This is a genomic window from Mycobacterium sp. SA01 (assembly GCF_041287105.1).
Taxonomy (GTDB): domain Bacteria; phylum Actinomycetota; class Actinomycetes; order Mycobacteriales; family Mycobacteriaceae; genus Mycobacterium.
In genome coordinates this window covers 287,162-343,536 of record NZ_JBGGNO010000014.1, presented here as the reverse complement: position 1 = coordinate 343,536, position 56,375 = coordinate 287,162, and the positions used below count along the sequence as shown (strand labels likewise).

The 56,375-nt window shown below is 68.4% G+C and carries 58 protein-coding genes and 1 pseudogene (2 of these 59 running past the window's edge); 41 read left to right on the top strand and 18 right to left on the bottom strand.

Features of this window, described 5'->3' with window-relative positions:
• The 6 genes from AB4879_RS06155 to AB4879_RS06130 form a co-directional block, all read left to right on the top strand.
• A protein-coding gene (locus AB4879_RS06155) for a secondary thiamine-phosphate synthase enzyme YjbQ (RefSeq protein ID WP_370506932.1) crosses the window boundary here: on the top strand, positions 1-192 show its 3' end. Its footprint begins 198 nt before the window's first position; the window shows 192 of its 390 coding nt (coding positions 199-390); the start codon falls outside the window, past its left edge; it ends in the stop codon at positions 190-192.
• A gap of 71 nt (positions 193-263) precedes the next feature.
• The gene (alaS, locus tag AB4879_RS06150; RefSeq protein WP_370506869.1) at positions 264-2,951 is read left to right on the top strand and encodes an alanine--tRNA ligase; all 2,688 of its coding nucleotides are present in this window, start codon (positions 264-266) and stop codon (positions 2,949-2,951) included.
• Between the two features lie 5 nt (positions 2,952-2,956).
• A complete protein-coding gene (ruvX, locus tag AB4879_RS06145) occupies positions 2,957-3,490 on the top strand; it encodes a Holliday junction resolvase RuvX (RefSeq protein ID WP_102807910.1) in 534 nt (177 codons plus the stop codon).
• Entirely contained in the window at positions 3,483-4,712 is a 1,230-nt protein-coding gene (mltG, locus tag AB4879_RS06140; RefSeq protein WP_102807911.1) for an endolytic transglycosylase MltG, read from the top strand. Before ruvX ends, mltG begins: the two co-directional genes overlap by 8 nt.
• Positions 4,712-5,512 carry a shikimate dehydrogenase gene (locus tag AB4879_RS06135; RefSeq protein ID WP_370506868.1) on the top strand — a complete coding sequence of 267 codons (801 nt, stop codon included), beginning with the start codon at positions 4,712-4,714 and terminating at the stop codon, positions 5,510-5,512. Before mltG ends, AB4879_RS06135 begins: the two co-directional genes overlap by 1 nt.
• Positions 5,513-5,521: 9 nt before the next feature.
• Entirely contained in the window at positions 5,522-5,950 is a 429-nt protein-coding gene (locus tag AB4879_RS06130; RefSeq protein ID WP_370506867.1) for a prepilin peptidase, read from the top strand.
• Between the two features lie 5 nt (positions 5,951-5,955).
• Here AB4879_RS06130 and AB4879_RS06125 read toward each other — a convergent pair whose 3' ends face one another.
• A complete protein-coding gene (locus AB4879_RS06125; RefSeq protein ID WP_370506866.1) occupies positions 5,956-7,821 on the bottom strand; it encodes a CocE/NonD family hydrolase in 1,866 nt (621 codons plus the stop codon).
• Between the two features lie 477 nt (positions 7,822-8,298).
• Between AB4879_RS06125 and AB4879_RS06120 the strand changes: the two genes are divergently transcribed.
• The gene (locus AB4879_RS06120) at positions 8,299-8,583 is read left to right on the top strand and encodes a hypothetical protein (RefSeq protein WP_370506864.1); all 285 of its coding nucleotides are present in this window, start codon (positions 8,299-8,301) and stop codon (positions 8,581-8,583) included.
• Between the two features lie 27 nt (positions 8,584-8,610).
• Here the strand turns inward: AB4879_RS06120 and AB4879_RS06115 are convergent, their stop codons facing one another.
• The 7 genes from AB4879_RS06115 to AB4879_RS06085 are packed head-to-tail and all read right to left on the bottom strand — an operon-like array spanning position 8,611 to position 14,117.
• Positions 8,611-9,405, bottom strand: a complete 795-nt coding sequence (locus AB4879_RS06115) for a hypothetical protein (RefSeq protein WP_370506863.1) — start codon at positions 9,403-9,405, stop codon at positions 8,611-8,613.
• Positions 9,402-10,451, bottom strand: coding sequence for a VWA domain-containing protein (locus tag AB4879_RS06110; RefSeq protein WP_370506862.1), 1,050 nt, complete (start codon positions 10,449-10,451; stop codon positions 9,402-9,404). Before AB4879_RS06110 ends, AB4879_RS06115 begins: the two co-directional genes overlap by 4 nt.
• Complete coding sequence (locus AB4879_RS06105) at positions 10,448-11,446, bottom strand: hypothetical protein (RefSeq protein ID WP_370506861.1); 999 nt, start codon at positions 11,444-11,446, stop codon at positions 10,448-10,450. The genes AB4879_RS06110 and AB4879_RS06105 overlap by 4 nt, the downstream gene beginning before the upstream one ends.
• Positions 11,437-11,910, bottom strand: coding sequence for a hypothetical protein (locus AB4879_RS06100; protein WP_370506860.1), 474 nt, complete (start codon positions 11,908-11,910; stop codon positions 11,437-11,439). Before AB4879_RS06100 ends, AB4879_RS06105 begins: the two co-directional genes overlap by 10 nt.
• On the bottom strand, positions 11,900-12,763 hold the full coding sequence (locus tag AB4879_RS06095) for a DUF58 domain-containing protein (protein ID WP_370506859.1): 864 nt from the start codon (positions 12,761-12,763) through the stop codon (positions 11,900-11,902). The genes AB4879_RS06100 and AB4879_RS06095 overlap by 11 nt, the downstream gene beginning before the upstream one ends.
• Before the next feature lie 3 nt (positions 12,764-12,766).
• On the bottom strand, positions 12,767-13,768 hold the full coding sequence (locus AB4879_RS06090) for an AAA family ATPase (RefSeq protein ID WP_370506858.1): 1,002 nt from the start codon (positions 13,766-13,768) through the stop codon (positions 12,767-12,769).
• A 16-nt stretch (positions 13,769-13,784) separates the two neighbouring features.
• Complete coding sequence (locus AB4879_RS06085; protein WP_370506857.1) at positions 13,785-14,117, bottom strand: hypothetical protein; 333 nt, start codon at positions 14,115-14,117, stop codon at positions 13,785-13,787.
• 104 nt (positions 14,118-14,221) lie between these two features.
• On the opposite strand from AB4879_RS06085, the gene aroC reads away from it, so the two are divergent.
• The 5 genes and pseudogenes from aroC to AB4879_RS06060 all read left to right on the top strand — a co-directional run bounded on the left by aroC (position 14,222) and on the right by AB4879_RS06060 (position 18,521).
• Positions 14,222-15,439, top strand: a complete 1,218-nt coding sequence (aroC, locus tag AB4879_RS06080) for a chorismate synthase (RefSeq protein ID WP_370506856.1) — start codon at positions 14,222-14,224, stop codon at positions 15,437-15,439.
• Positions 15,440-15,443: 4 nt separating this feature from the next.
• Positions 15,444-15,956 (top strand): annotated as a pseudogene (locus AB4879_RS06075) (shikimate kinase); the annotation flags it as partial.
• Between the two features lie 149 nt (positions 15,957-16,105).
• Positions 16,106-17,191 (top strand): 3-dehydroquinate synthase, encoded by a 1,086-nt coding sequence (gene aroB, locus AB4879_RS06070; RefSeq protein ID WP_370506855.1) that lies wholly within the window; start codon positions 16,106-16,108, stop codon positions 17,189-17,191.
• Positions 17,188-17,637, top strand: coding sequence for a type II 3-dehydroquinate dehydratase (aroQ, locus tag AB4879_RS06065; RefSeq protein WP_370506854.1), 450 nt, complete (start codon positions 17,188-17,190; stop codon positions 17,635-17,637). The genes aroB and aroQ overlap by 4 nt, the downstream gene beginning before the upstream one ends.
• Positions 17,634-18,521: an MBL fold metallo-hydrolase gene (locus AB4879_RS06060; protein WP_370506853.1), complete on the top strand. Its 888-nt coding sequence runs from the start codon at positions 17,634-17,636 to the stop codon at positions 18,519-18,521. The genes aroQ and AB4879_RS06060 overlap by 4 nt, the downstream gene beginning before the upstream one ends.
• Positions 18,522-18,525: 4 nt before the next feature.
• On the opposite strand, the gene AB4879_RS06055 is transcribed toward AB4879_RS06060, so the two are convergent.
• Together AB4879_RS06055 and AB4879_RS06050 are read right to left on the bottom strand one after the other, a co-directional pair.
• Positions 18,526-19,290: a hypothetical protein gene (locus AB4879_RS06055; RefSeq protein ID WP_370506852.1), complete on the bottom strand. Its 765-nt coding sequence runs from the start codon at positions 19,288-19,290 to the stop codon at positions 18,526-18,528.
• A 126-nt stretch (positions 19,291-19,416) separates the two neighbouring features.
• Positions 19,417-20,034 carry a B-4DMT family transporter gene (locus tag AB4879_RS06050; RefSeq protein WP_370506851.1) on the bottom strand — a complete coding sequence of 206 codons (618 nt, stop codon included), beginning with the start codon at positions 20,032-20,034 and terminating at the stop codon, positions 19,417-19,419.
• A 33-nt stretch (positions 20,035-20,067) separates the two neighbouring features.
• Here AB4879_RS06050 and AB4879_RS06045 point away from each other — a divergent pair, with 33 nt between their 5' ends.
• Genes AB4879_RS06045 through AB4879_RS06030 form a run of 4 tightly spaced genes read left to right on the top strand, consistent with a single transcriptional unit; the run spans position 20,068 to position 22,415 of the window.
• Entirely contained in the window at positions 20,068-21,162 is a 1,095-nt protein-coding gene (locus AB4879_RS06045) for a M24 family metallopeptidase (RefSeq protein WP_370506850.1), read from the top strand.
• Positions 21,163-21,176: 14 nt separating this feature from the next.
• Entirely contained in the window at positions 21,177-21,740 is a 564-nt protein-coding gene (gene efp, locus AB4879_RS06040) for an elongation factor P (protein ID WP_036338071.1), read from the top strand.
• A gap of 1 nt (position 21,741) precedes the next feature.
• Positions 21,742-22,233, top strand: coding sequence for a transcription antitermination factor NusB (nusB, locus tag AB4879_RS06035; protein ID WP_370506849.1), 492 nt, complete (start codon positions 21,742-21,744; stop codon positions 22,231-22,233).
• Between the two features lie 41 nt (positions 22,234-22,274).
• Positions 22,275-22,415, top strand: a complete 141-nt coding sequence (locus tag AB4879_RS06030) for a hypothetical protein (protein ID WP_370506848.1) — start codon at positions 22,275-22,277, stop codon at positions 22,413-22,415.
• On the opposite strand, the gene AB4879_RS06025 is transcribed toward AB4879_RS06030, so the two are convergent.
• Positions 22,412-23,218 carry a BtpA/SgcQ family protein gene (locus AB4879_RS06025; protein WP_102807932.1) on the bottom strand — a complete coding sequence of 269 codons (807 nt, stop codon included), beginning with the start codon at positions 23,216-23,218 and terminating at the stop codon, positions 22,412-22,414. The two genes, AB4879_RS06030 and AB4879_RS06025, sit on opposite strands and share 4 nt — an antisense overlap.
• A gap of 170 nt (positions 23,219-23,388) precedes the next feature.
• Here AB4879_RS06025 and AB4879_RS06020 point away from each other — a divergent pair, with 170 nt between their 5' ends.
• The 8 genes from AB4879_RS06020 to AB4879_RS05985 all read left to right on the top strand — a co-directional run bounded on the left by AB4879_RS06020 (position 23,389) and on the right by AB4879_RS05985 (position 31,365).
• Positions 23,389-24,198: a DeoR/GlpR family DNA-binding transcription regulator gene (locus AB4879_RS06020; protein ID WP_370506847.1), complete on the top strand. Its 810-nt coding sequence runs from the start codon at positions 23,389-23,391 to the stop codon at positions 24,196-24,198.
• Positions 24,195-25,679: an FGGY-family carbohydrate kinase gene (locus AB4879_RS06015; protein WP_370506846.1), complete on the top strand. Its 1,485-nt coding sequence runs from the start codon at positions 24,195-24,197 to the stop codon at positions 25,677-25,679. Before AB4879_RS06020 ends, AB4879_RS06015 begins: the two co-directional genes overlap by 4 nt.
• A complete protein-coding gene (locus AB4879_RS06010; RefSeq protein WP_370506845.1) occupies positions 25,676-26,449 on the top strand; it encodes an SDR family NAD(P)-dependent oxidoreductase in 774 nt (257 codons plus the stop codon). The genes AB4879_RS06015 and AB4879_RS06010 overlap by 4 nt, the downstream gene beginning before the upstream one ends.
• A 31-nt stretch (positions 26,450-26,480) precedes the next feature.
• Complete coding sequence (locus AB4879_RS06005; protein ID WP_102807936.1) at positions 26,481-27,797, top strand: ABC transporter substrate-binding protein; 1,317 nt, start codon at positions 26,481-26,483, stop codon at positions 27,795-27,797.
• Between the two features lie 55 nt (positions 27,798-27,852).
• Positions 27,853-28,707, top strand: coding sequence for a carbohydrate ABC transporter permease (locus AB4879_RS06000; RefSeq protein WP_233209358.1), 855 nt, complete (start codon positions 27,853-27,855; stop codon positions 28,705-28,707).
• Between the two features lie 65 nt (positions 28,708-28,772).
• Complete coding sequence (locus AB4879_RS05995) at positions 28,773-29,519, top strand: carbohydrate ABC transporter permease (RefSeq protein ID WP_370506931.1); 747 nt, start codon at positions 28,773-28,775, stop codon at positions 29,517-29,519.
• A gap of 23 nt (positions 29,520-29,542) precedes the next feature.
• A complete protein-coding gene (locus AB4879_RS05990; protein ID WP_370506844.1) occupies positions 29,543-30,625 on the top strand; it encodes an ABC transporter ATP-binding protein in 1,083 nt (360 codons plus the stop codon).
• On the top strand, positions 30,625-31,365 hold the full coding sequence (locus AB4879_RS05985) for an inositol monophosphatase (protein ID WP_370506843.1): 741 nt from the start codon (positions 30,625-30,627) through the stop codon (positions 31,363-31,365). The genes AB4879_RS05990 and AB4879_RS05985 overlap by 1 nt, the downstream gene beginning before the upstream one ends.
• A gap of 396 nt (positions 31,366-31,761) precedes the next feature.
• On the opposite strand, the gene AB4879_RS05980 is transcribed toward AB4879_RS05985, so the two are convergent.
• The gene (locus AB4879_RS05980; RefSeq protein WP_370506841.1) at positions 31,762-32,043 is read right to left on the bottom strand and encodes a hypothetical protein; all 282 of its coding nucleotides are present in this window, start codon (positions 32,041-32,043) and stop codon (positions 31,762-31,764) included.
• Positions 32,044-32,134: 91 nt separating this feature from the next.
• Here AB4879_RS05980 and AB4879_RS05975 point away from each other — a divergent pair, with 91 nt between their 5' ends.
• Together AB4879_RS05975 and AB4879_RS05970 are read left to right on the top strand one after the other, a co-directional pair.
• Positions 32,135-33,223, top strand: a complete 1,089-nt coding sequence (locus AB4879_RS05975; protein WP_370506840.1) for a hypothetical protein — start codon at positions 32,135-32,137, stop codon at positions 33,221-33,223.
• Between the two features lie 54 nt (positions 33,224-33,277).
• Positions 33,278-34,768: a hypothetical protein gene (locus AB4879_RS05970; RefSeq protein ID WP_370506839.1), complete on the top strand. Its 1,491-nt coding sequence runs from the start codon at positions 33,278-33,280 to the stop codon at positions 34,766-34,768.
• A gap of 23 nt (positions 34,769-34,791) precedes the next feature.
• On the opposite strand, the gene AB4879_RS05965 is transcribed toward AB4879_RS05970, so the two are convergent.
• Complete coding sequence (locus tag AB4879_RS05965) at positions 34,792-35,994, bottom strand: serine hydrolase domain-containing protein (RefSeq protein ID WP_370506838.1); 1,203 nt, start codon at positions 35,992-35,994, stop codon at positions 34,792-34,794.
• Positions 35,995-36,116: 122 nt separating this feature from the next.
• Here AB4879_RS05965 and pyrR point away from each other — a divergent pair, with 122 nt between their 5' ends.
• Genes pyrR through pyrF form a run of 7 tightly spaced genes read left to right on the top strand, consistent with a single transcriptional unit; the run spans position 36,117 to position 44,779 of the window.
• A complete protein-coding gene (pyrR, locus tag AB4879_RS05960; RefSeq protein ID WP_370506837.1) occupies positions 36,117-36,683 on the top strand; it encodes a bifunctional pyr operon transcriptional regulator/uracil phosphoribosyltransferase PyrR in 567 nt (188 codons plus the stop codon).
• The gene (locus tag AB4879_RS05955) at positions 36,680-37,672 is read left to right on the top strand and encodes an aspartate carbamoyltransferase catalytic subunit (protein WP_102807942.1); all 993 of its coding nucleotides are present in this window, start codon (positions 36,680-36,682) and stop codon (positions 37,670-37,672) included. The genes pyrR and AB4879_RS05955 overlap by 4 nt, the downstream gene beginning before the upstream one ends.
• A complete protein-coding gene (locus tag AB4879_RS05950) occupies positions 37,669-38,961 on the top strand; it encodes a dihydroorotase (protein ID WP_370506836.1) in 1,293 nt (430 codons plus the stop codon). Before AB4879_RS05955 ends, AB4879_RS05950 begins: the two co-directional genes overlap by 4 nt.
• Positions 38,958-39,488, top strand: coding sequence for a transporter (locus tag AB4879_RS05945; protein ID WP_370506835.1), 531 nt, complete (start codon positions 38,958-38,960; stop codon positions 39,486-39,488). Before AB4879_RS05950 ends, AB4879_RS05945 begins: the two co-directional genes overlap by 4 nt.
• Positions 39,485-40,606: a glutamine-hydrolyzing carbamoyl-phosphate synthase small subunit gene (gene carA, locus AB4879_RS05940; protein WP_102807945.1), complete on the top strand. Its 1,122-nt coding sequence runs from the start codon at positions 39,485-39,487 to the stop codon at positions 40,604-40,606. Before AB4879_RS05945 ends, carA begins: the two co-directional genes overlap by 4 nt.
• Positions 40,607-43,948, top strand: coding sequence for a carbamoyl-phosphate synthase large subunit (carB, locus tag AB4879_RS05935; protein ID WP_370506834.1), 3,342 nt, complete (start codon positions 40,607-40,609; stop codon positions 43,946-43,948).
• 9 nt (positions 43,949-43,957) lie between these two features.
• Positions 43,958-44,779, top strand: a complete 822-nt coding sequence (pyrF, locus tag AB4879_RS05930; protein WP_370506833.1) for an orotidine-5'-phosphate decarboxylase — start codon at positions 43,958-43,960, stop codon at positions 44,777-44,779.
• On the opposite strand, the gene AB4879_RS05925 is transcribed toward pyrF, so the two are convergent.
• Positions 44,776-45,219, bottom strand: a complete 444-nt coding sequence (locus tag AB4879_RS05925; protein ID WP_102807948.1) for a hypothetical protein — start codon at positions 45,217-45,219, stop codon at positions 44,776-44,778. The genes pyrF and AB4879_RS05925 overlap by 4 nt on opposite strands.
• Before the next feature lie 469 nt (positions 45,220-45,688).
• Here AB4879_RS05925 and mihF point away from each other — a divergent pair, with 469 nt between their 5' ends.
• The 5 genes from mihF to metK all read left to right on the top strand — a co-directional run bounded on the left by mihF (position 45,689) and on the right by metK (position 49,611).
• The gene (mihF, locus tag AB4879_RS05920) at positions 45,689-46,012 is read left to right on the top strand and encodes an integration host factor, actinobacterial type (protein ID WP_036338016.1); all 324 of its coding nucleotides are present in this window, start codon (positions 45,689-45,691) and stop codon (positions 46,010-46,012) included.
• A gap of 7 nt (positions 46,013-46,019) precedes the next feature.
• On the top strand, positions 46,020-46,637 hold the full coding sequence (gene gmk / locus AB4879_RS05915; RefSeq protein WP_370506832.1) for a guanylate kinase: 618 nt from the start codon (positions 46,020-46,022) through the stop codon (positions 46,635-46,637).
• Between the two features lie 81 nt (positions 46,638-46,718).
• Positions 46,719-47,021, top strand: coding sequence for a DNA-directed RNA polymerase subunit omega (gene rpoZ, locus AB4879_RS05910; protein WP_036338010.1), 303 nt, complete (start codon positions 46,719-46,721; stop codon positions 47,019-47,021).
• A gap of 21 nt (positions 47,022-47,042) precedes the next feature.
• On the top strand, positions 47,043-48,287 hold the full coding sequence (coaBC, locus tag AB4879_RS05905) for a bifunctional phosphopantothenoylcysteine decarboxylase/phosphopantothenate--cysteine ligase CoaBC (protein ID WP_370506831.1): 1,245 nt from the start codon (positions 47,043-47,045) through the stop codon (positions 48,285-48,287).
• Between the two features lie 115 nt (positions 48,288-48,402).
• Entirely contained in the window at positions 48,403-49,611 is a 1,209-nt protein-coding gene (gene metK / locus AB4879_RS05900) for a methionine adenosyltransferase (RefSeq protein ID WP_083122934.1), read from the top strand.
• 11 nt (positions 49,612-49,622) lie between these two features.
• Here metK and AB4879_RS05895 read toward each other — a convergent pair whose 3' ends face one another.
• From AB4879_RS05895 to AB4879_RS05880, 4 genes are all read right to left on the bottom strand, one after another.
• Entirely contained in the window at positions 49,623-50,366 is a 744-nt protein-coding gene (locus AB4879_RS05895) for a 3-oxoacyl-ACP reductase family protein (protein ID WP_370506830.1), read from the bottom strand.
• Between the two features lie 67 nt (positions 50,367-50,433).
• A complete protein-coding gene (locus tag AB4879_RS05890; protein WP_370506829.1) occupies positions 50,434-52,026 on the bottom strand; it encodes an adenylate/guanylate cyclase domain-containing protein in 1,593 nt (530 codons plus the stop codon).
• A gap of 61 nt (positions 52,027-52,087) precedes the next feature.
• Positions 52,088-52,483 carry a hemophore-related protein gene (locus AB4879_RS05885; RefSeq protein ID WP_036337995.1) on the bottom strand — a complete coding sequence of 132 codons (396 nt, stop codon included), beginning with the start codon at positions 52,481-52,483 and terminating at the stop codon, positions 52,088-52,090.
• Between the two features lie 93 nt (positions 52,484-52,576).
• Complete coding sequence (locus AB4879_RS05880) at positions 52,577-53,515, bottom strand: alpha/beta hydrolase (protein ID WP_370506828.1); 939 nt, start codon at positions 53,513-53,515, stop codon at positions 52,577-52,579.
• Here AB4879_RS05880 and AB4879_RS05875 point away from each other — a divergent pair.
• The 3 genes in view from AB4879_RS05875 to AB4879_RS05865 are tightly spaced (at most 32 nt apart) and all read left to right on the top strand, a layout consistent with a single transcriptional unit that may run on beyond the window.
• Positions 53,514-54,233, top strand: coding sequence for a lysoplasmalogenase (locus AB4879_RS05875; protein WP_370506930.1), 720 nt, complete (start codon positions 53,514-53,516; stop codon positions 54,231-54,233). The two genes, AB4879_RS05880 and AB4879_RS05875, sit on opposite strands and share 2 nt — an antisense overlap.
• A 32-nt stretch (positions 54,234-54,265) precedes the next feature.
• A complete protein-coding gene (locus tag AB4879_RS05870; RefSeq protein WP_370506827.1) occupies positions 54,266-56,263 on the top strand; it encodes a primosomal protein N' in 1,998 nt (665 codons plus the stop codon).
• 25 nt (positions 56,264-56,288) lie between these two features.
• Positions 56,289-56,375 carry the 5' end (the start) of a DUF2207 domain-containing protein gene (locus AB4879_RS05865; protein WP_370506826.1) on the top strand. It continues 1,719 nt past the right edge of the window, so the window shows 87 of its 1,806 coding nt (coding positions 1-87); it begins with the start codon at positions 56,289-56,291; its stop codon lies off the right edge, out of view.

Genomic DNA, 56,375 nt, shown 5'->3' with positions numbered 1-56,375 from the left:
CGTTACCGCCACTCGCACGGTTCGCCGGGGCACGGCGCCGATCATGTGCTGCCGGCCATCGTCGCGCCGTCGGTGACCGTTCCGGTGGGCGACGGGACGCCGCTGCTGGGCACCTGGCAGAGCATCGTGCTGGTCGACTTGAACCAGGACAATCCGCGCCGATCGGTCCGGCTGAGCTTCGTCGCGGGCTGAGGAGAAGGCGCCCGGTAATGTGGTGCGGTCGAAGCGTCCGTCGAGCCGCACCCCGAACGCAAGGAAACCCAGTGCAGACACACGAGATCAGGAAGCGATTCCTGGATCACTTCGTGCAAGCGGGCCACACCGAGGTACCGAGTGCCTCGGTGATCCTCGACGACCCGAACCTGTTGTTCGTCAACGCGGGCATGGTGCAGTTCGTGCCGTACTTCCTCGGGCAGCGCACGCCGCCGTATCCGACGGCCACCAGCATCCAGAAGTGCATCCGCACACCTGACATCGACGAGGTGGGCATCACCACCCGGCACAACACCTTCTTCCAGATGGCGGGCAACTTCTCGTTCGGCGACTACTTCAAACGCCGCGCGATCGAGCTGGCGTGGACGTTGCTGACCAAGCCGGTCGAGCAGGGCGGTTACGGGTTCGACCCGGAACGGCTGTGGGCGACGGTGTTCTACGACGACGACGAAGCCGTACAGCTGTGGCAGGAGGTCGCCGGTCTGCCGATCGAGCGGATCCAGCGCCGCGGCATGGCCGACAACTACTGGTCGATGGGCATCCCCGGGCCGTGCGGGCCGTGCTCGGAGATCTACTACGACCGCGGCCCGGCCTACGGCGTCGAAGGCGGCCCGGAAGCCGACGAGAACCGCTACATCGAGATCTGGAATCTCGTGTTCATGCAGAACGAACGCGGCGAGGGCACGTCCAAGGACGACTTCGAGATCCTCGGGCCGCTGCCGCGCAAGAACATCGACACCGGTATGGGTGTCGAGCGCATCGCCTGCCTGCTGCAGGACGTCGACAACGTCTACGAGACGGACCTGCTGCGGCCCGTCATCGACCAGGTGGCACAGTTCGCGCCCCGCGGGTACGGGCAGGGGTCGCACGACGACGACGTCCGCTACCGGGTGATCGCCGACCACAGCCGGACGTCGGCGATCATCATCGCCGACGGGGTCACCCCCGGCAACGAGGGCCGCGGGTACGTGCTGCGCCGGCTGCTGCGCCGCATCATCCGGGCGGCCAAGCTGCTCGGGGTGGAGCAGCCGATCATGGCCGACCTGATGGTGACCGTCCGCGACGCGATGGGCCCGTCCTACCCGGAACTGGTCACCGACTTCGACCGGATCCAGCGCATCGCCGTGGCCGAGGAGACCGCGTTCAACCGGACGCTGGCGTCGGGGTCGAAGCTGTTCGAGGAAGCCGCCGCCGCCACGAAGTCGGCAGGCAAGACCGTGCTCGGCGGCTCCGAGGCGTTCACCCTGCACGACACCTACGGCTTCCCGATCGAGCTCACGCTGGAAATGGCGGCCGAGGCGGACCTGAGCGTCGACGAGCTCGGCTTCCGCGAGCTGATGGCTGAGCAACGCCGCCGCGCCAAGGCCGATGCCGCGGCTCGCAAGCACGCACATGCCGACCTGTCGGCTTTCCGCGAGCTGGTCGACGCCGGGCCGACGGAGTTCACCGGTTTCGACGAATTGACTTCTGAGGCAAGAATTCTCGGGATCTTCGTCGACGGTAAGCGGGTGCCGGTGGTCGCGCACGGCGGTCGCGAGCAGGCTCCCGAGCGCGTCGAGATCGTGCTAGACCGCACCCCCCTGTACGCCGAGTCCGGCGGGCAGATCGCCGATGCCGGTTGGATCAGCGCCGGCGGCGCGGCCAAGGCCGCGGTCACCGATGTGCAGAAGATCGCCAAAACCCTGTGGGTGCACCGGGTCAACGTCGAGTCCGGCGAGTTCGTCGAGGGCGACACGGTCACCGCCGCCGTCGACCCGGAATGGCGCCGCGGCGCCACCCAGGGCCACTCGGGCACGCACATGGTGCACGCCGCATTGCGACAGGTGTTGGGCCCCAACGCAGTTCAGGCCGGCTCGCTGAACCGCCCGGGCTATCTGCGGTTCGACTTCAACTATCAGGGCGCGTTGAGCGACGAGCAGCGCGCTCAGGTCGAGGAAGTCACCAATGAGGCCGTGCAGGCCGACTTCGAGGTGCACACCTTCAACGAGAAGCTGGAGAAGGCCAAGGCGATGGGCGCCATGGCGATGTTCGGCGAGTCCTACCCCGACGAGGTCCGGGTGGTCGAGATCGGCGGGCCGTTCTCGCTGGAACTCTGTGGCGGCACCCACGTGCACAACTCGGCGCAGATCGGTCCGGTCACGATCCTCGGCGAGTCATCGGTGGGCTCCGGTGTGCGCCGCGTCGAGGCCTACGTCGGCCTGGATTCGTTCCGCCACCTCGCCAAGGAACGCGCGCTGATGGCCGGACTGGCGTCGTCGCTCAAGGTGCCCTCCGATGAGGTGCCGGCCCGGGTGGCCACCCTCGTCGAGAAGCTCAAAGCCGCGGAGAAGGAACTCGACCGGGTTCGGCTGGCCACTGCGCGCGCTGCGGCGGCGAACGCCGCCGCCGGTGCCGAGCAGGTGGGTAAGGTCCGTCTCGTGGCGCAGCGGATGTCGGCCGGGATGAACGCCGGTGATCTGCGTTCCCTGGTCGGTGACATCCGCGGCAAGATGGGCTCCGAACCCGGGGTCGTGGTGCTCATCAGCGAGGGTGACGACGGAACGGTGCCGTTCGTCGTGGCCACCAATGCGGCCGCACAGGACGCCGGGCTGCGCGCCAACGAACTCATCAAGCAGATTTCTTCGGCTGTCGACGGGCGGGGCGGCGGCAAGGCTGATCTGGCGCAGGGATCCGGCAAGAACCCGGCCGGAATCGATGCGGCACTGGGGGCGGTTCGCGCAGAGATCGCGCGGAGCTAGCGTCAGTGCTCTCCGCACAGAACCGTGTGCCTGACCGGCCCGGCGCAGACGATCCCGGGCGAGGCCGGCGGCTCGGCATCGACGTGGGCACGGTGCGCATCGGGGTGGCGGTGAGCGACCCCGACGGCATCCTGGCCACTCCGGTCGAAACGGTGCGCCGCGAGCGGACCGGCAAGCACCTTCGCCGGCTGAGCGCATTGGTTGCCGAACACGACATCGTCGAGGTGGTGGTCGGATTGCCGCGCACGCTGGCAGATCGGGCCGGGACGTCGGCGCAGGACGCGGTCGAGGTGGCCGATGCGCTGAGCGAGCGGATCGCGCCGGTGCCGGTCCGGCTGGCCGACGAACGATTGACGACGGTGGTCGCCCAGCGGTCGCTGCGGGAGGCCGGCGTGCGCGCCAAGGCTCAACGCGGCGTCATCGACCAGGCGGCCGCGGTGGGGATCCTGCAGGGCTGGCTCGACCAGCGCCGGAACGCCTCTGGGGGGCACAGCGAAGCGACCCGGGAAACGACGAGCGCCGGGAGCGACGATGTCTGACGGTTATGACGACCGGTCCGGTCCGGTGGCGGTCGGTCGGCCACGGCGCAAGCTGAGCCGCCTCGAGCGTGTCCGCGCCAAACGAAACCGCCACCGGCGCAGGATGATCGGGGCCGGGGCAGCCGCCCTGCTGGTGCTGGTTGTGGTGGCGGCGGTGTACTTGGGCGGCAAGCTCTTCAGCGGGGACAGCGGCTACTCCGGCGAGGGCAAGGACGACGTCGTCATCCAGGTGCACGACGGTGACTCCACCACCCAGATAGGTCAGACGCTGCGCGACAAGAACGTCATCTCCAACGTCAAGGGATTCGTCGACGCGGCCAAGAACAACGCCTCGATCGCCGCGATTCAGCCGGGCTTCTACACGGTGCGAACCGAGATGTCGGCGTCGGCGGCGGTGGATCGCCTGGCGGACCCGAAGAATCGGGTGGGCAAGCTGGTGATCCCCGAGGGCCGGCAACTCGACGACATCGCGGAGGTCGGCTCGGGCAAGGTCACCGACGGCATCTTCACCCTGATCTCGAAGTCCACCTGTATCCCGGTGAACGGTCAGCAGAAGTGTGTTGCCGCCGAGGATCTGCGTCGTGCCGCCGAGCAGGCGCCGGCGGCGGAGTTGAACGTGCCGGAGTGGGCGGCACAGCCGGTGATCGCGCTGGGCAAGAACCACCGCCGGCTGGAGGGGCTGATCGCCCCGGGCACCTGGAACGTCGATCCGTCGGCATCCCCGCAGGAGATTTTGGCCAAGCTGGTCGGACAGAGCGCCGACCACTACGTCGCCGTGGGGCTGCTGGACACCGCGGCCGCGATGCGCCTGTCGCCGTATCAGATCCTGATCGTCGGCTCGCTGGTGCAGCGCGAGGCCAAGCCCAATGATTTCGCGAAGGTCGCCCGGGTGATCTACAACCGGCTGGGTGTGCCGCAGAAGCTGGAATTCGATTCGACGGTGAACTATCCGCTGGACCGCCAGGAAGTCGCCACCACCGACGGCGACCGCGCGCAACTCACGCCGTGGAACACCTACGCGATGGAAGGCCTGCCGGCCACTCCGATCTGCTCGCCCGGCCAGGACGCGCTGGCCGCGGCTGAGCGCCCCGAGCCCGGGGATTGGCTCTACTTCGTCACCGTCGACACCGAGGGCACCACGCTGTTCACCCGGGATTACCAGCAGCACCTGGCGAATATCGATCTGGCGCGACACAACGGCGTGCTCGACTCCGCTCGGTGATGAGCCGGCGCAAGGCGGCGGTTCTCGGTTCGCCGGTCGCGCATTCCAAGTCGCCGCTGTTGCACCTGGCCGCCTACCGCGCGCTGGGCCTGACCGACTGGACCTACGAGCGCATCGAATGCACGGCCGCCGAATTGCCGCGCCTGGTGCGGGGTTTCGGTCCGGAGTGGGTCGGGCTGTCGGTGACGATGCCGGGTAAGTTCGCCGCCCTTGCGGTCGCCGAGGAGCGCACCGAACGCGCCGATCTGGTCGGCTCGGCCAACACCCTGGTGCACATCGGTCGCGGCTGGCGCGCCGACAACACCGACATCGACGGGGTCGCCGGTGCCCTGGGGCACATCAGGCATCTGCGGCGCGCCATCGTGCTGGGCTCGGGCGGCACCGCGCCCGCGGCGGTGGTGGCGCTGGCCGACCTCGGCGTCACCGAGGTCACCGTCGTCGCCCGCGATCGTGACAAGGCGGCCCGGCTGCTGGATCTGGGGCGGGCGGTCGGGGTCACCGCGGAGTTCTGCGACCTGACCGACGGCGGCCTTCCGGCCGTGGTGGCCACTGCTGATGTTCTGGTGAGCACGATCCCGGCCGACGCCGCGGCCGCCTTTGCCGGGGTGTTCGCCGGCGTGCCGGTGTTGCTGGATGCGATCTACGATCCGTGGCCCACCCCGCTGGCCGCCGCCGTGCAGGACAGCGGCGGCGAGGTCATCAGCGGTGTGCAGATGCTGCTGAACCAGGCGTTCAGTCAGGTCGAACAATTCACAGGCCGGCCGGCGCCGCGAGAGCAGATGGCGGCCGCACTGGGCTAACGTGCGCCCATGCGCGCTGTGGTGGTCGGCATGGTGCTGGTGTGGGCGGTGGCGTTGACGGTCTTCGACGTGCGCCAGCGGCGGCTGCCCAACTCCTTGACGCTGCCCGGAGCGGTCATGGTGTTCCTCGGCGCTCTGGCGTGTGAACGTGGATTGCCAGCGCTGACAGGAGCATTGGCGTTGGCCGCGTTCTATCTTGTTGTGCACCTGGTGGTTCCGGATGGGCTGGGCGCCGGTGACGTGAAGCTGGCGCTGGGTGTCGGGGGACTCACGGGCGCTTTCGGATTCGACGTATGGCTGCTGGCGGCGCTGGGCGCCCCGGTGCTGACGGCGGTCCTGGCAGTCGCGGTGGCCGTGCGGAACCGAACCGCGAGCGTGCCGCACGGTCCGTCGATGTGTCTGGCGAGCCTGGCTGCCGCGGCGCTGGTGGTGTTCTGACGCAGTTACGTAGTCGTCGTCACTGGCTTCGCCGCGCCGGACGCCACCGTGGGCAGTGAGATCGACATCGAGTCAATGGTGATGTCGCCATAGGAGTAGAAGTTGAGGTACTCGATGGCAGAGGTGACGAGTTGGACATGCACCGATTGCCCTGGCGCCAAAGTCTGTGCGATCTCGCTCATCGCGAAATTGGTGACGGTGCGCGTCTGCCCGTCGAGCGTGACCGGGATCGGCGTGGAGATGGTGCCGAGGACCTGGTTGGTGGTGTCGTCGACGATTTGGGCGTAGACGTGTCTGGCGTTTCCGGTGCCTGAGTAGGTGAAGCTGATCAAGGGTGCGCCCACGATCTGGGTGTCCTCGGTGACCGGTGCCACCTGGAGGTTGACCGCGTTGAGGGCCGGCCCGGATGCGCCAAGGCCGAGCAGGGCCTGCAGCGGGCCTTTGAGCAGGATGCGGGGGTCGGGCCCGGTACCTCCGAAAAACGGGATGTAGGGCAGCGTCTGCGGTGTGGTGCGTACCGCGGTCAGAGGAGTGTCGTCGGTGCGTATCGGATAGGCGTCGGACGCCCAGAAGTGACCGTTCTGGTCGACGTACTCGAATGTCGGTCCGGTGTCGGCGTTTTCGTCACCTTTGACGTAGTAGTCGAGCCAGCCGAGTGTGCGGGTGATGTTGACCTGACCGGTGTTGTTCGAACTCAAGCAGGCGCCGTGTCCGCCGCAGTACCAGATGACCTTCACCGACTCCGCCGACGTCAGTTCGTGGTAGTTCAACGTGGCTTGGGCCAGCGGGAACAACGTGTCCACGGTGCCCTGGATGAGCAGCGTGGGGGCGGTGATGTTCTTCAGGTTGTCGCGGAAGCCGAAGCTGTTGACCAGGTCGATGTCCTGCTGATGGGCGACGCCGAAAAGCACGCCCATGATCGCCACCGGATAGATCCGCGGGTACGACCGTGACAGGGTCAAGGCCAGCACCGACGGCAGCAGTGTTCCCCAGGTGGTGTTGACCGCGCCGTGCGGGAACAACACGTCCACGAGGTTGTTCCACGCGATCGTCGGGACGATGGCGTCGATACGGGGATCAATTCCGGCCGCCGACAACTGGATTCCGCCGCCATAGGAGGCGCCTACCATGCCGATGCGGGGATCGTTGTCGGTGTCGAGCTGCACCTCGGGCAGCGTCGAGAGGAAACTGATGATGGCGGAGACGTCGCGGCCTTCCAACTGCGGCGAGTCGATGTGCAGGACGCCACCGGAGCGCCATTCGCCGCGTGGGTCCCAGGTGACCACGTTGTAGCCGGCCTTGCGTAAGGCGCCGATACCGATGACGTCGTTGGGAAGTAACTCGTCGGTGGTGAGGTTCAGCGCCGTCGAGCCCGGCAGGCCCAGACCGGGGCCGTCGAGCACCGTCGGTGCGGTCTGGCCGGCTTGGAGGCCGACCGCGGGCATGACGTTGACGTAGATCGACGTCCCATCGAAGGACGTCACCCGGTACGTCGCCGGCTGCGGCGCACCCGGAGGCGCAGTGTGGTCGATCGGAAATCCGACGAAGGTGTGCACGAGGTCACCGACCAACGGGATGGCGTGTAGCGCGCTGACGACAGGAGTCACGATCAACCGGCCCACCACAGGCAGCTGCTGCAAGAACATCAGAGGGGGATGCACTTCGACGACTTTGACGTCGGCTCCGAGGGGGATCGGGAACGGTGGGTCGGCCGGGGCTGCGGCCGAGACCGCCGCTCCCGAGCTAGCCAAAGTTGTTGCGGCCGAGGGTTCGACGTCTCGACCCGCGCTGGCCAGCGACGTCACCAACGACACCAACGCGGCACCGGAGGGATGACCGAGGCCGTCCGCGGACCTCGTGATCGCAGGCACGGCGGCGACGCTATGGGCCCGCAGCGGCGCCGTCGCCGCCCTGGGCACGGGGGCGTTCTCTCTCGAAGCCAGCGCCTTTGTCGGGCGCATGCCCGGTTTCGTGACGGTGCTCGATCCCCGCGCGGAATGTGCAGTTGACGCCGACGATCCGGATGCCCCCGTGGAACGGCCGGACGAGCCCCCCTCATCGGCTGCTGCTACTGCAGCCCCGGCCAGTACGCCCACACCGATACCCAGGGCGACCGCTAGACCACCGACTCTGCCCACGTATGACCCCGGACCCATGAGCGCTTTTCTACCTCGTTTGCCGCAGATCACCAAGTAAAACGCCGAATTACTACTCGAAAGTCAGGTGAACCGAAAGTACTGTGCCCGTTCGGGTCTCACTTCCGTCGGCGATCGGCACATGTTGACGCAGCCGTTGATTCTGCTGGATCGGTGTCGACCGTGAATACTGCGGCGAGGCACAATCGGATGATGAAGGACATCGGCAACGAGGACTATTACAACATTCAGATGGCCCTGATCCGCAACTATGGCTACACCGCCCGGAAGGTGGCCACTGCTGATGACGGTGCTCTGGCCCTCGAGGTGATCGACAACGGCGACCGAGTGCTCATGACCATCACACCTTCCCTTGACGGGGGCGAATGGGTGATCAAGGTACCTCGCGGCGAACCCTTCGGAATACCCGTGGAGACTCCACTCGACGACTTGATTGACAAGATTGTCGCGGAATTGGAACGAACCCCCGAGAGCTGACCGGCCGCCCATCAGATCGCAGGGTGTTCAACCCGCATCGCTGCCCGACGACGCGGCGTCGGTGAGCAGCTGGCGCAGCCGGTCCAGCGGGTCGCCGCCACCGAGCTGGTGTGGCGCCGACGGTGGCGCCCCGGGACTGGGCAGCCGGTCAGGTGCGACGTCCGACAGTCCCTGGCCAGACGGCCCCAAAGCCGGTGGCGGCATATCGGATTCGGCGGGAGCGACACCGACCGGGGGCGGGGGAGGCGGTGGCGGCGGTGGTAGGGCTGCGTCGGCCTCCGGCGGTGGCGGAGCCGCCTGCAGATCAGCGATCTTCGAGTTCAACCGGGCCTCAGCATCCGCGCGGACCGTCCGCCGGTCGGGCTGCGGATCCTCGTTGCCGGCGAAACAGCCCGCGGGTGCCTCGGTGACCAGGCTCAGTGCGCTGCGATAGCGTTCCCCGGCCGCGGCGGTGCGGCCGGCGGCCGCCGCGACGTCGCCCTGCGTTTCGCGGACCAGCTCGGAGTTCACCAGCACCGGGCACGACGGATCGTCGGCCAGTGCGCGGGAGAACTCGGTGTCGGCGTCGGCGAGGCGGCCCTCCAGGACAGCCGAAGAACCGCGGGCGAACGGCGCTTTCGCGGGTTCGATCACATTCAGCACGCCGAGCGTGGCGGCATTGGCGTGCAGCGCAGCGCCGTCACCGCGCTGAAAATGCGACACCGCCGAGTCGCCCACCAGGACAACCGACATCATCTTGATTGCCGCCACCACCGCCAGCAGTACCACCGGCGCGGACCACAGCAGCAGCCGCCGGCGCAACCGCAACCGCCCGGCCGTCACCGCGCCCCCCGCCGCGATGTGCGGTTTCGCCAGAACTCCCGCACCGCCAGATAGATCTCGGGCAGCAGCAGGACGGCGGACAGAAGTGCGAACAACCAGTACAGCTCGACGCGATCGGGAACCGGGGTGGACGACAACGACGCGGCCTCGGCGCCGCCGTCCGGTCGCAGCGCGGGTAGGTCGCGCGTCACCGGCTGAGCCGGGTCCCGATGTACGTACTGCACGCCGAGTTCGTCTGCGACGCGGCGTAATCGGCTCTCGTCGAGAGTGGAGATCGCCGGGCCGCCGGAGCGGGCGTCAGACAGATACGTCACCGCACCGTCGACGTAGGCGCCCGGAATCGGTCCGCCCGCCGCGGTGCCGTAGCCGAACACCGCGCCGCCGGACACCCGGTCGCCGCCGTCGAAACTGCCCTGCGGTGCCGTCGACCCGCCGGCGCCCTCGCCGAGGTAGAACACCAGGTTCCGCGCGCCGGGGTATTGCTGGGCGGCCTGAATGAGTTGGTAGCGCAGCAGATTGGCCGCCGCCCCGGCGTTCACCTGAGCGGCGGCGTCCGGGGGCACGCTGACGTACGGGGAGAGCCCCGCGATCGCCGCCTTGAGACTCCAGACGTCTTCGGACAGCGGCCAGTCGATTTCCGGGTCCGACGCGAATCCGATCATCGCGAACCGCGCCTTCGGGTAGGTGTCGACGATCGCCGCCATATCGGTGCGGATGCCGGACATCCGTGTGGCCCCGCCGTAGTCGGAGACCCGGGAGTCCACCGAGCGGTCGACCACGAAGAACACGTTGGTGTTTGCGCCCTGGCTGACGGCAGCCGCATCCCGATCGGGTTGGGGCTGGGTGGGCGACTCGATGCCTGGCCGCGCCGCTGCGACGACCAGCAGCAGCATCGCCACTGTCGTTGCCCCCCAGTGCAACAGCACCGCGCGGCGATGCTCACCGGGGTGGGCCAGGACCGTCGACAGGGTGACGGCCCGGGCGCCGACGATGACGGCGGCGAGTACCAGCAGTACGGCGATCGGCAGCACGGGATGCACGGTCATCGGCGCGCCACCACCAGGGCCACGCCAAGCAGGGCGGCGGCCGCCAACCCGGTGATGAGCAGCGGGCCGGGCTGGTCGGGCAGTTGTCCGCTGATTCGGGCACCGCCGGGTAGCACCACCGGCGCGGGATGGGCGGCGATCGCCTGCAGATCATCGGGCAGGGTGGGATCCGATCCGCCCGGTCCCGCGGCGTGGTAGCGGAAGAACCGGCCGCCGGTGCGCCCGGCGAGTGCGTTGAGTTCGGTGTCACCGAGCTGGGCGGCATCGCTGACGTCCACCCGGGATATGGCGTTCACCTGGATGCCGGCCTTGTCAGCCATGTCGGCCACCTGTTGCTCGCTGAACAGGGTGCGTCCGTCACCGGTCCCGAATGTGCTGGGCCCCAGATAGATCAGTGATCGGCGATGAGTGGTGGGTTCGGTGCCGAAGCCCGCCATGCACAGTGCGAGGGTGTCCCGCAGGTTGGGCGCATAGTCGGTGTAGTTCACCGACTTGGCGAACTGCGCGGCCTGCTGCGGAGTCGGCGCGCCGTAGTCGCCGAGGCGCTGGGCGGCGTACTGGTAGTCACGGGTCAGCGGCAGCACCCGCACCGTCGGGGAGGTCAAGCCGATCCGCTGGACGTCGAAGGTCGTTGCCTGTCTGGCGAAGTGGTTGAGGAACTGCGCGGTGGTGCCGTCGGTGACCGGCGCTGCGACACACAGCATCACGTCCTCGGGGTGCAGCGCGTCGAATTCCCGCCCTGACCCCGACGGCCGCGCCGCGGTCAACGCGGCGGTCAGGAACAGGACCACCAGCAGCGCGATAGTCGTTGCTGCCAGCGCGGTTTCGCGCCGCCGGATCCGGGCGTACTCGGGTAGTGCGGTCAGCCGGTCGACGTGGGCCAGCGGACGCAGCGTCCGGTCGCCTTTCGCCGTCGGCAGAGTGAGGGCGAGCACCACGCAGACGGCCAGGCATGCCGTCGCGGCCAGCGCAACGGGCCACCATCTCAGGTCCACGACCGGATCAACTCCTCGGCCTGCGCGCCCAACCGGTCGGGGTCGGCGTCGGTACCGGCGTCGAATCGGGCGTCGCGCAACGCCGCGATCAGCGGGGCGGCCGGCGCCAGCGTGCCCGCCGCGATCTCGTCGACATGCAGATACTGCGCGCGCACACCGGTCGCCTGATGCAGGAAGCTGCGCACGGTGTGGCTCATCTGGTCGTAGGCCTGCGCATCGGACAACTCGCCGCGACCCCGCAGTTCGCGGGTGTGGCGGATGGCGCCGGCAAAGCGCCGTCGCGTCAGCCGGGCATGCAGGTCGCCGAGCCCGGGTAGCTCGCGAAGCCGGGTACCTGGCAGGGTCACCACGAAAACTGCTGCATACCAGACGATCACGACCACGAGAAGGATGATCGCGAGCCACAGCCACCAGGACGAGTACGGCGTGGGGCCGCCGACGAAGCGCAACAGGTCACCCGGCACGGGCGAACACCTCCGCCATAGCGGTGAGTCGCGACCGGATCTCGTCACGGCGTCCGATCGCGGTGAACGGGATCGCGTGGGTGGTCAGGAACGCCTCGAGCCGCGCCCGCCGCCGCTGCTCGGCGCGCCGGTAGGCGGCCTCGACCCGCTTGCCCAACCGGGCCCGGCTGGGCACCACCGCGCCGGTGGCGACGTCGTAGCCGTCGCTGTCACCGCTGACCGCGGGCATGTCGGAAACGAAAGCCCACAGCATGTCGTGGCGGGCCGCCAGTCGGGCGGTGACCTCGTCCAGGCCGGCGGTCACATCAGGTTCGTCAGACACTACGACCACCAACATTCGGCGGCGGTAATGCGTTGCCACATAGCGTAATTGGTATTCGATACTGCTCTGTCCCGGGCGGTTCGCGGTATGCCGGTAGAAGTGGTCGAGCATGCTCTCGATATGCGTCTCGCCGCGGCCGGCCCGGATGCTCACACACCCCCTGGAGTCCCCGTACACCATCCCGATCTCGTCCGAGCGGCCCAGCGTGATCAACCCGAACGCACCCAGGATCGCCTCGGCCACATCGCGTTTGGTTTCACCGCCGGCAGCCAACGCGGTCATGTTCCGGCCCGCGTCGGCAACCAGCAGGATCTTGTGATGCTTCTCCGACACGAAGCGCTTGATCAGCACCGTGCCCGAACGCGCGGTGGCCTTCCAGTCGATGTCGCGGACGTCGTCGCCCGGCACATACGGCCGCAGGTCGTCGAACTCCATGCTGCGGGTGTGCAGCAACGCGTAGCGGCCGCCTTCCAGGAGCCCGCGGCTGTCGGAGCCGAAGAATCGCTTGGCCCGGTTGAGATGTTGACCCATGCCTTAGGGCACTCGGACCGCGTGCAGGATCGCGTCGATCACCGTTTCGGAGGTGACGCCGGTGGCCGCCGCCTCGAAGCCGAGGATCAGCCGGTGCCGCAGGATGCGGTGGGCGAGCTTGGCGATGTCGTCGGGGATGACGTGGCTGCGCCCGGAGAGCACCGCCAGCGCACGGGCGGCCCGGCAGAACGCGATCGTGGCACGCGGACTGGCGCCGTACTCGACGAGTCTGGCCAGCTTGGGCTCCAGATACACCTGCGGATTGCGGCTGACAGCGACCAGTTCACTGGCATAGCGCATCAGCGCCGGATCCATCTGCACGCCGCGCACCACCCGCTGCAGTGCGCGGATGTCGTCGAGGCCGACCACCGCGCCGCGGCGCCGGTCCTTGTCGAACAGGCCGGCGTCCATCCGGTGGATCATCTCGACCTCTTCGGCCACCGATGGGTAGGCCACGACGTCCTTGAGCATGAACCGGTCGGTCTGGGCCTCCGACAGCGGATAGGTGCCCTCCTGATCGACGGGGTTCTGGGTGGCGACCACCAGGAACGGCTCGTCGATCGGGTAGATGGTGCCCGCAATGGTGGTCTGGCGTTCCTCCATCGCCTCCAGCATCGCGCTCTGGGTCTTGGCGCTGGACCGGTTGATCTCGTCGAGCAGCACGATGTTGGTGTGCACCGGGCCCAGCTGGGTGACGAACCGGTTGGTCGCGGCCTCGTACACCTGGGTGCCGATGATGTCGCTGGGCAGCAGGTCCGGGGTGCACTGAATGCGGTGGAATCCGCCGTGGATGGATTCGGCAATCACCCGGGCGGCGGTGGTCTTGGCCAGCCCGGGCACGCTCTCGATCAGGACGTGGCCGCCGGCGGCAAGCCCGATGAGCAGCGATTCCCGCAGGTTGTCCTGGCCGACCACGGTCGCGGAAAAGGCGGCTGATACCGCATCCACGGTGCGCCGGGCCTGGTCGAGGGAACGTGGGTCAGTCTGCAGTCGAGCGGTGGTCATCGAGTCCTTTCACCGACTAGGCGATTCGGGTGTCGTCATCCACCGGGGTCGGAAGGGGATCGCCGAACGGGAAGTCGTAGTCACCGTATTCATCCCCTTCTTGGTCGGGCTCCGTTACGTCGTCTGCATCGCCGTCGGTGATGTCGGGAGCGAAATTCTCCGGCACCAACACATGCACGACGCCGGTCGACTCCTCGCTGCTCTGCTCCCGGCGGACGTCCGCGGCGACCAGCCCCAGGCCGGCCAACGCCAACACGATCACCCCGGTTGCGGCCCAGACGCTGCCGCTGATCAATGCCACCAGGAACATCACGCAGCCTGCTGCGGCGACGATGACCGCGTTGCGCATGATGTCCTCCCGAAGGACGGGTTACCCGCTGTTCGCATGGCGAACACCCTGGCGGTGGGAAAGCAGATTGGGTCTGCCGTGACCGACGTGGGAAGATGGGACGCGTGTTGCGATGGACGACCGCCGGTGAATCTCACGGCCGCGCGCTGGTAGCCGTGGTCGAAGGCATGGTCGCCGGTGTCGGCGTGACCTCGACCGACATCGCCGATCAGTTGGCCCGCCGGCGCCTGGGCTACGGCCGCGGCGCCCGGATGAAGTTCGAACAGGACCAGGTCACCGTGCTGGCCGGAGTGCGCCACGGCGAGACGCTGGGCGGCCCGATCGCCATCGAGATCGGCAACACCGAGTGGCCGAAGTGGGAAACCGTGATGGCGTCCGACCCGGTCGCGGCCGACGAGCTGGATGTGGCACGCAATGCGCCACTGACCCGCCCCCGGCCCGGTCACGCCGACTTCGCCGGCATGCTCAAGTACGGCTTCGACGACGCCCGCCCGGTCCTGGAGCGGGCCAGCGCCCGCGAGACCGCCGCCCGCGTCGCCGCGGGCACCCTGGCCCGGTCCTTCCTGCGGCAGGCCCTCGGCGTCGAGGTGCTCTCCCACGTCATCTCGATCGGGGCGTCGGCTCCGTATGACGGACCGCCGCCGGCCGCCGGCGACCTGGACCGCATCGACGAGAGCCCGGTGCGCGCCTCCGACAAGGACGCCGAAGCCGACATGATCGCCCAGATCGAAGCCGCCAAACGGGACGGTGACACCCTGGGTGGCGTCGTCGAGGTCGTCGTCCACGGCCTGCCGATCGGGCTCGGCTCGTTCACCAGCGGTGAGAACCGGCTGGACAGCCAGCTTGCGGCCGCGGTGATGGGGATCCAGGCCATCAAGGGTGTCGAGATCGGTGACGGCTTCGAGACCGCGCGCCGCCGCGGCAGCCAGGCGCACGACGAGATGTTCCCCGGCCCCGACGGTGTGGTCCGCTCGACGAACCGGGCCGGCGGCCTGGAAGGCGGGATGACCAATGGTCTGCCGCTGCGGGTGCGCGCGGCGATGAAGCCGATTTCCACGGTGCCGCGGGCGCTGGCGACCGTCGACATGGCCACCGGCGACGAGGCCGTCGCGATCCACCAGCGGTCCGACGTGTGCGCGGTGCCCGCCGCCGCCGTGGTCGTCGAGACCATGGTCGCCCTGGTCCTGGCGCGTGCGGTGCTGGAGAAGTTCGGTGGTGACTCGCTTCAGGAGACCCGCCGCAACGTCGAGGGCTACCTCCGGGCGGTGGCTGAGCGGATGCCCGCGGAGACGCAAGATTCGCCTGTGCGGGCGTCGGGATAGCACGATGGCGCCGAAGGCCGTGCTGATCGGACTGCCCGGCTCCGGGAAGTCCACCATCGGGCGGCGGTTGGCCAAGGCGATGGGCGTGGCGATGCTGGACACCGACGCCGCCATCGAGGAGAAGACCGGTCGCACCGTCGCCGACATCTTCGCCAATGACGGGGAGCCGGAATTCCGCCGCATCGAAGAAGAGGTCATCCGCGACGCGCTGGCCACCCACGACGGCGTCCTGTCGCTGGGCGGCGGGGCGGTCACCACACCCGGGGTGCGCGACGCACTGGCCGGGCACACCGTGGTGTTCCTGGAGATCAGCGCCGCCGAAGGTGTGCGACGGACCAGCGGCAGTACGGTGCGCCCGCTGTTGGCCGGGCCCGACCACGCCGAGAAGTACCGCACCCTGATGAACGAGCGGGTGCCGATCTACCGTCGGGTCGCCACGATCCGGATCAACACCAATCGCCGTAATCCCGGTGCCGTTGTGCGCCATATCATTTCGCGTCTGGAGAATCCACAGCCGCCCCGTCGGCGCAGGCCGCCCTGGCGGCGTTCGTCGTCGACGTCTGAAAAAGGTTCCGCCCCAACGCCACCGGATGAGCCGGTGGAGTCCACCCCGGTCACGCCCGCCACCCCGGCGGCGCTGGCCGCTCGCCGCGCCGGAGTTCGCAAATGACTGAGTCCTCATCGCCGGTGACCATCGAGGTCGCCGTCGATCCGCCCTACCCGGTGATCGTGGGCACCGGCCTGCTCGGCGAGCTCGGTGAGCTGCTCGGCGGCCGGCACAAGGTGGCGATCCTGCACCAGCCGGTGCTCACCCAGACCGCCGAGGCGATCCGGGCGCACCTGGCGGAGCTGGGGGTCGACGCGCATCGCATCGAGATTCCCGACGCCGAGGCAGGCAAAGACCTGCCGGTTGTCGGGTTCATCTGGGAAGTGCTGGGCCGCATCGGAATCGGACGCAAGGATGCGCTGGTGAGCCTCGGCGGCGGTGCGGCCACGGATGTGGCCGGCTTCGCCGCGGCCACCTGGCTGCGCGGTGTGGACATCGTGCACATCCCGACCACACTGCTGGCCATGGTCGACGCCGCGGTCGGCGGGAAGACCGGGATCAACACCGAGGCAGGCAAGAACCTGGTCGGCGCCTTCCATCAGCCGGCCGGTGTACTGGTCGACCTGGCGATGCTGGAGACGCTGCCGCGCAATGAACTCGTCGCCGGGATGGCGGAGATCGTCAAAGCCGGCTTCATCGCCGACCCGAAGATCCTCGACCTCATCGAGGCCGACCCGCAGGCCGCCGTCGACCCGGCAGGTGAGGTGCTGCCGGAGCTGATCCGGCGGGCGATCGCGGTCAAGGCCGAGGTGGTGGCCGCCGACGAAAAAGAGTCGGCGTTGCGCGAAATCCTCAACTACGGGCACACATTGGGCCACGCCATCGAACGCCGCGAGCGCTACAAGTGGCGCCACGGCGCGGCTGTCTCGGTGGGCTTGGTGTTCGCCGCGGAGCTGGGCCGGCTGGCCGGTCGGCTCGACGATGAGACCGCGGCGCGCCACCGCGCGGTGTTGACGGCGCTGGGCCTGCCGGTCAGCTACGACGCCGACGCCCTGCCCGATCTCGTCGAGAGTATGGCCGGCGACAAGAAGACCCGCTCGGGGGTGCTGCGGTTCGTGGTGCTCGACGGGCTGGCCAAGCCGGGGCGGCTGGAAGGTCCGGACCCGGCGCTGCTGGCAGCGGCCTACGCGGAGGTGGCGAAGTGACCACAGTGCTGGTGCTCAACGGCCCGAACCTCGACCGGCTCGGGCGCCGCGAACCCGAGATCTACGGCAGCACAACCTATGACGACCTCGTCACCCTGATCGAGACGCAGGCAACCGAACTGGGGCTCACCGCTGTGGTGCGCCAGAGCAACAGTGAAGGCCAGCTGCTGGACTGGTTGCACGCGGCCGCCGACGCCGGCGACCCGGTGGTCCTCAATGCCGGCGCGCTGACCCACACCTCGATCGCGCTGCGCGATGCGTGCGCCGAGCTGACGGCTCCGCTGATCGAGGTGCACATCTCCAATGTGCATGCGCGAGAAGAGTTTCGGCACCATTCGTACCTGAGCGGGGTGGCGACCGGTGTGATCGTCGGGCTGGGGGTACAGGGCTACCTGCTGGCGCTGCGCTACCTGGCAACCCTGGACGCCACGCCCGAGCAACCGTGAACAACCGGCTGGTGCTGGGCCAGGCCCGCGTCACACGCGTGGTCGAAACTCAGATCCAGATGCGGACATCGCTGTTCGCCGACACCCCGGCGCAGGCCTGGGACGAGAACGCCGATCTGTTGGAGCCGCACTTCTGGGATCGTGGCGCGCAGCAGTGGCGAATCGCGATGCAGTCCTGGGTGGTGGAGGTCGACGGTCTGATCGTCGTGGTCGACACCGGGGTCGGCAACGATCGCGACCGGCCGCACATGCCGCCCCTGGACCATCTCTCGACCGACTTCCTCGCCGCGTTCACCGCGGCCGGCTTCGACCCGGCCGACGTCGACATCGTGGTCAACACCCACCTGCACACCGATCATGTCGGCTGGAACACCCAGCTGGTCGACGGGCGCTGGGTACCGACATTCCCCAACGCCCGCTACGTGATGCCCGAAGCCGACTACCGCTTCTTCGGTCCCGGGGGAGACGGCGAGAACGACGGCATGCGAACAGTGTTGGCCGACAGCGTGATTCCGGTGACTGATCAGATCCAGCTGTGGTCGGACGACCTGAAGCTCAGCGACTCGCTGCGACTGCGCCCGGCCGGCGGACACACGCCTGGATCCTCGGTGCTGTGGCTCGACGCGGGCAACCCCGCCGTGTTCGTCGGCGACCTCACACACTGCCCGATCCAGATCCGCAGGCCCGACGACGCGTGCGCCTTCGACGTCGACCCGGCCGCGGCCAGCGGCACCCGACGTCGGGTGTTCGCCGAGGCCGCGCAGGCGCACGCGACCCTCTTCCCCGCGCACTATCCCGGGCACGGGGGACCGGTGCTGGTCGAACGCGGTGAGGGGTTCGACGTCGACGGATGGGCGCCGATCGACGCACTCACCGTGGCCTGACCGGTCATTCCTGGGCGCTGGCCACCGAATTGCAGATCGCCGTCGCGACCAGCGACGGAATCACGAACGTCAGCACCACCACCACGATCACGACCGCCATGTTCGGCGTCGTCAGCCAGTCTTTGGGAAACCGGTTGATGCTCATCGTCAGCCACGCCCCGATGATCGCCAGCAGTGTCATTCCTATCGTGGCGAACCGGATGGTCCGCAAGGTCAACACAGTCGGTTGCTCGACGTCGAGGAGCGACCTGCGGAGTGCTCGGGTCCGGACGTACACCAGCGCCACGTTGCCGATGATGATCAGTGCCGCCGATGTGGTGATGATCCCGACCACCCAGATCGGCGGTCGCTCGCCGTACATGAAGTGCAGATAGTCGATGGAGGTCTCACTCAGCACCAGCGTCATCGCCATCGCGGACGCGAACGTCAGCCAGCCGCCGAGATCGGCCAGGAAGCAGTAGGCGCTGATGTCCTCGGGATCCTCCGTTGCGGACTTGCTGACGGCGTGGCTGGCCAGCATCGAGCCCAGCCCGCCGAACACGGCGGTGGTGCCTGCCGCGAGCATGCCCGTCGCGACGGCGCCCTGCGTCCACGCGATGGCACAGATTCCCCGTCGATCGCCGTCATCGGGCGGCGCGGTTCCGCTGATGATGCTGAACAGGTAGCTGTCCAGCATCAGGATCAGCACCGCTGCGGAGAACAGGGCGATCGTATGGACGGATTCCCGGCCCTTGCGATCGAAGAGCAACGCGATCGCAGTGATGAGCAAGCCGCCCAGTACACCAGCGAGTTGAGAAATCGACGAGGCTGAGGTGACCGCGCTCCATTGGTCGGAGCTGCACGTCGCGTCGGGGTTCACCGTTCCCCGATTCCAGGTGTTGGACCCCGAAACGGACTACGACTTGTCGGACTTGCCCGTCATGTCGATCTGCTCGGTCGGCTCGTCGCGCTCGGCGGTGGCCACCGGCGAGGTGTGCGCCTCGGTGGCCGCGGACTCCTGGTTGAGACCGGCGATCGGCCCGGTCCGGTCCTCGGTCTCGACGGCGTCGAACACGTCGTGCGCCTCGCCGTAACGGCGGCGCGGTTCGTCGGGACGCTTGCGGTCGACCAGGAAACGCCCGATCGCGACGGCGGCGATCGCCGGCACGAACACCATCAGCGCGGTGAACGCCGCGAAGGTGGTGACCTCACTGATCAAGCCCTCGGCGTAGACGTTCTTGTAGAACAGCGAGACGATCCAGGTGACCAGGCCGCTCAGGATGCCGGCGACCAGTCCGGCCAGCAGCCAGGTCATCGCCAGATCGCGGCGACGGTCCGGGTCAGGGTTGTCGTTGGCGTCGCCGCGGCCGTCGATCAGACCCCACAGGAATGCCGCGATCCCGAACACCACGACCAGCACGATGCTGATCAGTCCCGCCTTGGTTTCGTAGATGTTGATCAGCGTGCCTTGCACGAGACGGACGATCACCATGCCGGCAGCGAACGCCAGGCCGCGCAACAACCACGTAGTCATGAGGGACCAGCGTAGCGAGTACCGTCAGCGACCGTGACACATTGCCAACGTCGGGACCGGCTGGCCGCCCGGCTGTCCGCCGACGGACTGGACGCAATCCTGGTCAGTGACCTGGTCAACGTGCGTTATCTCTCCGGTTTCAGCGGGTCGAACGCGGCGCTGTTGGTCTTCGCAGGCGACACGCCCGACGTGTTGGCGACCGATTCGCGGTACCGGACGCAGGCCGCACAGCAGGCGCCGGACCTGGAAACGGTGATCGAGCGGGCCTGTGGGCGTCACCTCGTGGGCCGCGCGGTGGCCGACGGGGCCCGCCGGATCGGGTTCGAGAGCCACGTCGTGACCGTCGACGGGTTCGACGCCCTGGCCCGTGAGGTCGACGAGCACTCGGCGGCCGAACTGGTGCGGGCCTCCGGCACGGTCGAGGCGCTGCGGGAGATCAAGGACGCCGGTGAGATCGCCCTGCTGCGGCTGGCCTGCGAAGCCGCCGACGCCGCCCTGGCGGTACTGGTGAGCAGCGACGGGCTGCGGCCGGGACGCACCGAGCGCGAGGTCGGCCGCCAGCTCGAAGCGCTGATGCTCGAGCACGGCGCGGACGGGCCGTCGTTCGAGACCATCGTGGCCACCGGGGCCAATTCGGCGATCCCACATCACCGGCCCACCGACGCGGTGCTGGGCAGCGGCGACTTCGTCAAGATCGACTTCGGCGCGCTGGTCGGCGGTTATCACTCCGACATGACCCGCACGTTCGTGCTCGGCGCCGCAGCCGAGTGGCAGCGGGAGATCTACGAGCTGGTGGCGGCGGCCCAGCGGGCCGGCCGCGACGCTCTCGAGGTGGGGGCGGATCTTCGTGACGTGGACGGTGCGGCCAGGCAGGTGATCGTCGACGCGGGCTACGGCGAGTTCTTCGGGCACGGCCTCGGGCACGGTGTCGGACTGCAGATCCACGAAGCGCCGGGAATCAACTCCGCCGCCGCCGGTACACTGCTTGCTGGCTCCGTGGTGACCGTGGAACCCGGTGTCTACCTGCCCGACCGTGGCGGCGTCCGCATCGAGGACACCCTGGTCGTCGGCGAGCGAAGCCCAGAACTACTGACCCGGTTCCCCAAGGAACTGACCGTCCTGACCTAGGAGAACGACCTACCGTGGCATCCACTGCCGATTTCAAGAACGGCCTTGTACTGAACATCGACGGCCAGCTCTGGCAGATCACCGAGTTCCAGCACGTCAAACCGGGCAAGGGCCCGGCGTTTGTGCGCACCAAGCTCAAGAACGTGCTGTCCGGCAAGGTGGTCGACAAGACCTACAACGCCGGGGTGAAGGTGGAAACCGCGACCGTCGACCGGCGCGACGCCACCTACCTCTACCGCGACGGCTCGGATTTCGTGTTCATGGACTCGGAGGACTTCGAGCAGCACCCGCTGCCCGAGGCGCTGGTCGGCCGGCTGGCAGATTTCCTGCTCGAGGGCATGCCGGTACAGATCGCGTTCAACGAGGGCGCGCCGCTGTACCTGGAGTTGCCGGTGACCGTCGAGCTCGAGGTCGCCAGCACCGAGCCCGGCCTGCAGGGCGACCGTTCGAGCGCGGGCACCAAGCCGGCGACGCTGGAGACCGGGGCCGAGATCCAGGTTCCGCTGTTCATCAACACCGGGGACAAACTGAAGGTCGATTCCCGCGACGGCAGTTATCTGGGGCGTGTGAACTCCTGATATGGCCGACCGCAAGGCCGACAAGGGTCGGCATCAGGCGCGCAAGCGTGCCGTCGACCTGCTGTTCGAGGCCGAGGCCCGGGGTCTGACCCCGGCCGAGGTGGCCGAGGGGCGCAGCGCGCTCGCCGAGTCGAACGCGGACGTGTCGGCACTGAACCCGTACACGGTGACCGTCGCGCAGGGCGTCACGGCGACCACGGCCCATATCGACGAGCTGATCACCTCGCACCTGCAGGGCTGGACGCTGGAGCGGCTGCCGGCCGTGGACCGCGCGATCCTGCGGGTGGCGGTGTGGGAGCTGCTGCACGCCGAGGACGTTCCGGAGCCGGTGGCCGTCGACGAGGCGGTCGAGCTGGCCAAGGAGCTGTCCACCGATGACTCACCGGGTTTCGTCAACGGGGTGCTCGGCCAGGTCATGCTGGTGACCCCGCAGATCCGTGCGGCCTCGCACGCGGTCACAGACGCGGTCCGGGGCCCCAGCCCGGAGGCGTAACCTCGCCGAGGCGGTCGCCGACGGGTTCGCCGCACGACTCGGTGAGCGAGTGCCGGCCTACTCCGGGGTGGCCCAGAAACGTCAGCCGGCCGCGCACCGATCTACTCGAATCCGACGTGAGCCGCGAGCTGGCCGGCGCGCTGGAGATCGGCGCGCCGGTCTCGCCGATCGCGATGGTCTAGCGGGCGCTCCTGGCATTGGCCATGAGCTCGGCCACCCGTTCACGCTGAGCCGGGTTCTCGAAGACGCCGTCCTTCTTGAAATACGTCCCGACGATGGCGCCGTCGGCCACGGCCAGCTGGTCGGCGACGTTCTCGGCCCTGACGCCGGTGTTGACGAACACCGGGACGGTGCCCGCGGATTTCTTGACGACGGACAGTGCCTCGAGATCCGTTGGGGCGCCGGCGGTCAGACCTGATACACAGATGGCGTCGGGAAGCGTCGCGAACACCGTGGTGCGGGTGATCGACGCGAGGTCGCGCTGGGCGAGGTAGGTGGCGGACTCGGGAACGATGTTGAAGAACAGCTTCACCCCGGCGCCCCCTATGCGGGTGCGGTGACGGGCAACCTCACCGATGTTGGTGTCCCACAACCCGAAATCGCTGGCGTACACACCGGTGAAGATCTCGCGGACGTACTGTGCGCCGGTGGCGACGGCGAGGTCGATCGACGCGCGACCGTCCCACAACACATTGACCCCGTACGGAATCGAGATGTCGCCGAGCAGCTGACCGATGATGCGGGCCATGGTGATCGCGGTGATCGGTTCGGTCTTCGTGAGGTAGGGCAGGCTGAACTCGTTCGAGATCATCACCCCGTCGACGCCGCCCTGCTGAAGTGCGTCGAGCTCCTCCTTGGCGCGGTCCACCACGGCCGTGAGCCCGGCTCGGGTGTCGAATCCGGGGTCGCCGGGCAGCGCGGAGAGATGAAGCATCGCGATCACGGGCTTCTGTACGGAGAAGACCTCGCGCACCCAGTCGGCCATGTGAACCCCTTTCGGTTGAGACTGTCTGTTTCTAACGCACCGCTGTCGAGTTCTGCAAGAAAATTACAGATTGTTCGGAATAGTCCGGTAATTGTTGCAGCCAAGTCGTGAAGACTTTACATTGAGTCCCACACTTCGTGAATCACTCACAACAAGGAGCGGGCGAACTGGTGTCAGCCAAGACGCGGCGTGCGCAGATAGAGCAGCGGGTCCTCGACGAAGGCGAGATCGAATACGCCTCGTTGGCACAGGAGTACGGCGTCTCCGAGATGACGATCCGCCGAGACGTCGACGCGTTGGAGGCATCCGGTCTGGTCCGTCGCATCACCGGTGGTGCGATCAAGGCCTACCAGAAGGCCGAAGAACCATCCTTCGAGAGCCGGGCGTCGAGATCGGCCACCGAGAAGATGCACATCGCCGAGGCTGCGGTCGAACTGCTCGAGCCGGGCGAGACCGTCATCCTCGACAGCGGCAGCACCGTGCTGGCGGTGGCTCGCGCCATCCGCGGGCGCCGGCTCGGGCTCACCATCGTGACGCCGAGCCTGCTGGCCGCCATCGAGCTCGCGGACGAACCCGACACCACGATCATCGTCACCGGCGGGAACCTTCGCCCCGGCGAGCTGAGCCTGATCGGCTTCGAAACCGAAGCGGTATACCGGATGTACAACTGCGACACCTACATCATGGGTGTCGCCGGCGTCGACCCCGTCCGTGGCCTGACCGATTATCACCGGGTCGAGGGCAGCGCCAAGCGTGCGGCCGCCGGCGCCGCCGACCGCATCATCGTCGTCGCCGATGAGTCCAAACTCGGCCGGGTCCAGCTGTTGACCGTTGCTCCGCTGAGCGCGGCGGGCCACATCGTGACCGACAGTCCTCCCGACCACCCCACCCTGGTGGCCGCCCGCAACCTCGGCGTCGAGGTGCTGTGCGTGGATCGAGACGGCAGGCCCGGCGACGCCGTTCTGGATGAAGCCCTGTGAGCGGCTACACCATCGGGGTGGACATCGGCACGACCGGCACCAAGACGGTGCTGCTGGACACCGACGGTGGCATCGTCGCGCACACCAGCCGTGAATCAACACTTTTCAGTGACCGACCCGGCTGGGCCGAGGCGGATCCGGACCAGTGGCTGGCCAATGTGGTCAGCTCGCTCACCGAGGTCGTCTCCGCCGCGGGTATCGCACCGGCGGATGTCAAAGCCATCGCCACCACGGGCATGGTGCCTGCCGTGATCGCCATCGATGCCGCCGGCCGGCCATTGCGGCGGGCAATCCTGCAGAACGACGCCCGGGCCGCCGACGAGATCCGCACCCTGGCAACGGCGCTGGCCGATATCGACCTCGTCGAATTGACGGGTGCCGCGCTGACCCAGCAGTCGGTCGCGCCCACCGTGCTCTGGCTGCAGCGCCACGAACCTGATATCGCCTCGCGGACAGCCTATTTCGTCGGCTCCTACGACTGGCTACTGGTCGCTCTCGGTGCCCCGGCTCATGTCGAGAAGAACTGGGCCCTGGAGTCCGGCCTGTTCACCATCGGCGGCGAGCCGGTCGGCGCGGTGATGTCCGCCGCCGGTATCGATCCCGCGCTCCTGCCGCCGGTCCGCTCGCCCGGAGACGTCGCCGGCGGGCTCAGCGACGAGATGGCCGAACACACCGGTCTGCGCGCGGGCACCCCGCTGGTGGTCGGTGGTGCCGACCACGTGCTGTCGGCGTTCGCGGCGGGCGTCGAAGAACACGGCGACTGGTTGGTGAAGCTGGGGGGAGCCGGCGACATCCTGGTGGCCAGCGACGATCCCGTCGTCGATCGACGCCTGTACCTGGATGCCCATCCGGTGCCCGGACGGTGGCTGCCCAACGGCTGCATGGCCACCAGCGGCAGCCTGATCCGCTGGTTCCAAAGCCTCGTCGGCGGTGCGGATCTGCTGAACTTGGACCGCGAAGCGCAGCAACGCCGGCCCGCCGAAGTCCTCTGCCTTCCGTACTTCCTGGGCGAAAAGAGCCCGCTGCACGACCCGGACCTGCGCGGTGTCTACGCCGGCCTGCACCTGGGTACCACCCGCGCCGACATGTACCGCGCGACCCTGGAGGCCATCGCCTTCGGCTTCCGCCACCACGTCGAAGTGTTCGGCGAGCTGGGTATCGAGCTCGGCCGTGCATCGATCACCAACGGCGGGAGCAAGTCCACGCTCTGGAAGCAGATCCACGCCGAGGTTCTCGGCGTGCCGGTGCATCCGATCGTCGACCATCCCGGCGCCTCACTGGGGGCCGCGCTGATCGCCGCGGTCGGTGTCGGAGCGCTGGCGGGATGGGACCAGTGCCGGCAGTTCGTCCGGCTCGGCGAACCCGTCGTGCCCGACCCCGCCAATGTCGCGGTCTACGACGCCGCATACCAGGAGTGGCGCGACCTGGCCACCGCCACCACCGCCATCTCGCACACGCTAGCTGAAAGGACTCGTCAATGAGCAAGACCGTGGTCGTCACCGGAGCCGGATCGGGAATCGGCAAGGCGATCGCTACCGTTGCCGCCCAACGCGATTGGCGGGTGGTGGTCACCGACATCGATCTCGACGCGGCCGCCGCCGTCGCCGCCGGCCTGGACGACCCGGCCGGCCTGGGCCACGAAGCCACCCAGCTCGACGTCACCGATCCGGCGCAGGCCGCCATGGTCGCCGACGACATCGCCGACCGGCTCGGGCTGGACGCGTGGATGAGCAACGCCGGCATCTCGTTCATGGTGCCGTTCCTCGACGTTTCGCTGGACAACTACGAGCTGACGATGGACATCAACCTCAAGGGGGTCTTCATCTGCGGTCAGGCGGCCGCCCGCGCCATGGTCCGCACCGGGCGCCGGGGGACGATCGTCAACACCGCGTCGATGGCGGGCAAGCAGGGCCGCGTGCCCTACCTGTCCGATTATGTCGCCTCCAAACACGGGGTCGTCGGCCTGACCCAGGCGATGGCATACGAACTCGCCGAGCACGGCATCACCGTCAACTGTGTGTGCCCCGGATTCGTGGCCACCCCCATGCAGTCGCGCGAATTGGACTGGGAAGCGCAACTTCGCGGAACCACACCCGAGAAGGTCAAGCAGATGTGGATCGACGACACACCGCTGGGCCGTTTACAGCAGCCGGAGGACGTCGCCTACACCGTCGCCTTCCTGCTCTCCGAGGACGCCCGGTTCATCACCGGCGAGGCGCTGGCCGTCAACGGCGGCGCCTACATGGATTAGCCCTGATGTTCACCACCGAAAAGGGGAAGCAATGAAGTTCACAACTCCAGGGTTGCGGCGCGCCGCAACATGTCTGGGCGCCATCGGCGCGTCGGCGCTCCTACTCTCGGGGTGCGCGGGCAGCGGCGGGCCGGAAACCCCGTCCGCGACCGGCTCTGGCCAGATCCCGACCGACATGTCGGGCACCGTCAACATCCTGATGGAAAACGTGCCCGACACCGACATCGTCAAGTCGATGATCCCCGAGTTCAACAAGAAGTACCCGAACATCAAGGTGAGCATCGAGCCGCAGACCTACGACCAGATCCGCGACAAGCTGGTCGCATCCTTCCAGGCGCCGAAGGCGACCTACGACCTCGTCGTCGTCGACAACGTCTGGATGAAGGACTTCGTCGCTGCGAACTGGTTGCAGCCGTTGGATTCTCGCATCGACTCGACGGCCGACTACGACTACGCGGACTTCTTCAAGCCGCTCACCGACATCGACACCGTCGACGGTAAGCGGTACGCGGTGCCGTTCTACAACTACGCGCTCGGTTACATCTACAGCGTGCCCGACTACCAAAAGGCGGGCCTGACCGAACCGAAGACCCTCGAGGACCTGGTGGCCAACTCGAAGAAGCTGGTCTCCGGTGATCGGGCCGGCATCGCCATGCAGCCGCAGCGCGGCTACAAGGTGTTCGAGGAATGGGCCAACTTCCTGTTCGCCGCGGGCGGTTCGATCTACGACGACTCGGGCAAGTACACCCTCGACACCCCCGAGGCCAAGAAGGCGCTGTCGGCCTACGTCGACCTGTACAACACCGCAGCCCCGAAGAACAGCCTCAACTGGGGCTTCGACGAGGCCGGCCGGTCGGTGTCCAGCGGGCAGTCGGCGTCACTGGTCAGTTACAACTGGAACCTGCCGTCGCTGAACGCCCCGGACGGAACGGCCGCCAAGTCCGGCGTCGGTCCGTTCAAGCTGACCGCCATGCCCGGTGGCGTCGACGTGCTGGGCTCGTGGAGCTGGGCGATCCCGCAGAACTCCGGGAACGCCGACGCCGCATGGGCATTCGCCTCGTGGCTGACGTCCAAGCCGGTCGACCTCGAGCGGGTCATCAAGGGCGGCGCAGTCATTCGCAGCAGCAGCACGCAGGATCCCAAGGTGCTCGCCGACGGATTCGGTGCCGACTATTACTCGGTGGTCAAGGACATCCTGTCCAAGGCCAAGCCGCTGAGCAACCAGACCAACGCCGAGGAGATGATCCAAGCCGTCGGAACGGAATTGAACGAGGCCGTGGCCGGCACCAAGAGCATCGACGACGCCCTGCGCGATGCGCAGGCCGCCGCCGAGAAGACCCGAGGCTGACCCCGATTCTGAGGCTGTGGGATCCGGCGACCGTGACGAGTAGGAAGGACCCGGCATGACCAGATTCAAATACGGGATGTTGAGTCCGCTGCTGGCGCTGTTCGTCGCGGTCGTCGGATTCCCACTGTTCTACGCGCTCTACCTCAGCGCCACCGACTACAAGCTCACCGATCGGCGCGCACCCCGGTTCGTCGGACTGACGAACTACGTCAACACCCTCACCAACGCCGATTTCTGGCAGGCATTCGGGACCACCGCCACCTACGTCCTGGTGGCGGTGGTACTCGAGCTGGTCATCGGCCTGGTGCTGGCGATGGCGCTGCAGCGTCAGAAGTGGGCTCGGGATGTCACCCGCGCAATGTTGCTGGCGCCCATGTTCATCACGCCGGTCGCCGTCGGTCTGACGTTCCGATTCCTGCTCAACGACCAGCTCGGCGCAATCCCGTTCGTGCTGAAGAAGTTCGGTGTGGACATCGATTTCCTGGGCTCGGGTCATGCGCTCTACACGTTGGCCCTCATCGACGTCTGGCAGTGGACACCGTTCATGGTGTTGCTGTTGCTGGCCGGCCTGGAATCGATCCCCAAACAGCCGCTGGAGGCGGCCCGCGTGGACGGCGCGCCGCCCTGGTATGTGTTCTGGCGGGTCATCCTTCCGCTGCTGCGGCCCGTGTTGGCGGTCGCGGTGCTGCTGCGGGCGCTGGACGCGATGAAGGTCTTCGAATACGTCTACGCCACCACCAAAGGCGGACCCGGCACCGAAACCCAGACCCTGCAGTACTACACGTATCAGACCGGCGTGCAGTTCTTCCGGCTCGGCAGCGCGGCCTCGATGGCGTTCGTGGTGCTCGCCGTGGTGCTGACCGCGGTCGTGATCACCTTCCGGCTGCTGGAGAGGAACCGCGACGCATGAGCGGTGTGAAGGGATACACGCTGGCCCGCATCGTGGTGCTGTGGGTCGGTGTCGTCGTGGTGGTCATGCCGATCGCATGGATCGTCCTGGCGAGCTTGAAATCTCCTGTACAGCTCAATGATCCGGCCCTCATCCTGTTCAGCCCCAATCTGGACAGCTGGCGGTCGGTGCTGTCCTCGGGCATCCTCGACGCGGCGGCACGCAGCTTCGCAGTCGCGTTCATCAGTGTGGCCATCAGCCTCGTGGTCGGCTGCATGGGTGCGTACGCGATCACCACGTACCGCGCCGGCGGCACCGCCACCCGATTCGGGCTCCTTGCCGCGCAGATGATTCCGCCCGCCGTGCTGGTCTTTCCGTTCCTGACCATGGCGTATGCGCTTCGCCTGCAGGACAGCCTGGTACCGGTGATCTTCGCGCACCTGAGCTTCGTCGCGCCGGTGGTGACGTGGTTTCTCATCGGCTTCTTCGAGGCGGTGCCGAAGTCCATCGAAGAGCAGGCCCGCGTCGACGGCTTCGGCCGGTTCCGGGCGTTCCTGCTGGTCGTCTTGCCTCAGGTGTTGCCGGGCATCGGGGCGTCGGCGATCTTCGGCTTCACGCTGTCGTGGAACGACATGTTCTACGGCCTGATCCTGGCGCCGGGCAACGCCAAGATCCTGCCGGTGGCGATCGCCGGGTTCAACACCTTTCGTGGAGTGCAGATCGGATCGATGTGCGCGGCGATTTTGATCGCCGTCGTCCCGGTTGTCATCGCGAGCTTCTTTGTTCAGCGCCGCCTGGTCCAGGGCATCAGCGGCGGCGCGGTCAAGACCTAGCACGGCAGGAGAACGAAAACAGAATGGCTACAGTCACTTTCAGTGGTGTGAACAAGGCCTACGGTGACGCTCGCATCGTCCACGACCTCGATCTCGAGATGGCGGACGGCTCGTTCACCGTGTTGGTGGGTCCGTCGGGATGCGGCAAGTCGACGTCGCTTCGGATGCTGGCCGGCCTGGAACCCGTCACCGCAGGCACCATCCGGATCGGCGACAAGGACGTCACCGCGCTCGAACCCAAGGACCGCGACATCGCGATGGTGTTCCAGAACTACGCGCTGTACCCGCACCTGACCGTCGAGCAGAACATCGCCTTTCCGCTGCGCGCCAAGAAGATAGCCAAGAAGGAAGCCCGCGATCGAGCCGCGGCCGTCGCCGAGACACTCGGCCTCACCGGTGCGCTGTCGCGAAAGCCCAAGGACCTCAGCGGCGGTCAACAGCAGCGCGTCGCGATCGGCCGGGCGATCATCCGGGAGCCCGCGGTGTTTTTGTTCGACGAGCCGTTGAGCAACCTGGATGCCAAGCTCCGAGTCGAAACCCGCACCGAGCTGTTGCGCATCCAGCGCAGGCTGGGCATCACCTCGCTGTACGTGACCCACGATCAGGAAGAGGCGATGACCCTGTCCGACCGCATGGTCGTGATGAACGAAGGCCGCATCGCGCAGCAGGGCGCCCCGTTGGAGGTCTACACCAAGCCGGCCAGCACCTTCGTCGCCGGCTTCGTCGGAAGCCCCAAGATGAACCTGGTGCCCGGCGTGATCGACGGCGGGACGTTCCGCTCGTCCGACGCCCTGGCACTGCCGGTCGGGGACGTGGCCCGGCACTCGGAGCCGGTGACCGTCGGCTTCCGTCCGGAGCATCTCGTGCTGCACCGGCCCGACGGCGACAACGACTCGCCGCTCGGCTCCACCGGCCGAGTGGCCCTGATCGAGCATCTCGGCCCGCGTGCGATCGTCGCCGTCGAGGCGTCCGGCTGCACGCTGGTCAGCGTTCTCGACATCGCGCAGCTCGGTGATCTCGCCGAAGGCGCCCGGGTGGCGATGTCGGTCCGCGACGGCGGACTGCACGTGTTCGACAAAGCCACCGGCGCCCGCATCGAGTCGTGATGAACACCGCAGAGTTACTCGACGTCGCGCTGGCGGCCGCCCGCAGCGGGGCGGACGTGCTCGCCGCAGGGGCCCGAGGCGAGCTGCAGATCACCACCAAGGGGGAGCAGGGCAACCTGGTCACGAACGTCGACGTCGCCGCCGAGCATGCGGTGCGCGGTGTGATCGACGCGCGGCGGCCGGCCGACGAGATCACCGGGGAGGAACTGCCTCCCGCCGGACGGCAAACGGCTCAGGTCAGGTGGTCGATCGATCCACTCGACGGAACCACCAACTTCACCAGGGGAATCCCTTACTACGCAACGTGTGTCGGCGCGGTGGATGCCGACGGCCGCTGGCTGGCCGGGGCGGTGGTGGCCCCGGCGCTGGGCAAGACCTACTTCGCGCATCGCGGCGGGGGCGCGTGGCTCGCCGACAGCGGCGGGGTGCGTCGGCTCACCGGCCCCGACGGTCACCGAGGCGCGCGACTGCTCGGCATGGGGTACTCGTACTCCGCCGATGTGCGCCGCGAGCAGTTCACGTTGACGGCGCAGCAGATGCGCGACTACACCGATGCCCGGATCTTCGGTTCGGCGGCGTTGGCGATCTGCGCCGTCGCCGAGGGTGCGATCGACGGGTTCGTCGAAACCGATCTCGCCGAGCATGATTGGGCCGCCGCGGCCGTCATCGCCGAAGAAGCCGGACTTGCGGTCAGCCGGCCGGTGGCGGGGTCGTCGGCAGTGGCCGTCGAGCTGCCGTGAGGTCGTTACCCGGGCCGGCCTGCTATCGGCTTTCGGTATGCGCCCGGCCGCGCGTCGATCTCGCAGACGCAATTCTCTGACAACCGACCAGTGCGTTAGCACAATTCGCGCCGTCTCGCAGCGTAATTTGCTGCATTGGTGAGCACCAAATAGTGGGGGCGAGGGTGCTAGCTGAAATCACGCTCCCCGCCTAAGTCTTTGGCTCGGCGCTTGATGGCGCACTTACTTAGATAAGTTCATCTTCGGTTGCCAAACTACTTACTGCTGTTTACAGTAACTCCGCGGGTTCGCCATCTGGTGCCGTCATTGTGCACCGCGGAGGCGTCGTCTCATCGCACATCGTTATCGGGGGGTTTGGGTCGTGGGAGCAACTTCTTCGCGCCAGTCGGCATTGCGCTACGCACGGATCGGTGGCTTGGCCGTCGCGACCGGACTCGGGGCCGCGCTGGCCACCGGGCACGGAATCGCCGCCGCAGCACCGTCATCCAATGACAATGGCTCGCACGGTACCGAGTCCAAGTCAGCGGGACCGCAGCGCCCGGCCGCCAAGTCGAAGCCAGCCACATCGAAGCCGGCGACATCGAAGTCGGATGCCTCGAAGTCGGACACGCCGAAGTCTGGTTCAGTGCGGGCCGGCGCGGCCACCCGGCCGGCATTGCAGACCTCGGCATCGGTCAAGGCCACCACCGTCCGATCGGCGACCAATCCGTTGACTTCATTGAAAGGTGGTGGCGCACCCGCGATTCCATCACCAGCGGATCTTCAAGCGATGCTGGGTGGCGTGCGCCGGGACCTGGAGCACATGCAATCGGCGCTCTCGCAGTCGGTGACGAACTTGTTCACCAACCCCGCCGGCTCCATGACCGCGGGTCTGGCCGCGCTGCGCACTGCTGCCGCCACCATCGACACCAGGTCGTCCGATACCCCGTCCAAGGGATTCCAGCTCTACACGATCTACAACATGGCGCCGACGTCGCTCACCTTGACCGACGTGAAGATCATCACGCCCGAAGGCGCCGGACGGTCCATCGTCAGGACGCCTCCGGTCGGCACTATCGTCGCTCCGGGCGAGAAGATCACGCTCGAGCTCGCCCAGAAGCGCACTTCGATCCTCGGACTGTTCACGACCACGGCGTTCCGGGACACCGATGTGATCCTGTCGTTCAAGGACAGCGACGGTGCCATCATTGATGTCCGTGCGGAATACACCTATTGGCAGGCTCGGCCGGTGACCGGCAATGGCGGCCTGGCGATTTGCGATACCAGCCGGTGCAAGGTGGAAGGTGACGAAGGGGACGCCCGCCGGACAGTATTCGTGCTCGCTGCTGGTAACTCTGCCCTCGACGCGACCAACCTGCCGGTGGATCGCCAACAGAAGCTCGTCGGTCTCTGCAGTGCATCTGGGGTGAGCTGCCGATGGGTGGACTCGAAAGTCGTAACCGGTGGCCGCGGCCAGGCGCAGGTGGTCGGTTCGGTCGTGCACAACAACACCGATAAGGACACGAGTTCACCAGTGGCCATTACGGTCTCGAAGGCGTACTCGTCCAGCCTCAAGGGCGGCGTCAAGGGTGGGTTCGACCTACTGGGCGTGATCAAGGCTGAAGTCAGCACTGAATACACCAGCACGTGGACCGACACCTTCACCACCACTCAGACGGTGCAAGTTCCGCTGCCTCCGCACACCACGGGGTGGGTCGAGGCCAAGGTTCCGGTTGACGTTGTGACCGGCACGTTGGTTGTGCAGACGCCGGTACAGACGATCTACCTGAGCAACGTCCGGGTGGAAGTTCCCATTGCGGGCGGCACTCCAGAACTCTTCATCGAGAATCGTGCGATTCCCAGAACGATCAAAGTCTAGCGTCGCGTTCATCGAATACGACTGCCGCACAACTGAACTCAGGGGGAGATAGTAATGGCGCAAACTCGTGGCGTCCGCGGGGTCGCCGGCCGGTGCATGGGGACGTTCGCCCCGCCCGTGATCACCGGCGTGGTGGTCGCCGGTTCGGTGGTCATGCCGGCCGTCACGCAGTCGGCCGCGCCTGCCGCCGAGCTGCCCGCTGCTTCCACTGCCACAGCCCAGATGGCCTACACGTCAGTTCCGGCCGCGCCTGCCCCCCTTGCTCCCAGCACGGGGGCGTCGGTCGTCGTACCGTCGCGGGTTAAGGAATACTCGCAGCTGCCGGCCGTCATCGCACGTGCGACCATGTCGACCGTCAGCGCTTCCGACGTGGCGACCCCGACGGCACTGGTTGTCGCCCAAGTCTTCGCCAGCCCCGCAGGCGCCCCGGTGCGCGGCGACCGGTCGACCCCGAAGGCTGCGGCCGTCGCTGCTGCCGTACCAGGCCCGCTCGCCGAGGTTGCCGACACGGTTCGCTACTTCATCGGCAACGGCGTCGACGCACCGGCGGACTGCACGGGTGCGGCGTGCAACGGTGGCAACGGCGGAATCCTGTTCGGCAACGGCGGCAATGGCGCCAACGGAGGCCGCGGCGGCAACGCCGGTCTGTTTATGGGGATCGGCGGTGACGGCGGTGACGGTGCCGATGCCGTGTACGACGAAGATGGCAACCAGCTGTCGGCGGCGGTAGACGGTGGCGCCGGTGGTGCGGGCGCGGCCTTGTTCGGGTACGGCGGCTCGGGCGGCGCCGGCGGTGCGGACATCCGAACGATCGGCGACGCGTTCGGCGCCGACGGCGGTGTGGGTGGCAGGGGCGGTGTGTTCGGCTCGGGTGGCCGTGGCGGTGCCGGCGGGAAGGCCATCACAGCGGGCGGCAACGCCGTTGCCGGCAACGGCGGCGCTGGTGGCGCCGGCACGATCGGTTCCGGCGGCAAGGGCGGCAAAGGCGGCGACGGGGAGGCGACCAGTGACGACGTTGCCGACGTCGCATTCGGCGGCGAAGGCGGTCGAGGTGGTGATGCGGCTTATGGGGCGTCGGGCAACGGCGGCGACGGCGGTTATGGAGACGCGTACAACGTCGCTCAGGGCGTCGGCGGGCCCGGCGGCGCGGGCGGAAAGGTCGGCATCGGTGCCGGTGGACACGGTGGTGACGGCGGCGGCGCTTACTCCGACGACGGGGGAGCTTTCGGCGGTGACGGTGGTGCCGGCGGCAGCGGCGTTGCCCTGTCGAGCGGTGGTAACGGCGGTGATGGCGGCGGATCGGCGACCTGGGGCTCGGGCGAAGCGAGCGGCGGCGCCGGCGGTGCCGGGGGCAAGGGCGGTCCATTGGGCAGCACCGGCAGACCGGGGATGAGCGGGTCGTCCGACAACGACGTCGACGGGAACATCACGGGAACGACCGCCAAAGCCTCGAAGCCGTCCGTCAAAGCCTCGAAATCGGCTGTCAACGGCCCGGATTCGGCCGCGAAGGCCCCGAAATCGGCTGCGAAGGCCAAGCGGGGCTGAGTGCGCGGGCCGCTGCGGGCGGGCTAGAGACCCAGCGCGCCGTAGGTGCGCCGGACGAACTTCGGCTGCACCGACTGCAGCTTGGCCAGCGAGGTGTTGCCGGCCACCGCCTCGGCCGGCGCGCTCATGTTCGGATAGTTCTGGATCAGATAGATCAGGATCAGGTCGTTGGCCGGGTCGGCCTGCCACCAGGTTCCGTACGCGCCCGGCCAGCTGAACGTGCCCAGCCCGCCGGGGCCGTACAACTGCCCCGATTTCGCCGGATCGGTCACCACGGACAGGTTCAAGCCGAAGCCACGCCCCACCCAGAACGGCAGACCAAGGAACGGGAACTGCTTCTGCTCCGCGGTGAGGCGGTCGGTACGCATCGACTGCACCGACTCCGGCGACAGGACCCGCACCCCGTCGACGTCACCGCCGCCGAGCAGCATGCGGGCAAAGCGCAGATAGTCGTCGACGGTGGTGACCAGACCGGCCCCGCCCTGAGCGAACCGCGGTTCGGTCACCGGGATGGGCCCCATGGCGTCGTGCTGCAGGCCGGATTCCGGGTCGAGGCGATACATCGTGGCGGCCCGGGCGCGCTTGTCGGGGGAGATGAAGAAGCCGGTGTCGGACATGCCGAGGGGCTCGAAGATCCGCTCGGCGAGGACCGTGTGCAGCGGTTTGCCCTCGATCCGGGAGATCGCGATGCCGAGCACGTCGGTGGCCTGGCTGTAGGTGAGCCGCTCCCCAGGCTGGTGCACCAGCGGCAGCTGGGCGATCTCGGCGAGCCAGTGATCCTGGTCCTGGCGCAGCGACACCCGGCCGTAGGCGCGGCTGATCGGGCCCGCAACCGAGAACACGTAGGCGAGCCCGCTGCGGTGGGTCATCAGGTCGTCGATCGTGATGGCCCGGCGCGCGGGCACCGTGCGGTCCAGCGGGCCGGCCGGGTCCACAAGGACCTGCATGTCGGCCAGCTCGGGCAGCCAGCGGGTGACCGGATCGGTCAGTGTGAGCTTGCCCTCGTCGACCAGCGCCATCGCGGCCGCCACCGTCACCGGCTTGGTCATCGAGGCCACCCGGAAGATCGTGTCGCGCTGCATCGGCAGACCGGCCTCGACATCGCGATACCCGATCTCGTTGACCTGCAGTATGTTTCCCCGCTGCCAGGCCAGGGTGACGGCCCCGGCCAGTAGTCCGGAATCGACTGCCTGCACGACGGAGGTGCGGTTGTCCCCGAGGTTCACCGTAAGAACTCTACTGACGGGCGTGTTTCGGGATCCGCCGGCAAGGGGTGTTAGGCTCCCCGACAGTTCGACATCCTTTAACGATCCGTCCAGAGAGGCGGAGAAGGAGGTCCGGAAAGCTCGTGGGCTCCACCGACCGCGAATTGATGTCCGATGCGGACGTCGGTAGAACCGTTTCCCGCATCGCCCACCAGATCATCGAGAAGACCGCTCTCGACGCCCCCGATGCGCCCCGCGTCATCCTCCTCGGCATCCCGACCCGGGGCGTCACCCTCGCCAACCGGCTGGCCGCCAAGATCCATGAATTCTCCGGCGTCACCGTCGAGCGCGGTGGCCTGGACATCACGCTCTACCGCGACGACCTGGACTTCAAGCCGCCCCGCGCCCTGGAGGAGACCTCCATCCCGGCCGGCGGGATCGACGGCGCCCTGGTGATCCTCGTCGACGACGTGCTCTACACCGGGCGGTCGGTCCGCTCGGCGCTGGACGCCCTGCGCGACATCGGCCGCCCCACCGTGGTGCAGCTGGCGGTCCTGGTCGACCGCGGGCACCGTGAGCTGCCGCTGCGGGCCGACTATGTCGGCAAGAACGTGCCCACGTCACGCGCCGAGAACGTCAAGGTGCGGCTGGTCGAGGACGACGGCGTGGAAGGTATCTGGATCGCACCGCAGGGAGGTCCCGCCAGATGACCATCCGGCATCTGCTCTCGGCGGGCGACCTGACCCGCGACGAGGCCACCGCCATCCTGGACAACGCCGACCGGTTCCGGCAGGCGCTGCTCGGACGCGAGGTCAAGAAGCTCCCGACCCTGCGCGGGCGCACGATCATCACGATGTTCTACGAGAACTCCACCCGCACCCGGGTGTCGTTCGAGGTGGCAGGCAAGTGGATGAGCGCCGACGTGATCAACGTCAGCGCCTCGGGGTCCTCGGTGGCCAAGGGCGAATCCTTGCGGGACACCGCGCTGACGCTGCGCGCCGCCGGCGCCGACGCGCTGATCATCCGTCACCCGGCGTCCGGCGCCGCCCAGCAGCTGGCGGAGTGGACGGCCGAGGAGCCGGCACCGGGCCTTGCCCAGGGGGCAGGAGCGGAGCGACTCGGGGGAGGACCGTCGGTGATCAACGCCGGCGACGGCACGCACGAACATCCCACCCAGGCGCTGCTCGACGCGCTGACGTTGCGCCAGCGCCTCGGCGACATCGAGGGCCGCCGGGTGGTGATCGTCGGCGACATCCTGCACAGCCGGGTGGCGCGGTCGAACGTATCGCTGCTGGCCACATTGGGCGCCGAGGTGGTGCTGGTCTCGCCACCCACGCTGCTGCCGGTCGGGGTCTCCGACTGGCCGGTGACGGTGTCGCACGACCTGGACGCCGAGCTGCCCGGCGCCGACGCGGTGATGATGCTGCGGGTGCAGGCCGAACGGATGAACGGCGGGTTCTTCCCCTCCGAGCGCGAGTACTCCATCCGCTACGGGCTGTCCGATCGCAGGCAGGCGGTGCTGCCCGGTCATGCCGTGGTGCTGCACCCCGGCCCGATGCTGCGCGGTATGGAGATTTCCTACGCGGTGGCGGATTCATCGCAATCGGCTGTGCTGCAACAGGTTTCCAACGGTGTGCACGTGCGGATGGCGGTGCTGTTCCATCTGCTGGTCGGCACGGACGAGGCGGTGAGCGTATGAGCGTGTTGATCCGCGGTGTGCGGCTCTACGGCGAAGGTGACCAGGTAGACGTCCTGGTGGCCGACGGCCAGATCGCCGAGATCGGCCCCACGCTCGCGGTCCCGGATGATGCCGACGTGATCGACGCCACCGGCCAGGTGCTGCTGCCCGGCTTTGTCGACCTGCACACCCACCTGCGTGAGCCGGGCCGCGAGTACGCCGAGGACATCGAAACCGGTTCGGCCGCCGCGGCTCTGGGCGGTTACACCGCGGTGTTCGCGATGGCCAACACCGACCCGGTGGCCGACAGCCCGGTGGTGACCGACCACGTGTGGCGGCGCGGTCAGCAGGTCGGCCTGGTCGACGTGCACCCGGTGGGAGCGGTCACCGTGGGGCTGCAGGGCAAGCAACTCACCGAGATGGGCCTGATGGCCGGCGGGGTCGCCCAGGTCAAGTTGTTCTCCGACGACGGTGTGTGCGTGGACGATCCGCTGGTGATGCGCCGGGCGTTGGAGTACGCCACCGGCCTGGGCGTGCTGATCGCCCAGCACGCCGAGGAGCCCCGCCTCACCGTCGGCGCCGTCGCGCACGAAGGTCCCAACGCCGCGCGACTCGGCCTGGCCGGCTGGCCGCGGGCCGCCGAGGAATCGATCGTCGCCCGTGACGCGCTGCTGGCCCGCGACGCCGGTGCTCGGGTCCACATCTGCCATGCGTCCACCGCCGGAACGGTCGAGATCATCAAATGGGCCAAGCAGCAGGGCATTTCGATCACAGCCGAAGTCACCCCCCATCACCTGCTGCTCGACGACAGCAGGCTGGCCAGCTACGACGGGGTGAACCGGGTGAACCCGCCGCTGCGCGAGGCCGCCGACGCCCAAGCCTTGCGCCAGGCGCTGGCCGACGGGGTGCTCGACTGTGTGGCCACCGACCACGCCCCGCACGCCGAACACGAGAAGTGCTGTGAATTCTCCCGGGCCCGGCCCGGCATGCTCGGTCTGCAGACCGCGCTGTCGGTGGTCGTCGAGACCATGGTGCAGACCGGCCTGCTGGACTGGCGCGGCGTCGCACGGGTGATGAGCGAGAACCCGGCCCGCATCGTCGGTCTCGATGACCAGGGCCGCCCGCTGGAGATCGGGGAGCCGGCCAACCTCGTCGTCGTCGACCCCGACACCACCTGGGTGGTCGAGGGCACCGAATTGGCCAGCCGCTCGGCCAACACCCCGTTCGCCGCGATGACGTTGCCTGCCACGGTCACCGCGACCCTGCTGCGCGGTGTGGTCACGGCGCGGGACGGGAAGAGCCCCGCATGAACACCGGTACGGCGATCGGATCGTTCGTCTTCGCGTTCGTGATCGTCGTGATCATCGGTGTGCTGATCGGCCGGATGCTGCGCGGCTGGAAGCGACGGGCCCGCCGGCAGATGGACCTGCTCGGCGAATTGCCAGCCCTGCCGGACCTACTGGGCTCGGCCACCGTCGCGCCGACCCGCGGCCTCTATGTCGGCAGTACGCTGGCACCGAATTGGCTGGAACGCATCGCAGCCGGTGACCTGGGCTACCGGTCCAAAGCGGTATTGACCCGCTACCCCGAGGGCATCCTGCTCGAGCGCTCCGGCGCGACGCCGATCTGGATCCCGCAAGACGCCATCACCGCCATCCGCACCGAGCGCGGACTGGCGGGCAAGGTCATCCCCGGTGGCCGCAACAAGACCGACTCGCCGGCAGGCATTCTGGCGATTCGGTGGCGGCTGCCATCAGGCACTGAGATCGATACGGGCTTTCGCGGCGACGACCGCCGCGACTACGCCCGGTGGACGACAACAGGAGAAGCAGCGTGACGGGTAAAGCCCATCTGGTACTGGAGGACGGGCGGGTCTACACCGGTACCGAATTCGGTGCTGTCGGACAGACTCTCGGTGAGGCGGTGTTCTCCACCGGAATGTCGGGCTATCAGGAGACCCTCACCGATCCCAGCTACCACCGCCAGATCGTGGTGGCCACCGCCCCGCAGATCGGCAACACCGGCTGGAACCACGAGGACGCCGAGAGTCGCGGCGACAAGATCTGGGTGGCCGGCTACGTCGTGCGTGACCCGTCGCCGCGCCCCTCGAACTGGCGCGCCACCGGGACACTCGACGACGAACTCACCCGGCAGGGCATCGTCGGGATCGCCGGCATCGACACCCGCGCGGTGGTGCGCCACCTGCGCACCCGCGGCTCGATGAAGGCAGGCGTGTTCTCCGGCCCGGCGCTCGCAGACACCGAGGAACTGCTGAGCCGGGTCCGCAACCAGCCCTCGATGCTGGGCGCCGACCTGGCCGGTCAAGTCTCGACCGACGCGGTGTACACGGTCGAACCTGAAGGGGCGCAACGGTTCACGGTCGCGGCCATCGACCTCGGCATCAAGACCAACACCCCGCGCAACTTCGCCAAGCGCGGGATCGCCACCCACGTGCTGCCCGCCGGGGCGACGTTCGAGCAGATCGCCGACCTACGGCCGGACGGGGTGTTCCTGTCCAACGGGCCCGGCGACCCGGCGACCGCCGACCACATCGTGGAGGTCACCCGTGCGGTGCTCGGTGCCGGAATCCCGCTGTTCGGCATCTGCTTCGGCAACCAGATCCTCGGCCGGGCACTGGGCCGGTCCACCTACAAGATGGTGTTCGGGCACCGCGGCATCAACGTGCCGGTGATCGACCACCAGACCGGCACCGTCGCGATCACGGCGCAGAACCACGGCTTCGCGCTGGAAGGTGAAGCCGGCGAACGATTCGACACGGACTTCGGGCCGGCCATGGTCAGTCACACCTGTGCCAACGACGGCGTCGTCGAGGGCATCAAACTCGTTGACGGACGGGCATTTTCGGTGCAGTACCACCCGGAGGCCGCGGCCGGACCACATGACGCGAACTACCTGTTCGACCAATTCATCGACCTGATGGCGGGGGAGAAGTAGATGCCACGTCGCGACGACCTGAAGCACATTCTGGTCATCGGCTCCGGCCCGATCCTGATCGGGCAGGCAGCCGAGTTCGACTACTCCGGCACCCAGGCCTGCCGCGTGCTGCGCGCCGAAGGTCTCGAGGTCACCCTGATCAACTCCAATCCGGCGACGATCATGACCGACCCGGAGTACGCCGACCACACCTACGTCGAACCGATCACCCCGGCGTTTGTCGAGAAGGTGATCGCCCAGCAGGCGGCGCGCGGCAACAAGATCGACGCCGTGCTGGCCACTCTGGGCGGCCAGACCGCGCTGAACACCGCGGTTGCGCTGTACGAGAACGGCGCGCTGGAGCGCTACAACGTCGAGATGATCGGCGCCGACTTCGACGCCATCCAGCGTGGCGAGGACCGGCAGAAGTTCAAGGACATCGTCGCGAAAGTCGGTGGCGAATCGGCGAAGTCGCGGGTCTGCTACACCATGGCCGAGGTCCGGGATACCGTCGCCGAGCTCGGACTGCCGGTGGTCGTGCGGCCCTCGTTCACCATGGGTGGGCTGGGTTCGGGCATGGCGTACTCGGTCGAGGACGTCGAGCGGATGGCTGGTGACGGGCTGGCCGCATCGCCCACCGCCAACGTGCTGATCGAGGAATCGATCTACGGCTGGAAGGAATTCGAGCTCGAGCTGATGCGCGACCACCACGACAACGTGGTGGTGGTGTGCTCGATCGAGAACTTCGACCCGATGGGCGTGCACACCGGCGACTCGGTGACCGTCGCGCCTGCGATGACGCTGACCGACCGCGAATACCAGGTCATGCGGGATCTGGGTATCGCGATCCTGCGTGAGGTCGGCGTCGACACCGGCGGCTGCAACATCCAGTTCGCGGTGGACCCGAAAGACGGCCGGCTCATCGTCATCGAGATGAACCCGCGGGTGTCGCGGTCCAGTGCGCTGGCGTCGAAGGCCACCGGATTCCCGATCGCCAAGATCGCCGCCAAGCTGGCGATCGGCTACACCCTCGACGAGATTGTCAACGACATCACCAAGGAGACCCCGGCCTGCTTCGAGCCGACGTTGGACTACGTGGTGGTCAAGGCGCCTCGGTTCGCGTTCGAGAAGTTCCCCGGCGCCGACCCGACGCTCACCACCACGATGAAGTCGGTCGGCGAAGCGATGTCGTTGGGCCGCAACTTCGTCGAGGCGCTCGGCAAGGTCATGCGCTCGCTGGAGACCACCCGCGCCGGGTTCTGGACCGGGCGCGACGACGACGGTGCGGTGGACGAGGTGCTGGGCCGGCTGCGCACCCCGACCGAGGGCCGGCTCTACGACATCGAGCTGGCGCTGCGCCTCGGCGCCAGTGTCGAAGACACCGCGGCAGCCTCCGGCGTCGACCCCTGGTTCGTCGACCAGATCGCCGGCCTGGTGGCATTGCGCCAGGAGCTGATCGACGCCCCGGTCCTCGACGAGGACCTGCTGCGCCGGGCCAAACACAGCGGACTGTCGGACCGCCAGATCTCCTCGCTGCGCACCGAATTGGCCGGGGAAGCCGGGGTCCGGGCGCTGCGCCGCCGCCTCGGCATTCATCCGGTGTTCAAGACCGTCGACACCTGTGCGGCCGAGTTCGAGGCCAAGACCCCGTACCACTACTCCAGCTATGAGCTGGATCCCGCGGCCGAGACCGAGGTGGCCCCGCAGACCGAGCGGCCGAAGGTGCTGATCCTCGGTTCCGGGCCCAACCGGATCGGGCAGGGTATCGAGTTCGACTACAGCTGCGTGCACGCCGCGACGACGCTGAGCGAGGCCGGCTTCGAGACCGTGATGGTCAACTGCAACCCGGAGACGGTGTCGACCGACTACGACACCGCCGACCGGCTGTACTTCGAACCGCTCACCTTCGAGGACGTCCTCGAGGTGTACCACGCCGAATCGCAGTCCGGGCTGGGCGGCCCGGGCGTGGTCGGGGTGATCGTGCAGCTCGGCGGGCAGACCCCGCTGGGGCTTGCGCAGCGGCTTGCCGACGCCGGGGTGCCGATCGTCGGGACCAGGCCCGAGGCCATCGACCTGGCCGAGGACCGCGGGCGCTTCGGGCAGGTGCTTCACGAAGCCGGCCTGCCCGCACCGAAATTCGGCACCGCCACCAGCTTCGAGCAGGCCCGCGACATCGCGGCCAGGATCGGCTATCCGGTGCTGGTGCGGCCGTCCTATGTGCTGGGCGGACGCGGCATGGAGATCGTGTACGACGAGAAGACGTTGCACGGCTACATCACCCGCGCCACCCAGCTCTCACCCGAACATCCGGTCCTGGTCGACCGATTCCTCGAAGACGCCATCGAGATCGACGTCGACGCGCTCTGTGACGGCACCGAGGTCTACATCGGCGGCGTGATGGAGCACATCGAAGAGGCAGGCATCCACTCCGGTGACTCGGCGTGCGCGCTGCCGCCGGTGACGTTGGGCCGCAGCGACATCGAGGCGGTGCGCCGCGCCACGGAGGCGATTGCCCACGGTGTGGGGGTGGTCGGCCTGCTCAACGTGCAGTACGCGCTCAAGGACGATGTCCTCTACGTCTTGGAGGCCAATCCGCGGGCCAGCCGCACCGTGCCGTTCGTCTCGAAGGCCACCGCGGTGCCGCTGGCCAAGGCGTGCGCACGAGTCATGCTGGGCGCCAGCATCTCCCAGCTCCGCGCGGAAGGGGTGCTGGCCGCGACCGGCGACGGCGCCACCCCGGCGCCGAACGCGCCGATCGCGGTCAAGGAAGCGGTGCTGCCGTTCCACCGGTTCCGCAAGGCCGACGGCACCGGCATCGACTCGCTGCTCGGACCGGAGATGAAGTCCACCGGCGAGGTGATGGGCATCGACCGCGACTTCGGAAGCGCGTTCGCCAAGAGCCAGACCGCCGCCTACGGATCGCTGCCCAGCACCGGCACGATCTTCGTGTCGGTGGCCAACCGGGACAAGCGTTCGCTGGTCTTCCCGGTCAAGCGCCTCGCCGACCTCGGCTTCCGCGTGCTGGCCACCGAAGGAACCGCGGAGATGTTGCGGCGCAACGGAATTCCGTGCGACGTCGTGCGCAAGCATTTCGAGGAACCCGGGGACGGCCGCCCGGCGATGTCGGCGGTGGACGCCATCCTCGCCGGCGACGTCAACATGGTGATCAACACCCCGTACGGCAACTCCGGGCCGCGCATCGACGGTTACGAGATCCGCTCGGCCGCGGTGTCGATGAACGTCCCGTGCATCACCACGGTGCAGGGCGCCTCGGCGGCGGTGCAGGGCATCGAGGCAGGTATCCGCGATGACATCGACGTGCGCTCGCTGCAGGAACTGCACGCCGCGCTGGGTCATGACTGAGATGGGCCGATGACCGAGACCTTCGGCGTCCGGCTGGCCGCGGCGATCGCCGAGCGCGGTCCGCTGTGCCTGGGCATCGACCCGCACCCGGAGCTGCTGCGCGCCTGGGATCTGCCGGTCAGCGCCGACGGCCTGGCCCGGTTCAGCGAGATCTGCGTGCAGGCCTATGCCGGATTCGCGATCGTCAAACCACAGGTGGCGTTCTTCGAGGCTTACGGCTCAGCGGGTTTCGCGGTCCTCGAGACCACGATCGCCGCGCTGCGGGACGCAGGTGTGCTGGTGCTCGCCGACGCCAAGCGCGGCGACATCGGGTCGACGATGGCGGCGTACGCGCAGGCCTGGGCCGGCGACGGTCCGCTGGCCGCCGACGCGGTCACCGCCTCGCCCTACCTCGGGTTCGGTTCGCTGCACCCGCTTTTGGAGCTGGCCGCGACCAACGGCCGCGGCGTGTTCGTGCTCGCCGCGACGTCCAACCCCGAAGGCGCTTCGGTGCAGCGCGCCATGACTGGGCAGCGCACCGTCGCGCAGGCGATCGTCGACGATGCGGCCGCCATCAACCGGGCCGACCAGCCGCAACTGGGCTCGGTCGGCGTCGTGGTCGGCGCCACGCTGGATGTGGTGCCCGACCTCAGTGGGCTCGGCGGGCCGGTGCTGGTGCCCGGCGTCGGCGCCCAGGGCGGACGCCCCGAGACCCTCGGCGGTCTCGGGGGCGCCCTACCCGGGCAGGTGCTGCCCGCGGTGAGCCGGGAGGTCCTGCGCGCCGGACCGGACGTCGCCGCGATTCGGGCGGCGGCCGACCAGCTGCGTGACCAGGTGGCGTATCTGGCCTAGAGCGGGATCCACACCCCGAACAGCCAGAATCCCCAGGCCTGGTAGCCCCGGTCGAACACCGGGCTGACCCAGTTGCCGTTGTAATTGAACGGCTGATGATCCCACCGGCCCTGGTCGATCCCGCGCCAGCCGAGGTCGCGCGGCGGCGGGCCGGGCCGCCAGCCGCGGTCGTCGTCGCCGCGCCATTGCGGGCCGCCAGGCCCGCTACCAGGGCCGCCACGCCAGTCCGCCGGGCCGGGGCCGCGGCGATCGCCTCCGGGGCCGTCAGGGCCGCGCTGGCCGGGTCCTTGGCAGCCCTGGAAACCGCACTGGCCTGGTCCTTGGCCTGGTCCGGGGCCCGGACCGGGATCGGCCAGCGCCGGCGCCGCTCCCACCGTGAGCCCCGCGATGGTGATCCCAACTGCCAGTGCGGCAGCCCGGGTGGAATGTGTGATGGACATGGCACGCCCCTTCGAGGGTCGAATTTCTTGCTGAACACCCCGACATCCACCACGTTAGGTAGCTGGGCTATGCAAAATCTTTCGCTCAGCTATGTGTGCGGTAAGCGCGCGGACGGGTGCGTCTCGACACGCCCGACACGCCGCGACCTGCCTGTGAGGTGAAATTCGGACCCGGCTCACCCCGTCGGACGGGTGTCCGGTCTACGGCGAACCACCGGTTAGTGGAGAACATGCAGGTCGCAGCGCATTTTCCGGCCTGATCGCGAAGATCGGCGCGCCGCCGCGCAGCGGGCGGACGGCTGTCCCGACAGCTGTCCGAACAAGGTGATCTTGTGCCATATCCTGCGGCTTTGCACCGGTAATCAGGGGGTGGGGTTAGATTTCGTCAGAGAGCGTGGGTACGGTCGGCGTCGCTGGCTGAAGTACCCGGCCCAGGCAAAACAATGATGGTGATGAGACGGAGGAACCCGTGGCCCTTCCCCAGTTGACCGACGAGCAGCGTGCAGCCGCGTTGGAGAAGGCTGCTGCCGCGCGTCGCGCACGAGCTGAGCTCAAGGATCGGCTCAAGCGTGGTGGCACCAACCTCAAGCAGGTGCTCAAGGACGCTGAGACCGACGAGGTCCTCGGCAAGATGAAGGTTTCCGCACTGCTGGAAGCCCTGCCCAAGGTGGGCAAGGTCAAGGCGCAGGAAATCATGACCGAGCTCGAGATCGCCCCGACCCGCCGCCTGCGCGGACTCGGCGATCGGCAGCGCAAGGCACTGCTGGAAAAGTTCGACTTCACCGCTGACTAGTCAGTCGGTGAATGCCGGCGGAGGGCCGGACAGCGCGGGCGCTACGCCCGACCACCGCGGCCGTGGCCGAGTGGTGGTGCTGTCCGGGCCATCCGGGGTGGGGAAGTCGACGATCGTCCGTTGCCTGCGTGAGCAGGTACCCGACCTGCACTTCAGCGTGTCGGCCACCACCCGCGCCCGGCGCCCGGGTGAGGTGGACGGGGTCGACTACCACTTCGTCACCCCCGCACGTTTTCAGCAGCTGATCGACGACGGTGAGCTGCTCGAATGGGCAGAGATCCACAATGGTCTGCAACGGTCCGGCACGCTGGCCGCTCCGGTGGCCGAGGCCGCCGCGACCGGTCACCCGGTTCTGATCGAGGTCGACCTGGCCGGTGCCGAGGCCGTCAAACGGGCGATGCCGGAGGCGCTGACCGTGTTCCTGGCGCCGCCCAGCTGGGAGGCCCTCGAACAGCGATTGGCCGGTCGGGGTACCGAAACCCAGGAGCACGTGGAGCGTCGGCTGGCCACCGCCCGGGCCGAGCTCGCAGCTCAGGGCCGGTTCGACGTGGTTGTGGTGAACAGCCAATTGGAGTCGGCCTGCGCTGAATTGGTATCCTTGCTGGTGGGCCGCGACGATTCGTGACAATCCCGCCCCCGCAGCCGGCGTGAGACACCGCCTCACCAGACCGAGTCAGACCCACAATCCGCCAGGAAGAAGTTCTACGTGACGCAAGCCAGCACGGATCACTACGATCCGGCCCCGGGTGCCGCAACCGCCTATGACACACCGTTGGGCATCACCAACCCGCCCATCGACGAGTTGCTGGACCGGGTGTCGAGCAAGTACGCGCTGGTGATCTATGCGGCCAAGCGTGCCCGGCAGATCAACGACTACTACAACCAGCTCGGCGACGGCATCCTCGAATACGTCGGCCCGCTGGTCGAGCCCGGCCTCCAGGAGAAGCCGCTGTCGATCTCGATGCGCGAGATCCACGGCGATCTGCTCGAGCACACCGAAGGCGAGTAGCCCAGCAGCCCGGGCCAGTTGATGAACCGCAAGCGGATCATCGTCGGCGTCGCCGGAGGCATCGCCGCATACAAGGCGTGTTCGGTCGTCCGCCAGCTCAGCGAGGCCGGTCACGACGTCCGCGTCATCCCGACCGAATCAGCCTTGCGGTTCGTCGGCGCCGCCACGTTCGAGGCCCTGTCCGGGCATCCGGTTCACACCGGCGTCTTCGAAGACGTCGACGAAGTTCCGCACGTCCGGCTTGGGCAGGAAGCCGACCTCGTCGTCGTCGCACCGGCCACCGCCGACCTGCTGGCCCGCGCCGTCGCCGGCCGCGCCGACGACCTGCTTACCGCGACGCTGCTCACGGCTCGCTGCCCGGTGCTGTTCGCGCCGGCCATGCACACCGAGATGTGGCTGCATCCGGCCACCGTCGCCAATGTGGAGACGCTGCGCCGCCGCGGGTCGGTGGTGCTGGAACCGGCATCCGGGCGACTCACCGGCGCCGACACCGGCCCCGGGCGGCTGCCCGAGCCGGAGGAGATCACCACGTTCGCCGAACTTCTGCTGGCCCGCGCCGATGCGATGCCCTTCGACCTCAGCGGTGTCAAACTCCTGGTGAGTGCGGGTGGCACCCGCGAAGCGATCGACCCGGTCCGCTTCATCGGCAACCGCAGCTCCGGCAAGCAGGGGTACGCCGTGGCCAGGGTCGCCGCCCAGCGCGGTGCCGACGTCACGCTGATCGCCGGCAACACCGCCGGGCTCGCCGACCCCGCCGGCGTACACGTCCTGCACATCACGTCCGCCGCGCAGCTGCACGAGGCCGTCACCAAGCACGCGCCGGACGCCCACGTTCTCGTGATGGCCGCCGCCGTCGCCGACTTCCGGCCCGCCCACGTGGAGGCCAGCAAGATCAAGAAGAAGCCCGATGTGGTGGATGCGCCCGCTATCGAGTTGGTGCGGACCGACGACGTGCTGGCCGGGGCGGTGCGTCAGCGCACCGACGGGCAGCTGCCCAACATGCGGGCCATCGTCGGCTTCGCCGCCGAAACCGGCGACAGAGAAGGTGATGTGCTGTTCCACGCCCGCGCCAAGCTGTCCCGCAAAGGCTGCGATCTGCTCGTCGTCAACGCGGTCGGTGAGGGGCGGGCATTCGAGGTGGACAACAACGATGGATGGTTGTTGAGCGCCGACGGCACCGAGTTTGCGTTGGAACACGGGTCGAAGACGCTGATGGCAAGCCGTATCGTGGACGCGATCGCGATGCTCCTGCGGCGCGAGGCCTAGCTTCGCAAGATAACGAAATGTGCGCATAAGCCTTGCGCGGGACGTACCGTGCCGGTTTGGTCTGTCAGGGGCGAATATATGATTCGCCGAACTAAGTTCTTGAAAGGAAAACACTGTGAGCACAGGTCGGCTGTTTACCAGCGAGTCGGTCACCGAAGGACACCCCGACAAGATCTGTGACGCCATCAGCGACTCGATTCTCGACTCGCTGCTTGCCGCGGACCCGAAGTCCCGCGTCGCGGTGGAGACCGCTGTCACCACCGGCCAGGTGCACGTCATCGGCGAGGTGACCACGTCGGCCAAGGAAGCGTTCGCCGACATCAACGACACCGTGCGCAAGCGCATTCTGGACATCGGCTACGACTCCTCGGAGAAGGGCTTCGACGGCGAGACCGCCGGCGTCAACATCGGCATCGGCCGGCAGTCACCCGACATCGCCCAGGGCGTGGACACCGCTCACGAGACCCGCGTCGAGGGGGCCGGCGACCCGCTGGATCTGCAGGGCGCGGGCGACCAGGGGCTGATGTTCGGCTACGCCATCAAGGACACCCCGGAGCTCATGCCGCTGCCGATCGCGCTGGCGCACCGGCTGGCCCGCCGGTTGACCGAGGTACGAAAGAGCGGCGTGCTGGACTACCTGCGCCCGGACGGCAAGACCCAGGTCACCGTGCAGTACGAGGGCACCACCCCGGTGCGACTGGACACCGTCGTGCTCTCCACGCAGCACGCCGCAGGCATCGACCTGGAGAACACCTTGGCCCCGGACATCCGGGAGAAGGTGGTCAACACCGTGCTGGCCGATCTCGGCCACGACACCATGGACACCTCGGACTTCCGGCTGCTGGTGAATCCGACCGGAAAGTTCGTGCTGGGCGGCCCGATGGGTGACGCCGGCCTGACCGGCCGCAAGATCATCGTCGACACCTACGGCGGCTGGGCCCGTCACGGCGGCGGTGCGTTCTCCGGCAAGGACCCGTCAAAGGTGGACCGCTCGGCCGCGTACGCGATGCGCTGGGTGGCCAAGAACGTCGTCGCCGCCGGCCTGGCCGAGCGGGTCGAGGTGCAGGTCGCCTACGCCATCGGCAAGGCCGCCCCGGTCGGTCTGTTCGTCGAGACCTTCGGCTCCGAGACCGTCGACCCGGCCCGCATCGAGAAGGCCATCACCGCGGTGTTCGACCTGCGCCCGGGCGCCATCGTGCGCGACCTGGACCTGCTGCGCCCGATCTACGCGCCGACCGCCGCCTACGGCCACTTCGGCCGCACCGACATCGACCTGCCGTGGGAGCGGCTGGACAAGGTCGACGACCTGAAGAACTCGGTCTAGCCGCCTGCGCGCTAGATGACGAACCCGCCGTCGACGTTCCACGTGGTGCCGGTGACGTAGCCGGCCTCCGGCGACGCCAGATAGGCGACCGCACTGGCGATATCGCGGGGCTGCCCGTAGCGCCCGACGGCGATGAAGGGCCGCACCTGGTCGGAGAATCCGCCGACCTCGGGATTCATGTCGGTGGCCACCGGTCCGGGCTGGATGGTGTTGATCGTGATACCGCGCGGCCCGAGCTCGCGTACCAATCCGCGGCTGAGGCCCGCGACGGCCGCCTTCGTCAGCGCGTACACCGCCAGTCCGTTCATCGGCACCCGGTCGGCGTTGACGCTGCCGATGGTGATGATCCGCCCGCCCTCGCCCAGATGCGGGACCGCCCGCTGGATCGCCGCGTAGACACCGCGCACGTTGACCGCGAGCAACCGGTCGAACTCCTCGAGCGGAAAGTCCTCGATCAGGCCGGCGGAGGCGATACCGGCGTTGTTGACCAGGATGTCCAGCCCGCCAAGGGCCGCGACGGTTTCGTCGACCGCGGCGGTGACGGCGGCCGGGTCGGCGCTGTCGGCCTGGATCGCGACGACCTTGCCCCCCTCGGCGACCAGTTCGTCAGCCAGGGCCTGAGCGGTCTGGGCCGACGATTGGTAGGTGAACGCCACCGCGGCGCCGTCGGCGACCAGGCGCCGCACGATCTCGGCGCCGATGCCGCGCGAGCCGCCGGTGACCAGTGCGCGCCGGCCGGCCAGGGATGTGGTCATGGGGTTCCTCCGTTACGTCGTCCAGCTGTTGGAATGCCAAACCAGAACAAGTAGCGCAGGCCCGAGATCATTCCGCAGGGGCAGCCAACCGGGTCGGCGACGATCGGCCGCGCAGCACCACCTCGTCGCCCAGAGTCCAGAAGCGTTGTTCGGCGGGGTCGGCGGCGTCCAGGGCAGCAGCCGACGCCAGCACGCCGGCGCCGGTCTTCTTGGCCATCTCGCACAGCCGGGAGGCCTCGTGCACGGGGTCGCCGATCACGGTGTACTCGAAACGGTGGTGGGACCCGATGTTGCCGGCCACCACGATGCCGGCGGCAACTCCGATGCCCACCGAGATGTCCGGCACGTCGCGGCGCAGGCGATCGGCGATCGCCCGGGCGGCGGCCAGCGCGTTGGTCTCGGGGTGGTCCTGCGCGACCGGTGCGCCGAACACCGCCAGTGCGCCGTCGCCTTCGAATTTGTTGATCAGCCCGCCGCAGCGCTCGACCTCGTCGACCACCACGCCGAAGAATTCGTTGAGCAACTCGACGACCTGGACCGGCGGCCGGCTGCCCACCACCTGAGTCGATCCGACGATGTCGACGAATAACACCGCGGCCGAACACTCTTCGCCGCCGAGGTTGATGTTGCGCTTTTCGGCGGCCAGTGCGACATCGCGCCCGACGTGGCGGCCGAACAGATCCCGGACCCGGTCGCGCTCGCGTAGTCCCTCGACCATCCGGTTGAAGCCGCGCTGCAGTTCACCGAGTTCGGTGCCGTCGAACACCACCACGTGGGTGTCGAGATCCCCGTCCTCGACCCGCTGCATCGCCGCGCGCACGACCTGAACCGGCGTGGCGATCAACCAGGAGGCGATCAGGATCAGGATGAAGCCGAAAATCGCTGCGGCACCGGCCAAGAGCAACACCGCCACCGACAGCTGGGTCACCGTCATGTTGCGCAGTGTCAGGGTGAAGCCCGCGGCAAGCGCAATCCCGATGACGGGCACGCAGGACCCCAGCACCCACGCCATGATCGTGCGGCCCAGCACTCCAGGGCCGCCACGGTGCTCGGGTGTGCCGGTCTCGAGCGCTTGAGCCGCGACCGGACGCAAGGCGAATTCGGTGAAGAAATAACAGCTCGCCGACACCACGATCCCGCTGAACGTGATCCCGAACAGCATCTTGGGGATGTATCCGGTGTCGACCATGCCGTACAGAGTGGTCAGCAGGGCCGCGCCAACACCCCAGAGCACCAACGGGATAACGGTCAGCTGCCAGGGGGCGCGGAAGGTGTTGCGCTGATCGCGCGCGGTGGGCGAGCGATCCTCGATCGACCACCGCAATGCGTCGAGGACGCGGCGGGTGGCCCACACCCAGCCGACGATCACCGCGACGACCACGTAGGCGGGAGCCACCACGGTCGTGATCACGTGGGCGCGGCCGGCGAAAATGTTGGGCACCGGGATGGCGACCGTGATCACCGACATCGCGACGGCGACGCCGATGAGGTTGGCCACCACCACGAAGACCGTGAGGATCACCTGGATCCGGATGCGCCGGCGGCGCTGGCTTTCCGAGACCCGTCCGAGCAGCCACGAGCCGTACTCCGGGGTGGCCTGGGCCTGGGTGCTCTGTTGGGTGAGCCACTCCAGGACGCGGTGAGTTCGTTGGACCGGCATCAAACAGTCAGCCCGGCCGTCGAGTGATAACGGCCGGGCTGTACTGGTGAGGCGGAGTTGATCAGCCGACGAACTGGTCGAACGCCCACTGATACTGCGGCGGGATGACCTGGACGCCGCACTGCTTCTGCAGCGTGCCCAGCGGAGCCAGCAGTGCGGTGAACTCCTGATACTCCTGCGGGTTCGACTGGGCGTAGGCCTGCAGGGTGGCGGAGGCCTGAGCGCGCGGTTGCAGGGCCGCGGTCATCAGCATCCGCTGCCCGTCCGGGTGCGTGTTGAGGTAGCCCTGGATCGCGCCCTGAGACTGGGCGACCTGGGCATCGACGGCGGGCTTGCTGCAGTCCGGCGCCGCGACGGCGGCCGGAGCGGCGATGACGGCGGATGCCAGACCGACCGCGACGGCGCCGAGACAGATGCCGAGCGTGCGCCGGGTGCCGGCGGCTTCAGCAATGTTCATGGGGTAGATCCTCCCGATTGTGGCGATTGGTGCCATTGTGGCCTGTCCGGACGGTCCCGACAAGGTTGCTGCTAGCCGTGCGTTTTCGTCCGCTCAGGCGTGCAACGCTGCGCGCAGAGCGGCTAATCCACGGTCGGCCGCCTCAGTGGCGGCCGGCACCACCCCGGCGTAACCGAGGTAGCCGTGCACCAATGTGTCGGCCAAATGCAGCTCGACCGTTACACCCGCGGCCGCCAACAACTCGGCGTAGCGGGCGCCGTCGTCGCGCAGCGGGTCGTGCCCGGCGACGGCGACGTAGGCCGGGGGTAGACCGGAGAGGTCGGCGGCGCGGCCCGGCGCCAGGGCGGCCGGCGGGTCGGTCAGGTCGACGTGGCCGGCATACCACCTGGTGAACGCCTCGATCGCGGCATTGTCGAGAACCGGTGCGCCGGCGTTCTCGGTGAACGACGGCAGCGAGTTGTCCCACATTGTCGACGGGTACCAGAGCAGCTGGAACGCGATCGGCGGGCCGCCGTTGTCCCGGGCCAGCTGCGCCACGACCGCCGACAGCGTGCCGCCCGCCGAGTCGCCGGCCACCGCGAGCCGCGAGCCGTCCGCGCCGAAGCGATCGGCGTTGTCGGCCACCCATCGGGTGGCGGCCCAAACGTCGTCGACCGCGGCCGGGTAGGGATGCTCCGGGGCCAGTCGATAGTCGACCGACACCACCAGGGTGCCCGCGGCGACGGCGTGTTCGCGGGCCGTGCCGTCGTGGGTGTCCAGGTCACCGACGGCGAAACCGCCGCCATGGAAGTACATGGTGACGGGAGGGCGCGCGACACCGTCGGGCCAGTAGACCCGGACCGGAATCGGGCCTGCCGGCCCATCGATCTGGTGATTCTCCACCCGCAGGTCCGGGTGCACCGGGCGGCGCGGGAGATCGCGCAGTCGGCGACGCGCCTCGTCGATGCCGCCGTCGACGGTCAACTGAAAGGGCACCGCGTCCAGTACCTTCTGCAGGATGGCATCGACCGGCGGTTTGTCCGAGCTGGGCATGAAATCACCGTACTTACGCACCCTGACAACCTGGTGGGCAGCCGGTGCCGCGGTCGCGATCGGCTACGGCGTCTTCCTGGCCGTCGAGGCGCTCCGACTGCCCGACAACGCCGAACTCACCGGCCGGTTCCCCGGCCAGCCCGCGGTCAAGGCGCTGATGGCCGTGCTGCTGGCGGTGGCCGCGCTGTGGCATCCGATCGTCCGGGAGCGGCGCTGGCTGCTGGCGGCCCTTCTGTTCTCGGCTGGCGGTGACTTCTTCCTGGCGATGCCGTGGTGGCAGCCGTCGTTCGTGCTGGGCCTCGGCTCGTTCCTGGTGGCCCACCTTTGTTTCCTGGGTGCGCTGCTGCCGCTGCGGGGTTCCAGCCGGCCGCGCACGGTCGTGTGCGCCGTCGTGGTCATCGCCTGCGTGAGTTTGCTGATCTGGTTCTGGCCGAGCCTGGTGGCCGATGGGCTGACCATGCCTGTCCTCGTCTATATGGCGGTGTTGGCCGCGATGGTGTGTTCGGCGTTGTTGGCCCGGCTCCCCACGGTGTGGACGGCGCTGGGGGCGGTGTGTTTCGCGGTGTCCGACGGGATGATCGGCATCGGCCGCTTCGTGCTGGACTCCAACGCACTGGAGGTCCCGATCTGGTGGGTGTACGCGACATCAATGGTGCTGATCACCGCGGGCTTGTTCTTCGGCCGGGCGGGGGCTGACCAAAACGGCGGCGCTGACTAAAAGTCTGTCGGGCCCGTCGTTAGTCTTCGACGATGCCGATCCGGCGGGCCGCCGAGCACGAACCCATCGCCCGGGTGCTGCCGATGTTGTCGGTTCCGCACCTGGACCGTGAGTTCGACTACCTGGTGTCGGCCGAACAATCCGACGATGCCCAGCCCGGGGTGCGGGTGCGGGTCCGCTTCCACGGCCGGCTGGTCGACGCCTTCGTGCTCGAGCGCCGGTCCGACACCGACCACGTCGGCCAATTGGGCTGGCTGGACCGGGTGATCTCGGCCGAGCCGGTGCTCACCCCGGAGGTGCGCAGGCTCGTCGACGCCGTCGCCGCCCGTTACGCCGGCACCCGCCCGGACGTACTGCGGCTGGCCATTCCGCCGCGCCACGCCCGCGCCGAGAAGATGCAGGCCGAGGCGCCGCTGCTGCCCGTCGTCGAGCCGGTCGACCCGGCCGGCTGGGCCCGCTACAGCCGCGGAGACCAGTTCCTGACCGCCCTGAGCGAAGGCCGGGCCGCCCGCGCGGTGTGGCAGGCGCTGCCCGGCGAGCAGTGGTGCGACCGGATCGCCGAGGCCGCCGCGGCGGCGGTCGGTGGGGGCTACGGCGTGCTGGCCGTGGTTCCCGACCAGCGCGACATCGACGCGCTGTGGCAGGCCGCCACCGCCCGGATCGACCCGGCGGCCGTCGTCGCGCTGTCGGCGGGCCTCGGGCCGTCGGCGCGCTACCGGCGCTGGCTGTCGGCGCTGCGGGGGCAGGCCCGCCTGGTCATCGGCACCCGCAGCGCGGTGTTCGCCCCCGTCGAACGCCTCGGTCTGGTGATCGTCTGGGACGACGGCGACGACACCCTGGCCGAACCGCGCGCCCCGTATCCGCACGCCCGCGAGGTGGCGATGCTGCGCGCGCATCAGCTGCGCTGCGCGGCGGTGATCGGCGGTTACGCCCGCACCGCCGAGGCGCATGCGCTGGTGCGCAGCGGCTGGGCGCACGACCTGGTGGCGGCCCGGCCGCTGGTCCGGGCGGCGGCGCCGCGGGTGGTGGCCCTCGACGACGAGGGTTACGCCGACGAACGCGACCCGGCCGCCCGCTCGGCGCGGCTGCCGTCGCTGGCATTGCGGGCCGCGCGCGGCGCACTGGAACGCGAGGCGCCGGTGCTGATCCAGGTGCCGCGGCGGGGTTACGTCCCGTCGGTGGCGTGCGCCCGGTGCCGGACGATCGCCCGCTGCCGGCACTGCATGGGGCCGCTGTCGCTGTCCGAACGGGATGCCGCCGGAGCGGTGTGCCGCTGGTGTGGGCGGATGGACACCGCGCTGCGCTGCCGGCGCTGCGGCTCGGACGCGATCCGCGCGGTCGTCGTCGGTGCGCGCCGGACCGCCGAGGAGATGGGCCGCGCCTTCCCGGGCACCACGGTGATCACCTCGGCGGGCGACGCCGTGCACACCGAGATCGAGCCGGGGCCCGCCCTCGTCGTCGCCACCCCCGGCGCCGAACCCCGGGTCGAGGGCGGCTACGGCGCCGCGCTGCTGCTGGACAGCTGGGCGCTGCTGGGCCGTCAGGACCTGCGGGCGGCCGAGGACACCCTGCGGCGCTGGATGGCCGCCGCCGCGCAGGTGCGGCCCCGCGGCGACGGCGGGGTGGTGGCGGTGGTCGCCGAATCAGCCATCCCGACCGTGCAGGCGCTGATCAAGTGGGACCCGGTCGGCCACGCTGAGGCCGAGGTGGAGGCCCGCGCCGAGGTCGGGCTGCCGCCGAGCGTGCACATGGCCGCCGTCGACGGTGGCGCGGCCGCCGTCGGTGCGCTGCTCGACCACGCCGAACTGCCCGAAGACGCCGACCAGCTCGGACCCGTCGACCTGCCGCCGGGAGTCCGCCGGCCACCCGCCACCGCGCCCGGTGAACCCGTCATCCGGATGCTCGTGCGGGTCGGCCGGGACGAGGGTCTGGCGTTGGCCGCGTCGCTGCGCAGCGCCATCGCGATCGCCAGCGCCCGGCACGACCACGAAGCAGTCCGGGTACAGATCGATCCCTTGCACATAGGGTGAGACCCGTCGACACGGGGGAGGCGCGATGAAGTGGACCGGTCGGGTCATCTGGGTCTCGATCGCCATGCTGCTCATCGTCATCGGCCTGCTGTGGCCGCTGGTGTTCACCGGC

Excerpts from the sequence above, each read along its gene's own strand:
- mltG (WP_102807911.1), top strand. The coding sequence starts at position 3,483 with ATGTCTGACGGTTATGACGACCGGTCCGGTCCGGTGGCGGTCGGTCGG.
- AB4879_RS06135 (WP_370506868.1), top strand. The coding sequence starts at position 4,712 with ATGAGCCGGCGCAAGGCGGCGGTTCTCGGTTCGCCGGTCGCGCATTCC.
- AB4879_RS06130 (WP_370506867.1), top strand. The coding sequence starts at position 5,522 with ATGCGCGCTGTGGTGGTCGGCATGGTGCTGGTGTGGGCGGTGGCGTTG.
- AB4879_RS06120 (WP_370506864.1), top strand. The coding sequence starts at position 8,299 with ATGAAGGACATCGGCAACGAGGACTATTACAACATTCAGATGGCCCTG.
- AB4879_RS06110 (WP_370506862.1), bottom strand. The coding sequence starts at position 10,451 with ATGACCGTGCATCCCGTGCTGCCGATCGCCGTACTGCTGGTACTCGCC.
- AB4879_RS06095 (WP_370506859.1), bottom strand. The coding sequence starts at position 12,763 with ATGGGTCAACATCTCAACCGGGCCAAGCGATTCTTCGGCTCCGACAGC.
- AB4879_RS06090 (WP_370506858.1), bottom strand. The coding sequence starts at position 13,768 with ATGACCACCGCTCGACTGCAGACTGACCCACGTTCCCTCGACCAGGCC.
- AB4879_RS06085 (WP_370506857.1), bottom strand. The coding sequence starts at position 14,117 with ATGCGCAACGCGGTCATCGTCGCCGCAGCAGGCTGCGTGATGTTCCTG.
- aroB (WP_370506855.1), top strand. The coding sequence starts at position 16,106 with ATGACTGAGTCCTCATCGCCGGTGACCATCGAGGTCGCCGTCGATCCG.
- AB4879_RS06050 (WP_370506851.1), bottom strand. The coding sequence starts at position 20,034 with ATGACTACGTGGTTGTTGCGCGGCCTGGCGTTCGCTGCCGGCATGGTG.
- nusB (WP_370506849.1), top strand. The coding sequence starts at position 21,742 with ATGGCCGACCGCAAGGCCGACAAGGGTCGGCATCAGGCGCGCAAGCGT.
- AB4879_RS06025 (WP_102807932.1), bottom strand. The coding sequence starts at position 23,218 with ATGGCCGACTGGGTGCGCGAGGTCTTCTCCGTACAGAAGCCCGTGATC.
- AB4879_RS06010 (WP_370506845.1), top strand. The coding sequence starts at position 25,676 with ATGAGCAAGACCGTGGTCGTCACCGGAGCCGGATCGGGAATCGGCAAG.
- AB4879_RS06005 (WP_102807936.1), top strand. The coding sequence starts at position 26,481 with ATGAAGTTCACAACTCCAGGGTTGCGGCGCGCCGCAACATGTCTGGGC.
- AB4879_RS06000 (WP_233209358.1), top strand. The coding sequence starts at position 27,853 with ATGACCAGATTCAAATACGGGATGTTGAGTCCGCTGCTGGCGCTGTTC.
- AB4879_RS05995 (WP_370506931.1), top strand. The coding sequence starts at position 28,773 with ATGCCGATCGCATGGATCGTCCTGGCGAGCTTGAAATCTCCTGTACAG.
- AB4879_RS05990 (WP_370506844.1), top strand. The coding sequence starts at position 29,543 with ATGGCTACAGTCACTTTCAGTGGTGTGAACAAGGCCTACGGTGACGCT.
- AB4879_RS05985 (WP_370506843.1), top strand. The coding sequence starts at position 30,625 with ATGAACACCGCAGAGTTACTCGACGTCGCGCTGGCGGCCGCCCGCAGC.
- AB4879_RS05975 (WP_370506840.1), top strand. The coding sequence starts at position 32,135 with ATGCTGGGTGGCGTGCGCCGGGACCTGGAGCACATGCAATCGGCGCTC.
- AB4879_RS05970 (WP_370506839.1), top strand. The coding sequence starts at position 33,278 with ATGGCGCAAACTCGTGGCGTCCGCGGGGTCGCCGGCCGGTGCATGGGG.
- AB4879_RS05955 (WP_102807942.1), top strand. The coding sequence starts at position 36,680 with ATGACCATCCGGCATCTGCTCTCGGCGGGCGACCTGACCCGCGACGAG.
- AB4879_RS05950 (WP_370506836.1), top strand. The coding sequence starts at position 37,669 with ATGAGCGTGTTGATCCGCGGTGTGCGGCTCTACGGCGAAGGTGACCAG.
- AB4879_RS05945 (WP_370506835.1), top strand. The coding sequence starts at position 38,958 with ATGAACACCGGTACGGCGATCGGATCGTTCGTCTTCGCGTTCGTGATC.
- carB (WP_370506834.1), top strand. The coding sequence starts at position 40,607 with ATGCCACGTCGCGACGACCTGAAGCACATTCTGGTCATCGGCTCCGGC.
- pyrF (WP_370506833.1), top strand. The coding sequence starts at position 43,958 with ATGACCGAGACCTTCGGCGTCCGGCTGGCCGCGGCGATCGCCGAGCGC.
- AB4879_RS05925 (WP_102807948.1), bottom strand. The coding sequence starts at position 45,219 with ATGTCCATCACACATTCCACCCGGGCTGCCGCACTGGCAGTTGGGATC.
- coaBC (WP_370506831.1), top strand. The coding sequence starts at position 47,043 with ATGAACCGCAAGCGGATCATCGTCGGCGTCGCCGGAGGCATCGCCGCA.
- AB4879_RS05895 (WP_370506830.1), bottom strand. The coding sequence starts at position 50,366 with ATGACCACATCCCTGGCCGGCCGGCGCGCACTGGTCACCGGCGGCTCG.
- AB4879_RS05890 (WP_370506829.1), bottom strand. The coding sequence starts at position 52,026 with ATGCCGGTCCAACGAACTCACCGCGTCCTGGAGTGGCTCACCCAACAG.
- AB4879_RS05885 (WP_036337995.1), bottom strand. The coding sequence starts at position 52,483 with ATGAACATTGCTGAAGCCGCCGGCACCCGGCGCACGCTCGGCATCTGT.
- AB4879_RS05875 (WP_370506930.1), top strand. The coding sequence starts at position 53,514 with ATGAAATCACCGTACTTACGCACCCTGACAACCTGGTGGGCAGCCGGT.
- AB4879_RS05880 (WP_370506828.1), bottom strand. The coding sequence starts at position 53,515 with ATGCCCAGCTCGGACAAACCGCCGGTCGATGCCATCCTGCAGAAGGTA.
- AB4879_RS05870 (WP_370506827.1), top strand. The coding sequence starts at position 54,266 with ATGCCGATCCGGCGGGCCGCCGAGCACGAACCCATCGCCCGGGTGCTG.